General features: G+C 69.9%; 57 protein-coding genes, 1 tRNA gene and 2 riboswitches (2 of these 60 only partly in view). Of the genes, 42 read left to right on the top strand and 16 right to left on the bottom strand.

Annotated elements, in window-relative coordinates; genetic code table 11:
* Window positions 1-1,113: the 3' portion of an FAD-binding oxidoreductase gene (locus ACWCO8_RS29140; RefSeq protein WP_451034756.1), read on the top strand. It extends 267 nt beyond the left edge of the window; 1,113 of the gene's 1,380 nt are visible here — the last part of the coding sequence; its start codon lies beyond the left edge, outside the window; its stop codon occupies window positions 1,111-1,113.
* A gap of 29 nt (window positions 1,114-1,142) precedes the next feature.
* On the opposite strand, the gene ACWCO8_RS29135 is transcribed toward ACWCO8_RS29140, so the two are convergent.
* Window positions 1,143-1,634, bottom strand: a complete 492-nt coding sequence (locus ACWCO8_RS29135; protein ID WP_362011805.1) for an SsgA family sporulation/cell division regulator — start codon at window positions 1,632-1,634, stop codon at window positions 1,143-1,145.
* A gap of 372 nt (window positions 1,635-2,006) precedes the next feature.
* Here ACWCO8_RS29135 and ACWCO8_RS29130 point away from each other — a divergent pair, with 372 nt between their 5' ends.
* Window positions 2,007-3,452, top strand: a complete 1,446-nt coding sequence (locus ACWCO8_RS29130; RefSeq protein WP_451034755.1) for an RDD family protein — start codon at window positions 2,007-2,009, stop codon at window positions 3,450-3,452.
* Window positions 3,453-3,531: 79 nt separating this feature from the next.
* Entirely contained in the window at window positions 3,532-4,290 is a 759-nt protein-coding gene (locus ACWCO8_RS29125) for an RDD family protein (RefSeq protein ID WP_451034754.1), read from the top strand.
* A gap of 10 nt (window positions 4,291-4,300) precedes the next feature.
* On the opposite strand, the gene ACWCO8_RS29120 is transcribed toward ACWCO8_RS29125, so the two are convergent.
* Window positions 4,301-4,585 carry a hypothetical protein gene (locus ACWCO8_RS29120; RefSeq protein ID WP_362011798.1) on the bottom strand — a complete coding sequence of 95 codons (285 nt, stop codon included), beginning with the start codon at window positions 4,583-4,585 and terminating at the stop codon, window positions 4,301-4,303.
* Window positions 4,586-4,936: 351 nt separating this feature from the next.
* Between ACWCO8_RS29120 and ACWCO8_RS29115 the strand changes: the two genes are divergently transcribed.
* Window positions 4,937-7,381: an immune inhibitor A domain-containing protein gene (locus tag ACWCO8_RS29115; protein WP_451034753.1), complete on the top strand. Its 2,445-nt coding sequence runs from the start codon at window positions 4,937-4,939 to the stop codon at window positions 7,379-7,381.
* 124 nt (window positions 7,382-7,505) lie between these two features.
* Window positions 7,506-7,814 carry a hypothetical protein gene (locus ACWCO8_RS29110; RefSeq protein ID WP_362011794.1) on the top strand — a complete coding sequence of 103 codons (309 nt, stop codon included), beginning with the start codon at window positions 7,506-7,508 and terminating at the stop codon, window positions 7,812-7,814.
* A gap of 17 nt (window positions 7,815-7,831) precedes the next feature.
* Here ACWCO8_RS29110 and ACWCO8_RS29105 read toward each other — a convergent pair whose 3' ends face one another.
* Window positions 7,832-8,419 carry an isochorismatase family protein gene (locus ACWCO8_RS29105; protein WP_451034752.1) on the bottom strand — a complete coding sequence of 196 codons (588 nt, stop codon included), beginning with the start codon at window positions 8,417-8,419 and terminating at the stop codon, window positions 7,832-7,834.
* 165 nt (window positions 8,420-8,584) lie between these two features.
* On the bottom strand, window positions 8,585-9,913 hold the full coding sequence (locus ACWCO8_RS29100) for a nicotinate phosphoribosyltransferase (RefSeq protein ID WP_451034751.1): 1,329 nt from the start codon (window positions 9,911-9,913) through the stop codon (window positions 8,585-8,587).
* Between the two features lie 113 nt (window positions 9,914-10,026).
* Here ACWCO8_RS29100 and clpS point away from each other — a divergent pair, with 113 nt between their 5' ends.
* From clpS to ACWCO8_RS29050, 10 genes are all read left to right on the top strand, one after another.
* On the top strand, window positions 10,027-10,332 hold the full coding sequence (gene clpS, locus ACWCO8_RS29095; RefSeq protein ID WP_352187447.1) for an ATP-dependent Clp protease adapter ClpS: 306 nt from the start codon (window positions 10,027-10,029) through the stop codon (window positions 10,330-10,332).
* On the top strand, window positions 10,332-10,916 hold the full coding sequence (locus ACWCO8_RS29090) for a DUF2017 domain-containing protein (RefSeq protein ID WP_451034750.1): 585 nt from the start codon (window positions 10,332-10,334) through the stop codon (window positions 10,914-10,916). Before clpS ends, ACWCO8_RS29090 begins: the two co-directional genes overlap by 1 nt.
* Before the next feature lie 293 nt (window positions 10,917-11,209).
* Window positions 11,210-12,661 (top strand): amino acid permease, encoded by a 1,452-nt coding sequence (locus ACWCO8_RS29085; RefSeq protein WP_362011784.1) that lies wholly within the window; start codon window positions 11,210-11,212, stop codon window positions 12,659-12,661.
* Between the two features lie 76 nt (window positions 12,662-12,737).
* Entirely contained in the window at window positions 12,738-13,166 is a 429-nt protein-coding gene (locus tag ACWCO8_RS29080; RefSeq protein WP_362011782.1) for a M67 family metallopeptidase, read from the top strand.
* 8 nt (window positions 13,167-13,174) lie between these two features.
* Window positions 13,175-13,292: riboswitch (cobalamin riboswitch) on the top strand.
* Window positions 13,293-13,329: 37 nt separating this feature from the next.
* Window positions 13,330-14,304: an ABC transporter substrate-binding protein gene (locus ACWCO8_RS29075; protein WP_451034749.1), complete on the top strand. Its 975-nt coding sequence runs from the start codon at window positions 13,330-13,332 to the stop codon at window positions 14,302-14,304.
* A gap of 5 nt (window positions 14,305-14,309) precedes the next feature.
* Window positions 14,310-15,359 (top strand): FecCD family ABC transporter permease, encoded by a 1,050-nt coding sequence (locus ACWCO8_RS29070; RefSeq protein WP_451034823.1) that lies wholly within the window; start codon window positions 14,310-14,312, stop codon window positions 15,357-15,359.
* Window positions 15,356-16,144, top strand: a complete 789-nt coding sequence (locus ACWCO8_RS29065; protein WP_451034748.1) for an ABC transporter ATP-binding protein — start codon at window positions 15,356-15,358, stop codon at window positions 16,142-16,144. Before ACWCO8_RS29070 ends, ACWCO8_RS29065 begins: the two co-directional genes overlap by 4 nt.
* A gap of 44 nt (window positions 16,145-16,188) precedes the next feature.
* Window positions 16,189-16,287: a putative leader peptide gene (locus ACWCO8_RS29060; protein ID WP_361962636.1), complete on the top strand. Its 99-nt coding sequence runs from the start codon at window positions 16,189-16,191 to the stop codon at window positions 16,285-16,287.
* A 110-nt stretch (window positions 16,288-16,397) separates the two neighbouring features.
* The gene (locus tag ACWCO8_RS29055) at window positions 16,398-16,676 is read left to right on the top strand and encodes a MoaD/ThiS family protein (protein WP_362011776.1); all 279 of its coding nucleotides are present in this window, start codon (window positions 16,398-16,400) and stop codon (window positions 16,674-16,676) included.
* Window positions 16,677-16,682: 6 nt separating this feature from the next.
* Window positions 16,683-17,633, top strand: coding sequence for a PLP-dependent cysteine synthase family protein (locus tag ACWCO8_RS29050; RefSeq protein ID WP_362011773.1), 951 nt, complete (start codon window positions 16,683-16,685; stop codon window positions 17,631-17,633).
* 41 nt (window positions 17,634-17,674) lie between these two features.
* Here ACWCO8_RS29050 and ACWCO8_RS29045 read toward each other — a convergent pair whose 3' ends face one another.
* Complete coding sequence (locus ACWCO8_RS29045; RefSeq protein WP_362011772.1) at window positions 17,675-18,184, bottom strand: type II toxin-antitoxin system PemK/MazF family toxin; 510 nt, start codon at window positions 18,182-18,184, stop codon at window positions 17,675-17,677.
* A gap of 188 nt (window positions 18,185-18,372) precedes the next feature.
* Between ACWCO8_RS29045 and ACWCO8_RS29040 the strand changes: the two genes are divergently transcribed.
* Window positions 18,373-19,125, top strand: a complete 753-nt coding sequence (locus ACWCO8_RS29040; protein ID WP_451034747.1) for an MBL fold metallo-hydrolase — start codon at window positions 18,373-18,375, stop codon at window positions 19,123-19,125.
* 85 nt (window positions 19,126-19,210) lie between these two features.
* Here the strand turns inward: ACWCO8_RS29040 and ACWCO8_RS29035 are convergent, their stop codons facing one another.
* Window positions 19,211-20,476 (bottom strand): PTS transporter subunit EIIC, encoded by a 1,266-nt coding sequence (locus tag ACWCO8_RS29035; protein WP_451034746.1) that lies wholly within the window; start codon window positions 20,474-20,476, stop codon window positions 19,211-19,213.
* A gap of 273 nt (window positions 20,477-20,749) precedes the next feature.
* Window positions 20,750-22,051 carry a PTS transporter subunit EIIC gene (locus ACWCO8_RS29030; protein ID WP_451034745.1) on the bottom strand — a complete coding sequence of 434 codons (1,302 nt, stop codon included), beginning with the start codon at window positions 22,049-22,051 and terminating at the stop codon, window positions 20,750-20,752.
* Window positions 22,052-22,287: 236 nt separating this feature from the next.
* On the opposite strand from ACWCO8_RS29030, the gene ACWCO8_RS29025 reads away from it, so the two are divergent.
* The 4 genes from ACWCO8_RS29025 (at window position 22,288) to rdgB (ending at window position 24,578) form a co-directional block, all read left to right on the top strand.
* Window positions 22,288-22,521, top strand: a complete 234-nt coding sequence (locus tag ACWCO8_RS29025) for a PTS glucose/sucrose transporter subunit IIB (protein ID WP_351898403.1) — start codon at window positions 22,288-22,290, stop codon at window positions 22,519-22,521.
* A gap of 200 nt (window positions 22,522-22,721) precedes the next feature.
* Window positions 22,722-23,453 carry a ribonuclease PH gene (gene rph, locus ACWCO8_RS29020; protein WP_362011763.1) on the top strand — a complete coding sequence of 244 codons (732 nt, stop codon included), beginning with the start codon at window positions 22,722-22,724 and terminating at the stop codon, window positions 23,451-23,453.
* A gap of 130 nt (window positions 23,454-23,583) precedes the next feature.
* Window positions 23,584-23,967 (top strand): hypothetical protein, encoded by a 384-nt coding sequence (locus ACWCO8_RS29015; RefSeq protein ID WP_362011761.1) that lies wholly within the window; start codon window positions 23,584-23,586, stop codon window positions 23,965-23,967.
* Window positions 23,968-23,975: 8 nt separating this feature from the next.
* Window positions 23,976-24,578, top strand: coding sequence for an RdgB/HAM1 family non-canonical purine NTP pyrophosphatase (gene rdgB / locus ACWCO8_RS29010; protein WP_451034744.1), 603 nt, complete (start codon window positions 23,976-23,978; stop codon window positions 24,576-24,578).
* 52 nt (window positions 24,579-24,630) lie between these two features.
* On the opposite strand, the gene ACWCO8_RS29005 is transcribed toward rdgB, so the two are convergent.
* Window positions 24,631-24,717: transfer RNA gene (locus tag ACWCO8_RS29005), tRNA-Leu, on the bottom strand.
* 57 nt (window positions 24,718-24,774) lie between these two features.
* On the bottom strand, window positions 24,775-25,242 hold the full coding sequence (gene bcp, locus ACWCO8_RS29000) for a thioredoxin-dependent thiol peroxidase (protein ID WP_362011752.1): 468 nt from the start codon (window positions 25,240-25,242) through the stop codon (window positions 24,775-24,777).
* A 122-nt stretch (window positions 25,243-25,364) separates the two neighbouring features.
* Between bcp and ACWCO8_RS28995 the strand changes: the two genes are divergently transcribed.
* The 3 genes from ACWCO8_RS28995 to ACWCO8_RS28985 all read left to right on the top strand — a co-directional run bounded on the left by ACWCO8_RS28995 (window position 25,365) and on the right by ACWCO8_RS28985 (window position 26,553).
* Window positions 25,365-25,685, top strand: coding sequence for a DUF3618 domain-containing protein (locus tag ACWCO8_RS28995; RefSeq protein WP_362011749.1), 321 nt, complete (start codon window positions 25,365-25,367; stop codon window positions 25,683-25,685).
* Window positions 25,686-25,731: 46 nt separating this feature from the next.
* Entirely contained in the window at window positions 25,732-26,070 is a 339-nt protein-coding gene (locus tag ACWCO8_RS28990; RefSeq protein ID WP_361962664.1) for a GroES family chaperonin, read from the top strand.
* A gap of 67 nt (window positions 26,071-26,137) precedes the next feature.
* Window positions 26,138-26,198, top strand: a riboswitch (guanidine-III (ykkC-III) riboswitch).
* 34 nt (window positions 26,199-26,232) lie between these two features.
* Window positions 26,233-26,553, top strand: coding sequence for a DMT family transporter (locus ACWCO8_RS28985; RefSeq protein WP_362011746.1), 321 nt, complete (start codon window positions 26,233-26,235; stop codon window positions 26,551-26,553).
* Here ACWCO8_RS28985 and ACWCO8_RS28980 read toward each other — a convergent pair.
* The gene (locus ACWCO8_RS28980; protein WP_451034743.1) at window positions 26,547-28,763 is read right to left on the bottom strand and encodes a transglycosylase domain-containing protein; all 2,217 of its coding nucleotides are present in this window, start codon (window positions 28,761-28,763) and stop codon (window positions 26,547-26,549) included. The genes ACWCO8_RS28985 and ACWCO8_RS28980 overlap by 7 nt on opposite strands.
* 140 nt (window positions 28,764-28,903) lie before the next feature.
* Between ACWCO8_RS28980 and ACWCO8_RS28975 the strand changes: the two genes are divergently transcribed.
* From ACWCO8_RS28975 to ACWCO8_RS28960, 4 genes are read left to right on the top strand one after another with little or no spacing between them, the layout of a single operon-like run.
* Window positions 28,904-29,704, top strand: a complete 801-nt coding sequence (locus tag ACWCO8_RS28975; RefSeq protein WP_451034822.1) for an ABC transporter permease — start codon at window positions 28,904-28,906, stop codon at window positions 29,702-29,704.
* A gap of 52 nt (window positions 29,705-29,756) precedes the next feature.
* Window positions 29,757-30,533 carry an ABC transporter permease gene (locus tag ACWCO8_RS28970; RefSeq protein WP_451034821.1) on the top strand — a complete coding sequence of 259 codons (777 nt, stop codon included), beginning with the start codon at window positions 29,757-29,759 and terminating at the stop codon, window positions 30,531-30,533.
* A 15-nt stretch (window positions 30,534-30,548) separates the two neighbouring features.
* Complete coding sequence (locus tag ACWCO8_RS28965; protein WP_451034742.1) at window positions 30,549-31,526, top strand: ABC transporter ATP-binding protein; 978 nt, start codon at window positions 30,549-30,551, stop codon at window positions 31,524-31,526.
* 17 nt (window positions 31,527-31,543) lie between these two features.
* Complete coding sequence (locus ACWCO8_RS28960; RefSeq protein ID WP_451034741.1) at window positions 31,544-32,890, top strand: DUF445 domain-containing protein; 1,347 nt, start codon at window positions 31,544-31,546, stop codon at window positions 32,888-32,890.
* Between the two features lie 211 nt (window positions 32,891-33,101).
* Here the strand turns inward: ACWCO8_RS28960 and ACWCO8_RS28955 are convergent, their stop codons facing one another.
* Together ACWCO8_RS28955 and ACWCO8_RS28950 are read right to left on the bottom strand one after the other, a co-directional pair.
* Window positions 33,102-33,407, bottom strand: a complete 306-nt coding sequence (locus tag ACWCO8_RS28955; protein WP_451034740.1) for a hypothetical protein — start codon at window positions 33,405-33,407, stop codon at window positions 33,102-33,104.
* A 40-nt stretch (window positions 33,408-33,447) separates the two neighbouring features.
* Window positions 33,448-35,220, bottom strand: coding sequence for a DUF262 domain-containing protein (locus ACWCO8_RS28950; protein WP_451034739.1), 1,773 nt, complete (start codon window positions 35,218-35,220; stop codon window positions 33,448-33,450).
* A gap of 267 nt (window positions 35,221-35,487) precedes the next feature.
* Between ACWCO8_RS28950 and ACWCO8_RS28945 the strand changes: the two genes are divergently transcribed.
* Window positions 35,488-36,240 carry a hypothetical protein gene (locus tag ACWCO8_RS28945; protein ID WP_451034738.1) on the top strand — a complete coding sequence of 251 codons (753 nt, stop codon included), beginning with the start codon at window positions 35,488-35,490 and terminating at the stop codon, window positions 36,238-36,240.
* 61 nt (window positions 36,241-36,301) lie between these two features.
* Here ACWCO8_RS28945 and ACWCO8_RS28940 read toward each other — a convergent pair whose 3' ends face one another.
* Window positions 36,302-39,439 (bottom strand): DUF3427 domain-containing protein, encoded by a 3,138-nt coding sequence (locus ACWCO8_RS28940; protein ID WP_451034737.1) that lies wholly within the window; start codon window positions 39,437-39,439, stop codon window positions 36,302-36,304.
* A gap of 130 nt (window positions 39,440-39,569) precedes the next feature.
* Window positions 39,570-40,574: an SEC-C metal-binding domain-containing protein gene (locus ACWCO8_RS28935; protein WP_451034736.1), complete on the bottom strand. Its 1,005-nt coding sequence runs from the start codon at window positions 40,572-40,574 to the stop codon at window positions 39,570-39,572.
* 63 nt (window positions 40,575-40,637) lie between these two features.
* Between ACWCO8_RS28935 and ACWCO8_RS28930 the strand changes: the two genes are divergently transcribed.
* The 4 genes from ACWCO8_RS28930 (at window position 40,638) to ACWCO8_RS28915 (ending at window position 43,577) form a co-directional block, all read left to right on the top strand.
* Entirely contained in the window at window positions 40,638-41,423 is a 786-nt protein-coding gene (locus ACWCO8_RS28930) for a class E sortase (protein ID WP_451034735.1), read from the top strand.
* 41 nt (window positions 41,424-41,464) lie between these two features.
* Window positions 41,465-41,755 (top strand): DUF6412 domain-containing protein, encoded by a 291-nt coding sequence (locus ACWCO8_RS28925; RefSeq protein WP_451034734.1) that lies wholly within the window; start codon window positions 41,465-41,467, stop codon window positions 41,753-41,755.
* Between the two features lie 105 nt (window positions 41,756-41,860).
* On the top strand, window positions 41,861-42,583 hold the full coding sequence (locus ACWCO8_RS28920; protein ID WP_451034733.1) for a YidC/Oxa1 family membrane protein insertase: 723 nt from the start codon (window positions 41,861-41,863) through the stop codon (window positions 42,581-42,583).
* 136 nt (window positions 42,584-42,719) lie between these two features.
* On the top strand, window positions 42,720-43,577 hold the full coding sequence (locus ACWCO8_RS28915) for a fumarylacetoacetate hydrolase family protein (RefSeq protein WP_451034732.1): 858 nt from the start codon (window positions 42,720-42,722) through the stop codon (window positions 43,575-43,577).
* Window positions 43,578-43,628: 51 nt separating this feature from the next.
* On the opposite strand, the gene ACWCO8_RS28910 is transcribed toward ACWCO8_RS28915, so the two are convergent.
* Together ACWCO8_RS28910 and ACWCO8_RS28905 are read right to left on the bottom strand one after the other, a co-directional pair.
* Window positions 43,629-44,111: a heme-degrading domain-containing protein gene (locus tag ACWCO8_RS28910; protein WP_451034731.1), complete on the bottom strand. Its 483-nt coding sequence runs from the start codon at window positions 44,109-44,111 to the stop codon at window positions 43,629-43,631.
* Complete coding sequence (locus ACWCO8_RS28905; RefSeq protein ID WP_451034730.1) at window positions 44,108-45,184, bottom strand: Gfo/Idh/MocA family oxidoreductase; 1,077 nt, start codon at window positions 45,182-45,184, stop codon at window positions 44,108-44,110. Before ACWCO8_RS28905 ends, ACWCO8_RS28910 begins: the two co-directional genes overlap by 4 nt.
* A gap of 55 nt (window positions 45,185-45,239) precedes the next feature.
* On the opposite strand from ACWCO8_RS28905, the gene ACWCO8_RS28900 reads away from it, so the two are divergent.
* The 10 genes from ACWCO8_RS28900 to ACWCO8_RS28855 form a co-directional block, all read left to right on the top strand.
* Window positions 45,240-46,391: an ROK family transcriptional regulator gene (locus ACWCO8_RS28900; protein WP_451034729.1), complete on the top strand. Its 1,152-nt coding sequence runs from the start codon at window positions 45,240-45,242 to the stop codon at window positions 46,389-46,391.
* Window positions 46,392-46,515: 124 nt separating this feature from the next.
* Window positions 46,516-47,421, top strand: coding sequence for a hypothetical protein (locus ACWCO8_RS28895; protein ID WP_451034728.1), 906 nt, complete (start codon window positions 46,516-46,518; stop codon window positions 47,419-47,421).
* A 69-nt stretch (window positions 47,422-47,490) separates the two neighbouring features.
* Complete coding sequence (locus ACWCO8_RS28890; protein WP_451034727.1) at window positions 47,491-48,255, top strand: GntR family transcriptional regulator; 765 nt, start codon at window positions 47,491-47,493, stop codon at window positions 48,253-48,255.
* A 147-nt stretch (window positions 48,256-48,402) separates the two neighbouring features.
* On the top strand, window positions 48,403-49,539 hold the full coding sequence (locus tag ACWCO8_RS28885) for a TIGR03364 family FAD-dependent oxidoreductase (RefSeq protein WP_451034726.1): 1,137 nt from the start codon (window positions 48,403-48,405) through the stop codon (window positions 49,537-49,539).
* Between the two features lie 4 nt (window positions 49,540-49,543).
* Window positions 49,544-50,236 (top strand): phosphonatase-like hydrolase, encoded by a 693-nt coding sequence (locus ACWCO8_RS28880; RefSeq protein WP_451034725.1) that lies wholly within the window; start codon window positions 49,544-49,546, stop codon window positions 50,234-50,236.
* Between the two features lie 86 nt (window positions 50,237-50,322).
* Window positions 50,323-51,366, top strand: a complete 1,044-nt coding sequence (locus tag ACWCO8_RS28875) for an ABC transporter ATP-binding protein (RefSeq protein WP_451034820.1) — start codon at window positions 50,323-50,325, stop codon at window positions 51,364-51,366.
* Between the two features lie 100 nt (window positions 51,367-51,466).
* Window positions 51,467-52,285 (top strand): 2-aminoethylphosphonate ABC transporter permease subunit, encoded by an 819-nt coding sequence (locus ACWCO8_RS28870; protein ID WP_451034724.1) that lies wholly within the window; start codon window positions 51,467-51,469, stop codon window positions 52,283-52,285.
* The gene (locus tag ACWCO8_RS28865; RefSeq protein ID WP_362011698.1) at window positions 52,272-53,069 is read left to right on the top strand and encodes an ABC transporter permease; all 798 of its coding nucleotides are present in this window, start codon (window positions 52,272-52,274) and stop codon (window positions 53,067-53,069) included. Before ACWCO8_RS28870 ends, ACWCO8_RS28865 begins: the two co-directional genes overlap by 14 nt.
* A 71-nt stretch (window positions 53,070-53,140) precedes the next feature.
* On the top strand, window positions 53,141-54,208 hold the full coding sequence (locus ACWCO8_RS28860) for a 2-aminoethylphosphonate ABC transporter substrate-binding protein (RefSeq protein ID WP_451034723.1): 1,068 nt from the start codon (window positions 53,141-53,143) through the stop codon (window positions 54,206-54,208).
* Window positions 54,209-54,372: 164 nt separating this feature from the next.
* Window positions 54,373-55,140, top strand: partial view of an alkaline phosphatase family protein gene (locus ACWCO8_RS28855; RefSeq protein WP_451034722.1) — the start only. 801 nt of this gene lie beyond the right edge of the window; 768 of the gene's 1,569 nt are visible here — the first part of the coding sequence; its start codon is at window positions 54,373-54,375; the stop codon falls past the right edge of the window.

The following is a 55,140-nucleotide window of genomic DNA, read 5'->3' as shown; positions in this document are numbered from 1 at the left end:
ATCGTGCTGTCCCTGGTCAAGATGGACCGGATCCTGGAGATCAGCCCGGTCGACCGGATCGCCGTCGTCGAACCGGGCGTCGTCAACGCCGTCCTGTCCCGGGCCGTCGACGAACACGGCCTCTATTACCCGCCGGACCCCTCCAGCTGGGAGATGTGCACGATCGGCGGCAACATCGGCACCGCGTCCGGCGGTCTGTGCTGTGTGAAGTACGGGGTGACGGCGGAGTACGTCCTCGGCCTGGACGTGGTCCTCGCCGACGGGCGGCTGCTCTCCACCGGCCGGCGCACCGCCAAGGGCGTCGCCGGCTATGACCTGACCCGGCTCTTCGTCGGCTCCGAGGGCAGTCTCGGCATCGTTGTCGGGGCGACCCTCGCGCTCCGCCCACGACCGCCGCGACAGCTCGCGCTGGCCGCCGAGTTCCCCTCTTCGGCGGCCGCCTGCGAGGCCGTCTGCGCGATCATGGAGCGCGGCCATACGCCGTCCCTGCTCGAGCTGATGGACGGCACCACCATCCGCGCCGTCAACAAGCTGGCGAACATGGGGCTGCCCCACACCACCGAGGCGCTGCTCCTGTGCGCCTTCGACACCCCGGACCCGGCTGCCGATCTGGCCGCCGTCGGGGAGCTGTGCACGGCGGCCGGGGCCACCCAGGTCGTACCGGCGGAGGATGCCGCCGAGTCCGAACTGCTCCTCCAGGCCCGCCGTCTGTCGCTCACCGCGCTGGAGACGGTCAAGTCCGCGACGATGATCGACGACGTGTGCGTACCGCGTACGAAGCTGGCCGCGATGCTCGACGGCACGGCCGCCATCGCCGCCAAGTACGACCTGACGATCGGCGTCTGCGCCCACGCGGGCGACGGCAACACCCACCCCGTCGTCTGCTTCGACCACGCGGACGAGGACGAGTCGCGCCGGGCGCGGGAGTCCTTCGACGAGATCATGGCGCTCGGCCTGGAGCTGGGCGGCACGATCACCGGCGAGCACGGTGTGGGCGTGCTGAAGAAGGAGTGGCTGGCGCGGGAGTTGGGGCCGGTGGGGGTGGAGATGCAGCGGGGCATCAAGAACACCTTCGACCCGCTCGGGATCCTGAACCCCGGAAAGCTCTTCTGACCGTCGTCGAGACCTCGTCGCCCCTCGGTTCACGCCTCACCGTCCTGCGACTCGTCCGACGGCCACGGGTCCCGCAGCCACAGGTCGTCGGCGACCGAGGTGGTGGCCAGCAGTTCGGCCAGGCCGTCGTCGATGCCGAGCTGCTCGGACTCGGTGCCCGGCGGGACGGCGCGCAGGGTCCGCTCCAGCCAGGCGGACACCTGCGCGGAGGGCGCCTCAAGGAGCGCGTCGCCGTCGGGGGAGGAGAGCGCCATCAGGACGACGTTGCGGCCGTCGACCTTCGTGGGCCAGATCCGGACGTCCCCGTGGCCGCAGGGCCGGAAGATGCCCTCGACGAGCAGCTCGCGGGCGAAGGTCCAGTTGACCGGGTACTCCGAACCGACGTGGAAGGTGATGTGGACGGCGTACGGGTCGTCCGTACGGAAGGCGAGGCGGGCCGGGACGGGGATGGAGCGCTCGGGGGAGAGCACCAGCTTCAGCTCCAGCTCGCGCTCGACGACGGTGTTCTCGGTGTTCTGCATGGCGGTACGTCCTCTCCGGTGTGGGGCCCCGGGTGGGCCCGCACAGGGAGAGAGCGGGGTGGCCGCCGGTCATTACGCGACTTCGGGAAAGTTTTTCGGGGAGATTTTTCGGGGGCCTCGGGAGAGGGGTCCGAGAGGGGCCGGAGAGGGCTCGGCGGGGGCGCGGCGGGTGCTCGGCGGGGCTCGGCGAGACTTCTCGGCCGGGGATCGTCGGCCTGAACGTGACGGTGAGTCGCGGGTTCTGTGGGTATGTCGCTCGAAGGCGGGTTTCTCGTGGCCTCTTTCTTCTTGCGGCGCCGTTCTTCGTTACTGTCCTCCTTGGGCCGAGGGCCCTGAATCGTAGAAGCGTCGTCACGGAACGGAGTCGGGGCAGTGGCTACTCCTCCTGGAGCCGGCGGGGAGGTCCCGCAGGCCGGGTACTACCCGGACCCCTCCATTCCCGGATACATCCGGTACTGGAACGGGGGCGCCTGGGTACCCGGGACGAGTCGACCTGCGCCCAAGGACGGCGAACTCCCGCCGGCCGCCCCGGTCGCGGCCGCGCCCGCGGGACCGGCGCTGGTGCCGAACCCGTCGCCCGCGCCCGTGGTGCCCGCCGTGCCCGCGGTGGAGGAGACGGGACCCGTCTTCTTCGACGAGGAGCCCGCCGCGCCCGAGCCCGAGCCGGCCTCCGCCTGGCAGGCGGACGTCTCCCGGCAGACGGGCTTCGGCGGCGACCGTGACCAGAAGGTCTCCTGGGGCGCGCCCGAACCGTCGCCGACGACCGGGCCGGCCGCCGCCGCGTCCGCCGGTCCTGTCCCCGGTGCGCGGGACCCCCGCATGGCGGCCGACCCCGGGCCGCAGGCCCGGCTCGGCGGGATGCCGGTGACCCCGGCGTCGCAGTCGCCCGACCCGACGGGCGGTGCGCTCCCCGGCGTGCGCCGGCCGAACGCGGCCGTCCCCGAGGGCACGATGACGATCCGCGCGCAGGCCGCCCCTCCCGCGCAGGGCCCGCAGGCCGCCGCCCCCGGCCCCCACGCCGCACAGGTCCCGCAGGCTCCGCAGGTCCCGCAGGCCACGACCCCGCCCGCGGCCCCGCTCCCGCACGTCCCCACACCGGCACCGGCACCGGCACCGGCCCCCGCGCCGACCCCGGCCCCCGCACCGGCACCCGCCCCCGTCGCCACCGGCCCCGGTGGTGGGGCCGCCTCGTGGCCGCAGCAGGTGCAGCAGCTCGCTCAGCCCGCGCCCACCCCGTCCCCCGCCCCGGCCGCCTCCGGCGTGGGCGAGCCGCCCGTCGTGCCCTGGAAGCCGCCCGTCGAGGACCCGTTCCTGCAGGCGGCCCGGGCCCAGGCGGCCGCGCGCCCGGCCGGACTCGGCAAGCGCCTGGTCGCCCGCTTCATCGACACGCTCGTGCTCGGCGCCCTCGCGGGCGCGGCGGCGTTCCCCTTCGTCACGACCGCGCTCGACCACATCGACGCCAAGATCGAGGCGGCGAAGCAGTCCGGTGTCACCGTCCAGGTCTGGCTCCTGGACGGCACGACCTCCGTCAACTTCGGGATCGCGCTCGGCGCCCTCCTCGTCCTCGGCGTCCTGTACGAGGCGCTGCCCACCGCCAAGTGGGGCCGTACGCTCGGCAAGAAGCTCTGCGGTCTCCAGGTACGGGACATCGAGGCGCACGAGCCGCCGACCTTCGGCGCGGCCCTGCGCCGCTGGCTCGTCTACAGCGTCCTCGGGCTCCTGGTGCTCGGCGTCCTCAACGTCCTCTGGTGTCTCTTCGACCGCCCGTGGCGCCAGTGCTGGCACGACAAGGCGGCCCGCACCTTCGTGGCCGGCTAGGCGCTCGTACCCGCCCGGCGGTCCCTCGAACGGGCTGCGATTCCTTGCGGGCGCCCGCAGCCCGGGATGCACTGCCCACATGAGCAACGATCAGCCGACGCCCGGTGAGCGGCCCGAGGACGACCCGTTCCTCAAGAGGCCCAAGGAGCCGCAGGAGCCCACGCCGCCGTCGGCGGGGTCTCCTTACGGGAGCGAGCCGCCTCCCCCCGAAGGGCCGCCACCGGGCGGCCCGCCCCCCGGTGGCCCGCCGCCCGGCGGACCCCCGCCCGGGTCGCCGTACGACAACGCTCCGCCGCCGCCCCCGCCGTACGGTCAGCCCTACGGCGGCGGTGGCGGTTACGGCGGTGCGGATCCGCTCGCCGGGATGCCGCCGCTCGCCGACTCCGGCAAGCGCATCCTCGCGAGGATCATGGACTGGCTGCTCATCGCCATCCCGCTCGCCATCATCGGCATCCCGTTCGACGTCTACGACCGGGCCACCGACAGCAGCGACGACTTCGGCGACGCGATCACCGCGACCAGCACGGGCAGCGGCCTGGTCTTCCAGCTGATCACCATCGTCGCCTTCGTCGCCTACGACACCCTGATGACGGCGAAGAAGGGCCAGACGCTCGGCAAGAAGTGGATGAAGCTGCGGGTCGCGATGCTCAACGACGGCTCCACGCCGCCGACGAACGCCTCGCTGATCCGGGCCGTGGTGCTGTGGCTGCCGGCCCTGATCTGCTGCGCCTGCCTGTGGCCGCTGCTCCTGCTCATCCTGATCCTGGTCGACAAGCCCTACAAGCAGGGTCTGCACGACAAGGCGGCGAAGACCGTGGTGGTGTCCGTGCCGCAGTAGAGGACGAGCGCTACGAGCTCGAACCGATCCGGGTATCGGCCCCCGCACCCACGCGGACGGCCGGTACCCGGATCTCGTCCGTCCTGGGGGCCGCGGGCGCCACCGGCTCGGGGGCCCTGCGGCGGTGCGTGGCCGGCAGCATGGTCGCGACGAGCACGCCGAGCAGCAGCCCGGCCGCGCTGATCACGACGATGCCGAGCGCTTCGGTGGTACGGGACAGCAACAGCAGGGCGACGGTCGAGAAGACGACGGTGGCCGAACCGTAGGCGAGCTGTGCGGCGTTCGGACGCGGCATGACGGGTACCGTCCCTCGAAAGCATCGGCTGGTCGCAGTCGCACTCGCGAGCGACTCTACGTCGATGGATGCCCGAGCGAAACGGGTAGTAAGCGTGACCTAACCCACGGTGCGGGTGCACGGGGGGCGCAAGGAGTCATCGATTCCCCGAATGACCCCTTCTGGTGCGCCCGGTGACCGTCCGGATAACGGAAATCGACTTCTGCATAGTGCAGTTGGCCTGTTCAAGTCAAGGACTGTCTTTTCCGGAGTAACTCCGGTCGAATGTCGTCACTTGTGACGCGCGTACCCGCCTGCGGACACCCCACCTCAGGTCCGCGGCCGAGGGGCGCCGGGGAGGATACACATCAAGTGACCAGCAGACGACGGGCGATCAGAGCGTCCGCAGTCGTCGTGGCGCTCGCGGCCACCGCCGCCACCGCCTCGACCTTCACCACCTCGTGGGCCGATGACAAGGGGCCGGGCGCACCCGCCTCCATCGAGCGCCACGACCCGGCGCAGGGCGCCGGCGTGGACAAGACCGCGGTCGACCACGACCTCGAGGGCCCGTACAGCAAGCAGCAGGAGCAGCAGCGCAAGGCCGCCCTGGAGCAGGTGCTGAGCGGCGAGTCCAAGGTCGAGCGCCGCGGGGGCTCCCAGGTCGTCAAGCTCGACAGCAAGAAGTACGTCGAACTGGGCCGCGAGAAGACCGACAAGATCTTCACGATCCTGGTCGAGTTCGGCGACAAGGTCGACAACACGACGCTGGTCGACCGCGCCGACGACGACACCGCCGAGCCGAAGCCGAAGTTCGGCGGCACGCCCGGCCCGCTGCACAACCAGATAGCCGAGCCGGACCGTGCGAAGGACAACTCCACGGCCTGGCAGAAGGACTACAACCAGAAGCACTTCCAGGACCTGTACTTCGGCACCGGCAAGGACAAGAAGACCGGCCAGCCGAAGGAGTCCCTGAAGACGTACTACGAGAAGACCTCCTCGGGCCGGTACTCGGTCGAGGGCGGTGTCTCGGACTGGGTCAAGGTCGAGTACAACGAGGCCCGTTACGGCTCGAACTACTGCGGCAACAGCAACTGCGCCAACGTCTGGGACGCCGTCCGCGACGGTGTCACCGCGTGGACCGCCGACCAGAAGGCCAAGGGCCGCACCGACGCCCAGATCAAGGCCGACATCGCCCAGTACGACCAGTGGGACCGGTACGACTTCGACGGCGACGGCAACTTCAACGAGGCCGACGGCTACATCGACCACTTCCAGATCGTCCACGCGGGCGAGGACGAGTCGGCGGGCGGCGGCGCCCAGGGCGGCGACGCCCTGTGGGCCCACCGCTGGTACGCGTACGGCACGGACGCGGGCAAGACCGGCCCGGCGAACAACAAGTCCGGCGGCACGCAGGTCGGCTCGACCGGCATCTGGGTCGGCGACTACACGATGCAGCCGGAGAACGGCGGCCTCGGCGTCTTCGCGCACGAGTACGGTCACGACCTCGGTCTGCCGGACCTGTACGACACCTCCGGCAAGCCCGGCGCCGAGAACTCGACCGGCTTCTGGTCCCTGATGTCCTCCGGCTCCTGGCTCGGCCGGGGCAAGGAGTCCATCGGCGACCTGCCCGGCGACATGACCGCCTGGGACAAGCTGCAGCTCGGCTGGCTCAACTACACCAAGGTGAGCAACGAGCAGCGCGGTACGAAGTCCACCCACAAGCTGGGCGTGGCCGAGTACAACACCAAGAACCCGCAGGCGCTCGTCGTCGAGCTGCCGAAGAAGCAGGTCACCACCGAGGTCGTCGCGCCCGCCGAGGGCGCCACGCAATGGTGGAGCGGCATGGGTGACGACCTCAAGAACACCCTGACCCGCTCGGTCGACCTGACCGGCAAGTCGAAGGCCACCCTTGAGCTCAAGGGCTGGTACGACATCGAGCTGGACTACGACTACCTCTACACCGAGGTGTCGACGGACGGCGGCGCCAACTGGACCGCCCTGGACGGCACGGTGGACGGCAAGCCGCTGCCGCGCGACGCGAGCGGCGCCCCGGCGCTGACCGACGTCTCCGGCGCGTACAAGCCGCTGGTCTTCCCGCTGGACGCCTACGCGGGCAAGAAGTTCGACCTCCGCTTCCGCTACCAGACGGACGGCGGCGCGGGCGGCAAGGGCTTCGCGGCCGACGCCATCACACTGACCGCCGACGGCGCCCCGGTCTTCTCGGACACCGTCGAGGCCGGCGACAACGGCTGGACGGCGAAGGGCTTCTCGCGCATCGGCAAGGGCTTCACGAAGGAGTACGAGCAGTACTACCTCGCGGAGAACCGCCAGTACGTGTCGTACGACGCGACCCTCAAGGTCGGCCCGTACAACTTCGGGTTCGCGGGTGACAAGGCCAGCTGGGTCGAGCACTACCCGTACCAGAACGGCCTGCTGATCTGGCTGTGGGACACCTCGCAGAAGGACAACAACACGGCCGTCCACCCGGGCCAGGGCCTCGTCCTCCCGGTCGACGCGCACCCGACGCCGCTGAAGTGGTCGAACGGCACCCTGATGCGCAACCGCATCCAGTCGCACGACGCGCCCTTCGGCACCTACCGCACCGACGGCTTCACGCTGCACAGCGCGGACGCCCCGGCGTCGATCAAGCCGCAGGCGGGCAACCCGGTCTTCGACGACCGGAAGGGTACGTACTGGTACCAGGAGACCGAGCGGGCCGGTGTCAAGGTAACTGACACCAACACCAAGATCGCGGTCGTCAAGGAGCCGAAGAACGGCGAGACGATCACCGTCCAGGTGGGTCCGTCCACGAAGTAATCAGTAAAACCGCAGGTCAAAGCATGATCGGCCGTCGCCCTCTAGCGGGCGGCGGCCGATCGTGTTTAGGTGCGTCTGACCAAGTTCTTATTGACAGCAAACGCACAGGGGGAGTGGTTTCGGCATGCCCGGTGGAGGCTTCTGCAAGTTGCCAGGTGGCAGTGTGGTCGTCGCGATAGGGCTTCCGAGCCCGGCCGGCGACGGGGTCACCGTCCGCTTCCTGGTGCACGCCGCGAACCGTGCCCGCGCCCTGACCAGGCTGCGGAATCTGGGCCTGCGCGCGGTCTACCTCCGGGGCAACGCGGAGCCCCCCACCCCAGACGAGATCACCGCCGTGCTCCACCACCCGGACGGCCTGCTGTGGCGCTCCGCGGCGGGCACGACGACCCAGGAGCTCTGGCACTCCATACGGACCCTGCCCACGGCCTCCTAGGGGCACCCGGGGGTATGTCAGACCACGGGCTTGCCCGTGAGCTCCACCCCGGCCCCACGGAGCTCCTCCAGGGCCCGCTCGGTCGTCTCCTTGGCGACGCCCGCCGTGAGGTCGAGCAGGACCTGCGTACGGAACCCCTCCCGGGCCGCGTCGAGCGCCGTCGCCCGGACGCAGTGGTCCGTCGCGATGCCCACGACGTCGACCTCGGCCACGTCGTGCGCCCGCAGCCACTCCGCCAGGGTCGTGCCGTTCTCGTCGCGCCCCTCGAAGCCGCTGTACGCCGCCTCGTACGCCCCCTTGTCGAACACCGCGTCGATCGCGCCGGAGGCGACCGCCGGGGCGAAGTTCGGGTGGAAGCCGACGCCCTCGGTCCCGGCCACACAGTGCACCGGCCAGGACGTCACGTAGTTCGGCGCGTCCGAGAAGTGGTCGCCCGGGTCGACGTGGTGGTCGCGGGTCGCCACGACGTGCCGGTACGCGGCGCCGGCCGCCTCGCCGACCAGGTCGGTGATGGCGGCGGCGACATCCGCACCCCCCGTCACCGCGAGGCTGCCGCCCTCGCAGAAGTCGTTCTGAACGTCCACGACGATCAATGCGCGGTGCATGGCGGGTGTCCTTCGGTGGGCCGGCGACGGGAGGTGGGGGTGACGAACGGGGTCGGGCGAGGTGTCGGGCGGGGGAATGGCTTCGAGCCTAGAGACTTCCCCCTCCCTACGGGAGGGGGCCTCGCAGGGTGTTACACGTACTCCCTACACGTACTCGCGTACGGGCTACAGGTACTCCGTCGGCAGCACCGGCTCGCCCCGGGAGAGCTGGATCGCCGACATCGGCAGCCCGGCGCGCGCCGCGATGTGCCGCGCCCGCGCCGCCTCCAGGGGCTCCCGGGCCACCACGTCGCCGCCCTTGACCAGCTCCACGAGCAGCTGGTGGTCGGCGAGCTCCGGCGGCACCGGGCCCGTACCGAGGACCTCGGCCTCCGCGACGCCCTCCGCGTCCGTCCGGCGCGCCGCCCACTTGCGGCCGCCGACCGAGGCCTTGCCGCCGAGCGACTTCTTCGCCACCGCGGTCAGCGGCGCCTTCGGGTCGGCCGACTGGGCGCGGGCGACCAGCTTGTAGACCATCGAGCAGGTCGGGTGCCCGCTGCCGGTGACCAACTGCGTGCCCACCCCGTACGCGTCGACCGGCGCGGCGGCCAGCGAGGCGATGGCGTACTCGTCCAGGTCGGAGGTGACCACGATCTTGGTGTTCGTCGCGCCCAGCTCGTCCAGCTGCGCCCGCACCCGGTGCGCCACGAGCAGCAGGTCCCCGGAGTCGATGCGCACGGCGCCGAGCTCGGGGCCCGCCACCTCGACGGCGGTACGGACGGCCTCGGCCACGTCGTAGGTGTCGACGAGCAGCGTCGTACCGCGGCCGAGGGTATTCACCTGGGCCTGGAACGCGTCCCGCTCGCTGTCGTGCAGCAGGGTGAAGGCGTGCGCGGAGGTGCCGACGGTCGGGATGCCGTAGCGGAAGCCGGCCGCCAGGTCCGAGGTGGAGTCGAAGCCGCCGACGTAGGCGGCGCGGGCGGAGGCGACGGCGGCCAGCTCGTGGGTGCGCCGGGCGCCCATCTCGATGAGCCGCCGCCCGCCGGCCGCCCCCGACATCCGGGAGGCCGCTGCCGCGATGGCCGAGTCGTGGTTGAGGATCGAGAGGATCACGGTCTCCAGGAGCACGCACTCCGCGAAGGAGCCCTCGACCCGCAGGATCGGGGAGCCGGGGAAGTACACCTCGCCCTCGGGGTAGCCCCAGATGTCACCCGAGAAGCGGTAGCCGGCCAGCCACTTGAGCGTCGGCTCGTCCACGATGGACTGCTCCCGCAGGAAGCCGAGGACGTCGGCGTCGAAGCGGAAGTTCTCGACGGCGTCGAGAACCCGTCCGATGCCCGCCACCACGCCGTAGCGCCGGCCCTCGGGCAGACGGCGGGTGAAGACCTCGAAGACGGAGCGTCGTTCGGCGGTGCCGGCCCGGAGGGCCGCCTGGAGCATGGTCAGCTCGTACTGGTCGGTGAAGAGCGCGGTCGACGGCACGTCCACCGGGAGCCCAAGGTCCGCAGCGTTCATGTCAGCGATGCTACCGCAGAAATCGTCAGTTTGACGATTTCTACCTCCGTTCGAGCGTCGCGCGGGCTGACCCGTTTGTGCGACCCCCCTCCCGAGGTGGCAGCATGGGGTAAGTGAGCGTCGCGCCTATTGAGATCGAACGCACGGAATCGGCCGAAGAGACCTTCGCCGTCGTGGAGCCGGACGTGCCGTGGGTGACTCTCGTCCACAACGATCCGGTCAATCTGATGAGCTATGTGACCTACGTCTTCCAGGCGTACTTCGGTTACTCCAAGGACAAGGCGCACAAGCTGATGCTCGACGTGCACAACAAGGGCCGGGCCGTGGTCTCCAGCGGGACGCGCGAGGAGATGGAGCGGGACGTGCAGGCGATGCACGGCTACGGACTGTGGGCGACCCTCACCCAGGACCGCGGCTGATGGCCGGACACTTCGAGGTCCTGCCCGGCGGCGGCGCCGCCGTCGCACTGGACGAGGTCGAGATCTCCATCCTGCGCTCCCTCGCCGTCCAGCTCATGGAGCTGATCGGCCCGGGCGACGAGCCCGTCGAGGGCGAGGACCCGCTGGCCGCGCTCTTCGCCGAGGGCCCGAGCGAGGCCCCGAGCGACCCCGCGCTCAAGCGGCTCTTCCCCGACGCGTACGCCGACGAGAGCGAGGAGCTGCGCTCGGCGGCGGCCGACTTCCGCCGCTTCACCGAGAACGACCTGCGCTCCCGCAAGCGCCAGGACGCCCTCATGGTGATCCGCAGCCTCGACGGGCTCACCCCCACCGGCGAGGACAGCGCCGTCCTCAAGCTCACCGCCGACGAGTCCCGGGCCTGGCTCGGCGCGCTCAACGATCTGCGGCTGACGATCGGTACGCGCCTGGAGGTCACCGACGAGGACGAGAGCGGCGAGCTGTACCGGCTGCCCGACTCCGACCCGCGCAAGCCGATGGTGATGGCGTACCTCTGGCTGGGCGCGCTCCAGGAGTCGCTCGTCGAGACGCTGATGTCCGGCGCCTGATACGCGACACCCTCCGATACCGATCGGTAGCGTGCCGTTCGCTCAGCGGACACTCAAATCCGGATAACGAATACGTCACCAAAGTGTTCTTACTGGTCCTGTTGAGTGGCTTTTGGCCCCTTTTTCCTGTGGCGTGCGCCACAAACGCCCCCCTCGATCACTGTTTCCCCCGTGATAAATCTTCACGACCACTCGGGGACGCCACCCATGTTCCCGAGGGCGCTTGGCCGGCTGACCGCCGGTAGCACTCCAGCCATATCCGGGGGGATCAGCGTGGAGAAAGGCGCATCAACATGACCTCAGTGCAGGTCGACAAGCAGCACGACGGCAATGAGGCCGCGGACCCCGCCGACGGCGAGGGTTACCACCGGGCACTCGGCGCCCGCCAGATCCAGATGATCGCGATCGGCGGCGCCATCGGCACCGGCCTCTTCCTCGGAGCGGGCAAGGGCATCTCCAAGGCGGGACCGAGCCTGATCCTCGCGTACGCCATCGCGGGCCTCGTCATCTTCTTCATCATGCGGGCGCTCGGCGAGCTCCTCATGTACCGGCCCGTGTCCGGCTCCTTCTCGGAGTACGCACGCGAGTTCATCGGCCCCTTCTGGGGCTTCGTGACCGGCTGGACGTACTGGCTCTTCTGGGTCGTCACCGGCATCACCGAAGTCACCGCGGCCTCCGCGTACATGCAGTACTGGACCAAGAACGCGAACGGCTGGCTCGATCAGCCGCAATGGGTCTTCGCCCTGATCTTCACGGTGGTCCTGTTCCTCGCGAACCTGATCTCCGTCAAGCTCTTCGGCGAGCTCGAGTTCTGGTTCTCGATGGTCAAGGTCACCGCGATCGTCGGCATGATCCTGATCTGCGCCGGTGTTCTCACCGTCGGCTTCTCCGACGCCGGTGACACCGCCTCGATCAGCCTGCTCTGGTCCGAGGGCGGCTTCTTCCCCAAGGGCATCGGCTCGACCCTGATGACCCTGCAGATGGTCATGTTCGCCTTCCTCGCCGTCGAGCTCGTCGGTGTCACGGCGGGCGAGTCCAAGGACCCGAAGACCGTCCTGCCCAAGGCCATCAACACCGTGCCGTGGCGCATCGCCGTCTTCTACGTCGGCGCGCTGATCATGATCCTGTCGGTCGTCCCGTGGACCCACTTCCAGCCGGGCATCTCCCCGTTCGTCGCGGCCTTCGAGAAGATGGGCCTCGGCATCGGCGCCGCGATCGTGAACTTCGTCGTGCTGACCGCCGCGCTGTCCTCCTGCAACTCGGGCATGTACTCCACCGGCCGCATGCTGCGCGACCTCGCGCTCAACGGCCAGGGCCCGAAGTTCTTCACCAAGCTCACCAAGAACGGCCTGCCGCTGGTCGGCACGTCCTTCTCGGCCGGCCTGATGATGGTCGGCGTCTGGATCAACTACCAGTGGCCGGGCGAGGCGTTCAACTACGTCGTCTCCTTCGCGACCATCTCCGGCATGTGGGCCTGGATCATGATCCTGGTCTGCCAGGTCCGCTTCCGCCTCAAGGCCGACCGGGGCGAGCTGCCCCAGTCCTCCTTCAAGGCCCCGGGCGGCATCTGGCTCAGCCTCTTCTCGCTCGCCTTCATCGGCATGGTCATCGTGATGATGGGCATCGACAAGGACGCGCGGATCTCGCTGTACTGCGCCCCGCTGTGGGGCCTGATCCTGGGTGTCTCGTACCTGATCCTGAAGGCGCGCAACCCGCAGGGCGCGGCCTTCGTGAAGCGTTCCTGACCCACCCCGTCTCGGCATTCGGGCCGTCCCGTACCACTCCTCGGTACGGGACGGCCCGTCTGCTTATCCTGTCGCCATGCTGACCATCACCCGGGCCCTGTACGACCAGATCGTGGAACACTCCCGCGCGGACCACCCCGACGAGGCCTGCGGCGTGGTCGCGGGTCCCGCCGGCAGCGGCCGCCCCGAGCGGTTCATCCCGATGCTGAACGCGGCGCGCTCGCCCACGTTCTACGAGTTCGACTCGGCCGACCTGCTGAAGCTCTACCGCGAGATGGACGACCGGGACGAGGAGCCCGTGATCATCTACCACTCGCACACCGCCACCGAGGCCTACCCCTCGCGCACCGACATCACGTACGCGAACGAGCCCGGCGCGCACTACGTCCTGGTCTCCACCGCCGACACCGACGGAGCGGGCCCCTTCCAGTTCCGCTCCTACACGATCGTCGAGGGCGTGGTGACCGAGGAGGAGGTCAAGGTCGTCGAGGCGTACGACGCCTGAGAGACTGACCCGACACCAGGGCGGCAGGACCCAGGAAGCCGGTGCGTAATCCGGCGCGGTCCCGCCACTGTGACCAGCGAGTTCACTCGCTGGGAGCCAGGAACTGACCTGCCGCCTCTCACCACCGACTGGGGACGTGGAAATCCCCGGAGGAGGCATTGCCATGACCTGGCCCCGCCGTACCCTGCTGCCCGCCGCAGCCCTCGTCCCGCTGCTCGCCGCCTGCGCGGCCCCCGCGGAGCAGGCCGCTCCCTCGGGGAAGTCCGCGCCGGGATTCCCGTACACCGTCTCCAACTGCGGTGTGAAGACGACGTTCCAGGCGCCGCCGAAGCGGGCCGTGACCATGAACCAGCACGTCACCGAGGTCATGCTCGCCCTCGGCCTGGAGAAGTCCCTGGCCGGCACCGCCTACCTCGACGACAAGATCCTGCCCGCGTACAAGAAGGCCTACGACGCGGTGCCGGTGCTCGCCAAGGAGTACCCCTCCAAGGAGGCCCTGCTCGCCGCCAACCCCGACTTCGTCTACGGGGGTTACGCCAGCGCCTTCGACGCGAAGGCGGGCCGCGGCCGGGACGACCTGAAGAAGTCGGGCATCGAGAGCCGCCTCAACATGGAGTACTGCCCCTCGGGCGCCTCCTCCCTCGCCGACCTCTACCAGGAGGTCGACGAGGTCGCCCGGACCTTCGGCGTCCCCGAGCACGGTGCCGACTGGACCGCCGAGGCGAAGAAGACCGTCGCGGCGACCGAGAAGCGGCTCAAGGGGGTCGCCCCGGTGTCGGTGTTCGTCTACGACAGCGGCGACAAGACCGCGTTCACCGCCGGCGGCAAGGGCATCGGCAACGAGCTGATCACCCGGGCCGGCGGCCGCAACGTCTTCGCCGACCTGGACAAGACCTTCGGCGACGCGACCTGGGAGCAGGTCGTCGCCCGCAAGCCCGACGTGATCGTCATCTACGACTACGGCTCCACGACCGTCGAACAGAAGAAGAAGCGCCTCCTGGACGACCCCGCCCTCAAGGACGTCCCGGCGGTCAAGAACAAGCGCTTCGCCGTCATGCCCCTCTCGGACGCGGTCCTCGGCGTCCGCGTCCCGGCCGCCGTCGACAAGCTCTCCGCCCAGCTCCACCCGAACCGGTGACGGCGGTGACGGGGCGGACGACGGCTCCTGGCACCTCGAAGGCCGCGCCCGACCCGGCCCGGCGCCCCCTCCCGTACGGGCTCGTCGTCGCCGGCCTCCTCGCGGCCCTCGCGGTCGCCGTCGTCGCCGGGGTCGCCCTCGGCTCCGTACGGATACCCGTGGGCCAGGTCGTCGAGATCCTCACCGGCCGCGCCGCCCCGTCCCCGTACCGCACGATCGTGCTCGACGTCCGGCTGCCGCGCGTGCTCCTCGGCGCGGTCGTCGGCGCCGTCCTGCAGGCCCTCGTCCGCAACCGGCTCGCCGACCCCTTCCTCCTCGGGATCTCCTCCGGGGCGGCCGGCGGGGCCGTCCTCGTCCTGGTCCTCGGCATCGGCGGCGGGGTCACCACCACCGTCGCCATGCCCGCCGGGGCCTTCGCGGGCGCCCTGCTCGCCCTCGTCCTCGTCTACGCCCTGGCCCGGCGCGGCTCCACGATGACGGGGGCCCGGCTCGTCCTCGCGGGCGTCGCCGTCTCCTACATCCTGTCGGCGCTGACCACCCTGCTCCTGGTCCTGTCCCGGCGGCCCGAACACGTCCAGGAGGCGATGTTCTGGTCCCTCGGCGGCCTCGGCTCCGCCCGCTGGGACTCCCTCGCCCTGCCCGCGATCGTCGTCGCCCTCGGCACCGGACTCCTCGTCACCCTCGCCCGCCCGCTCGACCTGCTCCTCGTCGGCGAGGAGGGCGCGACCGTCCTCGGCCTGGACACCGCCCGCTTCCGCGCCGCCGTCTTCGTCCTCGCCTCGCTCGTCACCGCCGTCATGGTCTCCGTCAGCGGGGCCGTCGGCTTCGTCGGCCTGATGGTCCCGCACGCCGCCCGGATGGCCGTCGGCGCCCCGCACCGCCGCCTCCTGCCGGTCGCCGCGCTCGGCGGCGCGCTCGCCCTGATCCTGGCCGACCTCGCCGCCCGGACCGTCGCCACGCCCCAGGACATCCCGGTCGGCGTCCTCACCGCCCTCATCGGCGGCCCCTTCTTCCTCTGGCTCATGCGCCGCCGCGCGGAAGGGAGCCCGGTATGACCATCGAGCTACGCGTCCAGGGCGTCTCGTACGAGACACGGCTGCACGAGGCCGACCTCACCGCCCGCCCCGGCGAGACCGTCGGGCTCGTCGGCCCCAACGGCAGCGGCAAGTCCACCCTCCTGCGCTGCGTCTACGGCACCCTCACCCCCACCGCGGGCCGCGTCCTCCTCGACGGCGACGACCTGTCCACCCTCGGCCCCAAGGCACGCGCCCGCCGGATCGCCACCGTCCCGCAGGACGGCTCCACCGAGTTCGAGCTGACCGTCCAGGAACTGGTCGCCCTCGGTCGCTCCCCGCACAAGCGCTTCTGGGAGGGCGACACGGCCGCCGACCGGACCCGCGCCGAGGCCGCCCTCGCCCGCGTCGGCATCGCCGACCTCGCCGATCGGCCCTACCCCACCCTCTCCGGCGGCGAACGCCAGCGCGCCCTCGTCGCCCGCGCCCTCGTCCAGGACCCGGCGCTCCTCGTCCTCGACGAGCCCACCAACCACCTCGACATCCGCTACCAGCTCGAAGTCCTCCGCCTCGTCCGCGACTTGGGCACCACCAACCTCCTCGCCCTGCACGACCTCAACCTCGCCGCCGCCTACTGCGACCGGCTCTACGTCCTGGAACGCGGCCGGGTCGTCGCCGAGGGCCCGCCCGCCGAGGTACTCACCCCCGCCCTCCTCGCCACCGTCTACGGCGTGGAAGCCGAGGTCATCCCGCATCCGAGGACCGGCACACCGACCGTCGTCTACGTCCCCGGTCCGCCAGTCGAGCGCGAACCGTCCGCCATGTGAGATCACATTCCGGAACCCGGACCGGGAATCGATACGATGACCGCATGGTTTCCCACGACGTGAGCGAAGTGACGACGCCGGGCAGCGCGCTGCTCGTGGCGCGGCTGCACGTCGACCTGTGCCGTCTCGCCAGCGCGATGTGAGCGGGGGCGCTCGTACCGACCAGCGCCCCACGAAGCACCACCCCGCGCGGGGGCCCAGAGCCGCGCGCCTTTCACGCCACTCCCGACTCCCGAAAACAGGAGCCCACGCCATGGCCATCGAGGTCCGCATCCCGACCATCCTCCGCACCTACACCGACGGCGAGAAGGCCGTCGAAGGCAGCGGTGGGACGCTCGCCGAGCTCTTCGCCGACCTGGAGAAGCGCCACGCCGGAATCGAGGCCCGCATCGTGGACAAGGGCCAGCTGCGCCGCTTCGTCAACGTCTACCTCAACGACGAGGACGTCCGCTTCCTCGACGGCATCGACACCAAGCTGACCGACGGCGACAACGTCACGATCCTGCCGGCCGTGGCCGGCGGCATGGTCTGATCCACCATGCGTTACGACTCCCCGCTCGCGGCGGTCGGCAACACGCCCCTGGTCCGCCTGCCCCGGCTCTCCCCGTCGGACGACGTCCGCATCTGGGCCAAGCTGGAGGACCGCAACCCCACCGGCTCGGTCAAGGACCGCCCCGCGCTCCACATGATCGAGCAGGCCGAGAAGGACGGCCGGCTCACCCCCGGCTGCACCATCCTCGAGCCGACCAGCGGCAACACCGGCATCTCGCTGGCGATGGCGGCCAAGCTCAAGGGCTACCGCATCGTCTGCGTCATGCCGGAGAACACCAGCGAGGAGCGGCGCCAGCTGCTCGCCATGTGGGGCGCCGAGATCATCTCGTCCCCGGCGGCGGGCGGATCGAACACGGCGGTACGGGTCGCCAAGGAGATCGCGGCCGAGAACCCCACGTGGGTGATGCTCTACCAGTACGGCAACCCGGACAACGCGGGCGCGCACTACGCCACGACGGGCCCGGAGATCCTGACCGACCTCCCCTCCATCACCCATTTCGTGGCGGGCCTCGGCACCACCGGCACCCTCATGGGCGTCGGCCGCTACCTGCGCGAGCACAAGCCGGACGTCAAGATCGTCGCCGCCGAACCCCGGTACGACGACCTGGTCTACGGCCTGCGCAACCTCGACGAGGGCTTCGTCCCCGAGCTGTACGACGCCTCCGTCCTCACCACCCGCTTCTCGGTCGGCTCCGCCGACGCGGTCACCCGCACCCGGGAACTCCTCCAGCAGGAGGGCATCTTCGCCGGCGTCTCCACGGGCGCGGCGCTGCACGCGGCGATCGGCGTCGGCCAGAAGGCGCTGAAGGCCGGCGAGAGCGCCGACATCGCCTTCGTGGTCGCGGACGGCGGCTGGAAGTACCTGTCGACGGGCCTCTACACGGCGGCGACGACGGAAGAGGCGATCGAGACGGTCCAGGGCCAGCTCTGGGCGTGACGCCCCTGCCTCTCAGGACGCGGGCGTAATGCCTCTGTCTCTCAGGACGCCAGATGGCGGACCTGGTCCCACACGACCGGGTCCGCCGTCCCCACTTTGCGGCGGAACTCCCACACCGGGACCTCCCGCAGCTCATCGGTCTCCAGGAAGCTCGGCCGCCCCTGCGCGTCCCCCACGGACCCCGGCGGCAGCGCGATGACGCCCGGCCGCTCGTCGTGGTACTTGCTGGTGATCTTGGCGACCAGCGCGGAGTCCCCGCGCAGCGCGAGCACCAGACATGGCCGGTCCTTCGACCCGGGCCCGTCCTCGTAGGGCACGTCCGCCCACCAGATCTCGCCCGCCCGGGGGAGCCGCGCCGGCGCCTTCCCGGGAGCTCCGCCGGGGGCCTTACGGGGTGTTTTCGGCCGTACGGGTGGACGCCCGGAGGGCCGCGCCGGCGGGCGCGTCCGGCCACCGGGCCGCCGCGCCGACCGCTTCCGGCCGTCCGCCAGCGCCACGACCAGCGCGATCACCACGACCGCGACGAGCGCCGGCCACCAGGACGTGTCCATACCCCAAGACGTTACCGGCCGCCCGTACCCGTCGCTCTCCCGCCCCAGGTCCATCCGAACCGGTGACAGAGCCCGTGAGTTCGCCCACAACGGGCCGCCGCGGAGGAGCGACGAGCGGAGTCGCGCCTTACGCTCGACGCATCGCACGACCTCCCCCGCCGCTCTCCGCCCTCGGAGGTTCACGCTCCATGAAGCTCACCGTCGTCGGCTGCTCCGGGTCGTTCCCGTCCGCGGACTCGGCCTGTTCGAGCTACCTCGTAGAGGCCGACGGCTTCCGGCTGCTCCTCGACATGGGCAACGGCGCCCTGGGCGAGCTGCAGCGCCACATCGGTCTGTACGACCTCGACGCCATCTTCCTCAGCCACCTGCACGCCGACCACTGCATCGACATGTGCGGCTACTTCGTCGCGCGCTACTACCGCCACGAGGGCGGGCGCTGCGACGCGATCCCGGTCTACGCCCCGGAGGGCGCCGAGCAGCGCCTGACCACGGCGTACGCCGACACCCCCTCGGACAAGTCGATGAGCGAGGTCTTCGACTTCCGCACCCTGAAGTCGGGCTCCTTCGAGATCGGCCCGTTCTCCGTCCGTACGGAGAAGGTGTGCCACCCGGTGGAGGCGTACGGCATCAGGATCGAGCACGGCGGCCGCTCACTGACGTACTCCGGCGACACGGGAGCCTGCGAGGCCCTGCACGAACTCGCCGAGGGCACGGACCTCTTCCTGTGCGAGGCGTCCTTCACGCACGGCAAGGAGGACATCCCGGCCCTCCACCTCAACGGCCGCGAGGCGGGCGCGGAGGCGACCCGCTCCTCGGTGGGCCGCCTGGTCCTCACCCACATCCCGCCGTGGACCGACGGCGAGCAGAACCTGGCGGACGCGCGCGCGGTCTACGACGGCCCGTCGGAGCTGGCGTACGCGGGCGCGGTGTACGAGGTCTGAGCCCCTGAGGCACGGCGCGTACGGGAAGGGCCCCGGAACCTTTCGGTTCCGAGGCCCTTCCGTCGTACGGGGCGAGGCGTCAGGCCTAGGCCTTGGTGAGGTCCTCGATCTCCTCCTCGGGCTCGCGGCCCGGGGTGGGGAGGTTGAACTTGGTGATCGCGAAGCGGAACACCGAGTAGTAGATCGCGGCGAAGACCAGACCGAGCGGGATGATCATCCAGGGCTTGGTGGCGTAGGTCCAGTTCAGGAAGTAGTCCAGCGCACCGGCCGAGAAGGTGAAGCCGTGGTGCACACCGAGGGCCGAGGTGATGACCATCGAGGCGGCAGTGAGCACCGCGTGGATCACGTACAGCAGCGGCGCCAGGAACATGAAGGCGAACTCGATGGGCTCGGTGATACCCGTGACGAACGAGGTCAGGGCGAGCGAGAACATCATGCCGCCGACGATCTTGCGGCGCTCGGGGCGGGCGGTGTGCGTGATCGCCAGGGCGACGGCCGGCAGCGCGAACATCATGATCGGGAAGAAGCCGGACATGAACTGACCGGCGGTCGGGTCACCGTGGAAGAAGCGCGGCAGGTCGCCGTGCCAGACGGCACCGGACGCGTCGGTGAAGGAGCCGATCTCCTGCCACGCGACGGTGTTCACGAACTGGTGCATACCGATGGGGAGCAGGCCGCGGTTGATGGCGCCGAAGATGCCGGAACCGATGGCGCCGAGGCCCGTCATCCAGTTGCCGAAGTCGGTGATGACGCCACCGATGGGCTCCCAGAGCAGGCCGAACAGGACACCCATCACGGTGCCGACGAAGGCCATGATGATCGGGACGAGACGGCGGCCGTTGAAGAAGCCGAGCCAGTCCACGAGCTTGGTGCGGTGGTACCGCTGCCATATGACGGCGGCGAGCAGACCCATGACGATGCCGCCGAAGACCTTGGGGTCGTTGTACGTCGCGGCGACGTCGACACCCTTGTTCTCGGTGGTGTTGATGACGGCCTCGGTGACCGGGAACGCCTTCAGGACGTTCTGGTAGACGAGGAAACCGACGAGGGCGGCGAGAGCGGTGGAGCCGTCGGCCTTCTTGGCGAAGCCGATCGCGATGCCGACGCAGAACAGCAGGGGCATGTTCGCGAAGACCGCGTCGCCGGCGGACGCGAAGACCGTGGCGACCTTGTCCCAGCCGAGGCCGTCGGCACCGAAGACGTCGGGCTGGCCGAGACGGAGCAAGATACCCGCGGCCGGCAGCACGGCGATCGGCAGCTGCAGGCTGCGACCGACCTTCTGCAGGCCCTGGAACAGGCCGGATCCGCGCTTCTTCGCGGGAGCGGCGGCCTGGGCGGTGGCCGTACTCATCAACTTCCTCCAGTAAGGCAAGGCGCCGCCAGAGGACAGTGAAAAGGGGGTGACGGCGGCGTCTCGTGGAACGCGGTGGTCTGGACCGCGTGGTCTACACCAATGAGTGGTGTAGACCAGTTGTAGCACGTGAGACTTAGATAAGGAACCTGCGAATTCTGTGTGGTTGCGGGGTAGCGGGGCGTGAACGACGAAAGGCCCCCGGACCATGAGGTCCGAGGGCCTTTCGGGGTTCTCCGAAGGGGGGCGAAAGCCCCGAATCGCGGCGGGCGGCTACGCCTTGGTCACGTCCTGGTCCATCTGCTCCGCCACCTCTTCCGGCTCGCGGCCCGGCGTCGGCAGGTTGAACTTGGTGATCGCGAACCGGAAGATCACGTAGTACACGACGGCGAAGCCGAGGCCGATCGGAATGATCAGCCAGGGTTTGGTCGCCAGGTTCCAGTTGATGACGTAGTCGATCAGACCCGCCGAGAAGCTGAAGCCGTCCTTCACGCCGAGCGCCCACGTCACGGCCATCGACACACCCGTGAGGACGGCGTGGATCGCGTACAGGACCGGGGCGATGAAGAGGAACGAGTACTCGATCGGCTCGGTGATACCGGTGACGAACGAGGTCAGGGCGACCGACAGCATCAGACCGCCGACCTCCTTGCGGCGGTTCGGCCGCGCGCAGTGGGTGATCGCCAGGGCCGCAGCCGGCAGGGCGAACATCATGATCGGGAAGAAGCCCGTCAGGAACTGACCGGCCTCCGGGTCGCCCGCGAGGAACATCGGGATGTCGCCGTGGACCGTCGTGCCGTCCGGCCTGGTGTACGTGCCGAACTGGAACCAGATGGGCACGTTCAGGAACTGGTGCAGGCCGATCACGAGCAGCGCGCGGTTGGCGACACCGAAGATGCCCGAACCCCAGGCGCCCAGGCCCACCAGCCAGTCGCTGAAGTTCTCCAGACCGTCGCCGATCGGCGGCCAGACCCACAGGCACAGGGACGCGAAGGCGATCGCGACGAAGGTCATGATGATCGGTACGAGACGGCGGCCGTTGAAGAAGCCCAGCCAGTCCACCAGCCGCACCCGGTGGTAGCGCTGCCAGAACCAGGCCGCGAGCAGACCGATGACGATGCCGCCGAAGACGCCCGGGTTCTGGTACGTGTACCCGCTGAAGACCTGCTCGGGCGCCAGGCAACCGCCGTTGATGTCCGCCGTGCCCGGCGGGCAGTCCTCGGGGAACTGGCGCATCACGTTGTAGTAGACGAGGAAGCCGACGGTCGCCGCGAGCGCCGTCGAGCCGTCCGCCTTCTTCGCGAGCCCGATCGCCACGCCGATGCAGAACAGCAGGGGCAGGCCCAGGTTGCCGTCGAGCAGGGCGCCGCCGGCACCCGCCATCACCTTGGCCACGTTGTCCCAGCCGAGGCCGTCGGCGCCGAAGACGTCGGGCTGGCCGAGACGGTTGAGGATGCCGGCCGCCGGCAGTACGGCGATGGGGAGCTGGAGGCTCCGTCCCATCTTCTGCAGCCCCTGGAAGAGGCCGCCCCACATCGACTTCTTCGGCGCGGCGGCCGCGCTGTCCGTACTCATCGGCGTCCTCCCTGGCCCGGAACGATCCGGGCCCGAATCGCGTTGCACACTGGTGTAGACCAGTTGCGATAGGCTCCCGGAGCCCCCTGAGGGCAGGCTGCCGGTGATCGTCATCATTCGGCAGAACGAGGGCACGCGCTCGCGAAGTTGGGCCAACCGTGCGTTACCGTGACAAAGCGGACCGCCGGTGCGCCGAGACTCACGTTCTTCGAACAGGAACGGACAGGGAGAAAGACATGGCCAGCAAGGCTGAGAAGATCGTCGCCGGCCTCGGCGGCATCGACAACATCGAAGAGGTCGAGGGCTGCATCACCCGCCTCCGCACCGAGGTCGTCGACCCGAGCCTCGTCGACGAGGCCGCGCTCAAGGCCGCCGGCGCGCACGGCGTCGTCAAGATGGGCACCGCGATCCAGGTCGTCATCGGCACGGACGCCGACCCGATCGCCGCCGACATCGAAGACATGATGTGAGCGACGCCTGACGCACGCTCGACTCACCGCTGAGTCACCCCGACGGGGGCCCGGTCCGACAGGGGACCGGGCCTTTGTCGTACGGGGGGAGGGCGGGGCGCCGGGGCTGGGTCGTGTGGGGCGCCGATGGCACCACGACGGGGGCCAGGCGGCTACGGCGAGGGGACCAGGCCCCCCTCCCCGGCGGCTAGGCTCGTGACATGTCTCGTATCGACGGCCGTACCCCCGAACAGCTCCGCCCCGTCACCATCGAACGCGGATGGAGCAAGCACGCAGAGGGCTCCGTCCTCATCTCCTTCGGCGACACCAAGGTCTTCTGCACCGCCTCCGTCACCGAAGGCGTCCCGCGCTGGCGCAAGGGCAGCGGCGAGGGCTGGGTCACCGGCGAGTACTCGATGCTCCCGCGCGCCACCAACACCCGCGGCGACCGCGAGTCCGTCCGCGGCAAGATCGGCGGCCGCACGCACGAGATCTCCCGCCTCATCGGCCGCTCCCTGCGCGCGGTCATCGACTACAAGGCCCTCGGCGAGAACACGATCGTCCTCGACTGCGACGTCCTCCAGGCCGACGGCGGCACCCGCACCGCAGCGATCACGGGCGCGTACGTCGCCCTCGCGGACGCGGTCGCCTGGGCCCAGACGAAGAAGCTGGTGAAGGCCGGCCGCAAGCCGCTCACCGGCACGGTCGCCGCCGTCTCCGTCGGCATCGTCGACGGCACCCCGCTCCTCGACCTCTGCTACGAGGAGGACGTCCGCGCCGACACCGACATGAACGTCGTCTGCACCGGCGACGGCCGCTTCGTCGAGGTCCAGGGCACCGCCGAGGCCGAGCCCTTCGACCGCAAGGAGCTCAACGCCCTCCTCGACCTCGCGTCCGGCGGCTGCGCCGACCTCGCCGAGATCCAGCGCAAGGCGCTCGAAGGAACTCTGTAGCCCGCTACGGCGTCCTCATGGACGGGCGCACGGCAAGGACCGTGCGCCCGTTGCCGTACAGGCATCGGTATCAGCACTTGCTTCCACATCCACATCCATATCCACATCCGTATCTGGGGGAGGACCCGTCTTGAAGCGCCGTCTTGCAATCGCCGTGGCCTCGGCAGCCGTACTCGCCAGCACCACCCTCGTCGGCTGCGGAGCACTCGACAAGGCGATGGACTGCGTCGCGACCGCCGACGCGATAGCCACCAGCGTCGACAAGCTCTCGCAGGCCGTCTCCAACGCCTCCAACGACCCGACGCAGCTCAACGAGGCCCTGAACGAGATCTCCACGGAGCTCGGCAACCTCAAGGACACGACGGACAACGCCGACCTGTCCAAGGCCGTCGACGACCTCACCAAGGGCGTCGAAGAGGTGAAGACCGCCGTCAACAACGGCGACACGACCCCGGACATCAAGCCGATCACGGACGCGGCCACGGAGATCGGCAAGGTCTGCACCCCGGGATAATCGGGAGCATGACCCGTCTGATCCTCGCCACCCGCAACGCCGGGAAGATCACCGAACTCCACGCGATCCTCGCCGACGCAGGCCTCCCTCACGAGCTCGTCGGCGCGGACGCGTACCCGGAGGTCCCGGACACCAAGGAGACCGGCGTCACCTTCGCCGAGAACGCCCTCCTCAAAGCCCACGCCCTCGCGCAGGCCACGGGCCTGCCGGCGGTCGCCGACGACTCCGGCCTGTGCGTCGACGTCCTGAACGGCGCCCCCGGCATCTTCTCGGCCCGCTGGTCCGGCACCCACGGCGACGACCGCGCCAACCTGAACCTGCTCCTGGCCCAGATCGCCGACATCGACACCGCCCACCGAGGTGCCCACTTCGCCTGCGCGGCAGCCCTGGCCCTCCCGGACGGCACGGAACGTGTCGTCGAGGGCCAACTGCGCGGCGTACTGCGCTCCACCCCGACCGGCACGAACGGCTTCGGCTACGACCCGATCCTCCAACCGGAGGGCTACGACGTGACGTGCGCCGAACTGACCCCGGAACAGAAGAACGCGATCAGCCACCGAGGAAAGGCGTTCCGGGCGCTGGTACCGGTGGTACGGGAGCTGCTGGGCTGAGGCCGCTCACGACAAAGGCCTGCGAATCAACCCTTCGATTCGCAGGCCTTTTTGGTGCGGCGGAAGGGATTCGAACCCTCAAGCCGTTTCACGGGCCACAGATCCTAAGTCTGCTGCGTCGCCGTTGCGCCACCGCCGCTAGCCGCCTGTCATCGTACCGGGACAGGCGGCTGCGGTGATCGGGTGGGCGGGGGCGTCAGATGCCCAGGTCCTTGATGATCTTGGCGACGTGGCCGGTCGCCTTCACGTTGTACAGCGCGCGTTCGACCTTGCCGTCCTCGTCGACGACGATCGTCGAGCGGATCACGCCCGTCACCGTCTTGCCGTACAGCTTCTTCTCGCCGAACGCGCCGTACGCCTCCAGCGTCTCCTTCGACGGGTCGCCGACCAGCGTGACCTTCAGGTGCTCCTGCTCGCGGAACTTCGCCAGCTTCTCCGGCTTGTCCGGCGACACGCCGATGACGTCGTAGCCGGCGCCCGCCAGCAGTTCCAGGTTGTCCGTGAAGTCGCAGGCCTGCTTCGTGCAGCCGGGGGTGAGCGCCGCCGGGTAGAAGTAGACGATGACCTTGCGGCCCTTGTGGTCCGCGAGCGAGATCTCGTTGCCGTCGGCGTCGGGCAGGGTGAAGGCGGGGGCGGTGTCGCCGGGCTGAAGTCGCTCGCTCATGGCTCTCCTCGGGGGTGTCTGGGCGTACACACCCGAGCCTAATGGGGGCCTGAGACAGACCACGGACCGAGAAACTGAGAGACTGTCCGTCAAGGACCGATTACGACTACGGAGGCAGCGCGGTGTCGGACGCCAGGACCCCTGCGCAGATCGAGGCGGACATCGTCCGCCGGCGCGACCAGCTTGCCGAGACTCTCGACGAGATCGGGATTCGGATGCATCCGAAGACGATCGTCGGTGACGCCAAGGCCCGGGTCGCCTCGACTGTGGACCACACCGCCGGACGCGCGTTCGCCGCCGTCAACCGGACCGTGTCGGACGTGAAGGCCCGCTTCACGCACGAGGACGGCGCGCCGCGCCTGGAGCGCGTGGTTCCGGTGGCGCTCGTCGCCGTCGCCCTCGTCGGGCTGCTCGCGGTCTCGGCCCGCAAGCGCGGGGCGTGACCCCTCCCGGGCCACGGCGACACGCCCGGCCAGGTAGGTTCTGACCGTGAGCGAGAACACCGACGACAAGCTGCCCATCCGGATGCTCCACGACCGTGTCCTTGTCCGGACCGACTCTCCCGAGGGCGAGCGGCGCTCGGGCGGGGGCATCCTGATCCCCGCGACGGCCGCCGTCGGGCGCCGGCTGGCCTGGGCCGAGGTCGTCGCGGTCGGCCAGAACGTGCGTACGGTCGAGACGGGTGACCGGGTGCTGTACGACCCCGAGGACCGCGCCGAGGTCGAGGTGCGGGGCGTGGCGTACGTACTGATGCGGGAGCGGGATCTGCACGCGGTGGCCGCGGACCGGTTCGAGGGGTCCAAGGACACCACCGGGTTGTATCTGTAGGGCATCTGTAGGACCACATGCTTCTCGGCCTGGTGACCGGTGTCACCAGGCCTTTTATCTGTTCTTTGCTACTGTGGACACACCCGACGAGACGCGCCGTACCGGGCTTCACGCAAAGACGACGCACCCCTGTTGATCCGTCTCGCGGAGGTGTTCGTCGTCATGGCCTGGGTTCTTCTGATCGTCGCCGGTCTGCTCGAAGTCGGCTGGTCCATCGGCATGAAGTACACGGACGGGTTCACCCGTCTCTGGCCGAGCGTTTTCACGGGCGCCGGGATCGTCGCCTCGATGGTGCTGCTGTCGCACGCCGCCAAGACTCTCCCGATCGGTACCGCCTACGGCGTCTGGGTCGGCATCGGTGCGGCCGGTGCGGCGGTGCTCGGCATGGTGGTGCTCGGTGAGCCGGCGACCGCCGCCCGGATCTTCTTCGTCTGTCTGCTGCTTGTGGCCGTGGTCGGCCTGAAGGCGACCTCGGGTCACTGACGCGGCGGTACGACTACTTCCGGCGCCCGCCCCGGCCTGCCGCGCGGGCGCTCCGGGCCGGCTTGGGCCGTGTCCTCCTCGACAGCCGCCCTTTCGTCCCTCTCCCCCTCCCCCTCCGTCGGCAGTTCCGGCTGCGAGGGGTCGAGGGGGTCGAAGGGTGCCGTCCACTCCTCCATGCCCGCGCCCACCTGGAGGTCGAATTCCTGGGGCGCCGTGCCCGCGAGCGCGTCCCGGGTGAACTGGGCCCAGATCTCCGCGGGCGCCCCGCCCCCGTTGATGCGGGGCAGGCCGAGCGCGCCGTACAGCGGCTTCTGCTCGCCCGTCGCCGGGTCCTGGCCCATCATCGTGACGACCGTCGCGAGGTCCGGGGTGTAGCCGGCGAACCAGGCGGCCTTGTCGTCCTCGGCCGTGCCCGTCTTGCCCGCCGCCGGCCGCCCGGCGGCGAGCGCGGCCGTTCCCGTACCGCTCTCCACGACGCTCCGCAGTACCGCCGTCGTCCCGTCGGCGGCCTCCCTGCTCACGGCCTGCCGGCCCTCGGACGTCGGCAGGTCGAGTGCTTCGCCGTCCTTGGTGACCTGCTCGACGAGGGTGTACGTGCCGTGGCGGCCGTGGTTGGCGAGGGTGGCGTACGCCTCGGCCATGTCGAGGACGCTCGCGGTGGCCGGGCCGAGGGCGATGGAGGGGGAGGAGTTGAGGTCGGGGGTCCGGGCGGGCAGGCCGAGGGCGACCGCGGTCTCCTTGACCTTCGCGGGGCCGACATCCACGGCCATCTGCGCGTACACCGCGTTGACCGAGTCGTCGGTGGCGGCCCGGACGGTGATGTCGCCGTAGGAGGCGTCGTCCTCGTTGGCGGGGGCGTAGAGGGCCCCGGTCCAGCCTTCGACGGGGCGCTTGTCAGTGCCGTCGTAGTACGTGTTCGGGGTGATCGGCTCGCCGTTCTGGGTGAGCGAGGAGTGCTGGAGGGCGGCGGCGAGGACGAAGGGCTTGAAGGTGGAGCCGACCTGGTAGTCGCGGCGGGTGGCGTTGTTGACGTACTGCTTGGTGTAGTCGATGCCGCCGTAGAGGGCGACGACGCGGCCGCTCGCGGGGTCGATGGCCGCGCCGCCGACCCGGACGTAGCGGTCGGTGGGGTTCTGGGCCGGGTCGAGCCGGGACATGACCTGGGCGTCGACGGCGTCGACGAAGGCGTCCTGCTTCTCCTTCTCCAGGGTGGTGGTGATGCGGTAGCCGCCGCCGGCGAGGGTCTTCTCGTCGATGACGCCGTGGTCGGTGAGGTAGTCCTCGACGGCCTGGACGAGGTAGCCGCGCTGGCCGGAGAGGCCGGTGGCGGGGCGGGCGGGCTGCGGTGTCGGGAAGGTGGCGGCGGCCCGGTCGGTGCGGGAGAGCCAGCGCTCCTTGACCATGCCGTCCAGGACGTAGTGCCAGCGGGCCAGCGCCTTGGTCCGGTTCTCGGGGTGGGTGGCGACGTCGTAGGCGCTGGGGGCCTTGAGGAGCGAGGCGAGGTACGCGCCTTCGGCGGTGTCGAGGTCGGTGGCGTCCTTGCCGTAGTAGGCGCGGGCGGCGGCCTGGATGCCGTAGGCGTTGCGACCGAAGTAACTGGTGTTCAGATAGCCCTCGAAGATCTGGTCCTTGCTCTTCTCGCGGTTGAGTTTGATCGCGATGAAGAACTCCTTCACCTTGCGGGTGACGGTCTGTTCCTGGCCCAGGTAGTAGTTCTTGACGTACTGCTGGGTGAGGGTGGAGCCGGACTGGCGGCCCTTGCCGGTGAGGGTGTTCCAGGCGGCGCGGACCATGGCCTTGGGGTCGACGGCGCGGGCGGAGCGGAAGTCGCGGTCCTCGGCGGCGAGTACGGCGTGCCGGACGGTGAGGGGGACCTGTGCGAGGCGGACGTTCTCGCGGTTGACCTCGCCGTCGCGGGCGATGGGGGTGCCGTCCCGGTAGAGGTACACGTTCGACTGGGCGGTCGCGGCGGCGTTGGCGGGCGGGATCTCGACGAGCAGGTAGCCGGCGACGAAGCCGCCGGCGCCCAGCAGGACGGCGAGGAGGAACGTGCCGGCGACGGCCCGCAGGAGGCGCACGGGTCGTGAGCGGCGCGGACGACGGGGAGGCGGGGGGACGGTGGGGTCCCTGGGCGCCCAGCCGGGTCGGTGGGGACGATCGGGCTGGTCGTCGCTCATGTCTGGAGCTCCCGTACCGGATGAAGGAGGCATGGCCTCCCCATAGTGCACGTATCGGTGCAAATCGTCGGTAATCCTACGTAATACGCAGCGAAAAGTACTCGCGGTGGCGGAGTGCGGCCCGCTAGGGTCGTGCGCTTCCGTGGATCTAGGTGGAGGGCGGCCCGGGCATGCTGCGGCTGTACGCGACGGTGGCCGCGGGTGGGTTCCGGCGCCATGCGACCTACCGGATGGCCACGGCGGCGGGGGTGTTCACCAACACCGTCTTCGGCCTGGTCCTGTCGTACACCTACATCGCCCTCTGGGACGAGCGTCCGCAGCTGGGTGGCTACGACATGGCGGACGCGCTCGCCTATGTGTGGATCGGCCAGGGGTTGATCGCGGTCTGCGGGCTGATGGGCGGCGGGTTCGAGGAGGAGCTGATCGAGCGCATCCGTACGGGTGACATCGCCGTCGACCTCTACCGCCCGGCGGACCTCCAGGCCTGGTGGTTCTCGGCCAACGCGGGCCGGTCCGCGTACCAGTTGCTCGCGCGCGGGGCGGTGCCGATGGTGGTCGGGGCGTTCGTCTTCGACTTCCGGCTGCCGGAGCGGCCGGCGACCTGGCTCGCGTTCGTGCTGGCCGTCGCGCTGGGCTCGGTCGTCAGCTTCGCGATCTGGTACCTGGTCGCGATGTCCGCGTTCTGGCTGATGGACGGTCAGGGGGTGGTGCAGGTGGCGTGGCTGGGCGGGCTCTTCTTCTCGGGGATGCTGCTGCCGCTGAACGTCTTCCCGGGCGTGCTGGGGGAGGTGGCGCGGGTGCTGCCGTGGGCGTCGATGCTGCAGATCCCGGCGGACGTGTACCTGGAGAAGTACGAGGGGTGGGGGCTGGTGGGCGCGTACGGGTTCCAGCTGGCGTGGGCGGCGGTGCTGCTGACGGCGGGCCGCCTCGCACAGTCGCTGGCGACGCGGAAGGTGGTGGTGCAGGGTGGCTGACTCGCGCGGCGGCCCCGCCGCCCCGCCGGCGGAGGCCTGGCGTACGTACCGGATGGTCGCGGGCATGTGGATCCGCTCGACGATGACGTACCGCGCCTCCTTCGCCCTGACCCTGTTCACCTCCTTCACGGTCACGTTCTTCGACTTCGTCGTGATCCTGCTGATGTTCGGTCAGGTGGAGGGGCTCGGCGGCTTCTCGTTCGCGGAGATCGCGTTCCTGTACGGGACGACCAGCACGTCCTTCGGCATCGCGGACCTGACGATGGGCTCGCTGCAGCGGATGGGCAGGCGGGTGCGGGACGGCTCGCTGGACATGTTCCTGCTGCGTCCGGCGCCGGTCCTTGCGCAGGTGGCGGCGGACAAGTTCGCGCTGCGACGCCTTGGCCGGGTGGCGCAGGGCGTCTTCGTACTGGTCTGGGCGCTGTGCATCGTCGACGTGGAGTGGACGGCCACGAAGGTGCTGCTCCTGCCGGTGACGGTGGTGAGCGGCGCGGTGATCTTCTCGGCGGTGATGGTGGTGGGCGCGTCCGCGCTGTTCTGGGCGCAGGACGCGGCGGAGGTGACGAACGCGTTCACGTACGGCGGGAACACGCTGCTCCAGTACCCGCCGTCGATCTTCGCGCAGGAGCTGGTGCGGGGTGTCGTGTACGTCGTACCGCTGGCGTTCGTGAACTGGCTGCCGGCGCTGTACGTGCTGGGGCGGGAGACGCCGGCGGGGGTGCCGGGGTGGCTGGCGTTCGCGTCGCCGCTGGTGGCGGTGGGGTGCTGCGGGCTGGCGGGGCTTGCGTGGCGGTCGGGCCTGCGCGCGTACCGAAGCACAGGAAGCTGAGGAGTGGTCGTTCGGATGACGTTCATCGAACTGGAGCAGGTGGAGAAGGTCTTCTCGGTACGCCGGAAGACGGGGCTGCTGCGCCGGGAGAGGCGTGAGGTGCGGGCGGTCGACGGGATCAGCTTCGGCGTGGCGCGGGGGGAGATGGTCGGCTACATCGGCCCGAACGGCGCGGGGAAGTCGACGACGATCAAGATGCTGACGGGCATCCTCACGCCGAGCGGGGGCCGGCTGCGGGTCGCGGGGATCGACCCCTCGCGGGAGCGGACGCGGCTCGCGCAGCGGATCGGGGTGGTGTTCGGGCAGCGGACGACGCTCTGGTGGGACCTGCCGCTGAGGGACTCGTACCGGCTTGTGCACCGGATGTACCGCATCCCGGACGACCGCTTCGCGGCGAACCTGGCGCGCTGCGTGGACCTCCTGGACCTGGGCGACCTGCTCGACGTACCCGTCCGTCAGCTGTCGCTCGGCCAGCGGATGCGGGGCGACATCGCGGCGGCGCTGCTGCACGACCCGGAGGTGCTGTACCTGGACGAGCCGACGATCGGCCTGGACGTGGTGTCGAAGGCGCGGGTACGGGAGTTCCTGCGCGAGCTGAACGCGGAGCGGGGCACGACAGTCCTGCTGACGACCCACGACCTGACGGACATCGAGCAGCTGTGCCGCCGGGTGATGGTGATCGACCACGGCCGCCTGATGTACGACGGGGAGCTGGCGGGCCTGCACGAGGCGGGCGCGAGCGAGCGGATGCTGATCGTGGACCTGGAGCGGGAACTGCCCCCGATCGACCTGCCGGGGGCGCGTTTCGTCCGGGCGGAGGGCCCGAGGCAGTGGCTGGCGTTCCCGGCGTCCTCGTCGGCGGCGCCGCTGGTGGCGGCGGTGGCGGAGCGGTACCCGCTGGTGGATCTGTCGGTGCGGGAGCCCGACATCGAGGCGGTGATCGCGAAGATGTACGGGGAACGGGAACTTGAGGTGCGTCCGGAAAGTCGTTGATGTAGGGAGGTGGGGTGATGAGCGAGACGAGGAGCGGGTCGCCGGGCGAGCTGCCGGGGGGTGGACCTCCAGGTGAGCCACGCCGCCGGCCGCCGTTGGTGGCGTTCTCGTACACGGCGGCGGACGCGGAGCGTCACCGCGGGGTACGCCGGATGAAGACGCTGGCGACGGGCCTGCTGGTCCTCGTGGCGGTGATCTACGCCCTGGCGACCTGGGCGGAGCACGCGGGCTGGGGGGCGTGGACCGGCTATGTGGCGGCCGCGGCGGAGGCCGGCATGGTGGGCGCGCTGGCGGACTGGTTCGCGGTGACGGCCCTGTTCCGGCGGCCGCTGGGCCTGCCGATCCCGCACACGGCGATCATCCCGACGAAGAAGGACCAGCTGGGAGCGACGCTGGGCTCGTTCGTGGGCGAGAACTTCCTGTCTCCGGATGTCGTACGGGGCCGACTGGCGGCGCTGGGCATCGCGGGCCGGCTGGGCGCGTGGCTGTCGGAACCGGACCACGCGGACAGGGTGACGCGCGAACTGGCCACCGCGCTCCGCGGCGCCCTGACGGTCCTGCGGGACTCGGACATCCAGGCGGTGGTCGGCGAGGCGATCACGCGGCGGGCGGAGGCGGCGGAGATCGCGCCGGGGATCGGCAAGACGCTGGAGAAGGTCGTCGCGGACGGGGCGCACCACAGGGCGGTCGACCTGATCTGCGCGCGGGCGCACGACTGGCTGGTGTTCCACGCGGACTCGGTGATGGACGCGGTCCAGGGCGGGGCACCGGGCTGGACGCCGCGGTTCGTGGACCGGAAGGTCGGGGAGCGGGTCTACAAGGAGCTGCTGCGTTTCGTCACGGAGATGCGGGACATGCCCTCGCACCCGGCGCGCGACGCGATCGACCGCTTCCTGACGGACTTCGCGGCGGACCTCCAGGCGGACACGGAGACGCGGGCGCGGGTGGAACGCCTGAAGGCGGACCTGCTGGCGCGCCCGGAGGTCCAGGACATCATCGCCTCGGCGTGGGCGTCGGTACGCGGCATGATCATCGCGGCGGCGGAGGACGACCGCAGCCAGCTCCGCCTGCGCGCACGGGCGTCCCTGATCTCCCTGGGCGGCCGCCTGGTGACGGACGGCCGCCTGCAGGCGAAGGTCGAAGGCTGGGCGGAGGACGCGGCGGCGTACGTGGTCACGACGTACCGCGACGAGATCACGTCCCTCATCAGCGACACGGTGGCGGGCTGGGACGCGACGCAGACGTCGAAGAAGATCGAGGCCAACATCGGCCGAGACCTCCAGTTCATCCGCATCAACGGCACGGTGGTGGGCGCACTGGCGGGCCTGCTGATCTACACGATCAGCAGGGGGGTGGGGGCGTAGGGGGCGGGGGCTGGAGCGGGCGGGGCGCGGGGCGGGCCGGGCCGTGGGCGGGCTGGGCGCTGGGCGGGCTAGGCGGCGGGCCGGCCACGCGGCGGGCAGGCTGGGCGGGAGTAGAGGTCTAGGACTGGGCGCTGGGCGGGGGGTAGGGGACCCGCCCAGCGCCACCCATGGGGAGGGGCACCGTTCAATACGCACGGGACCCCCGCCCCGTTCAGCCCTTGGCGCCCCGAGTAACGACCCACGACGTTCCGGCCACGACCCCGGCCACCCCGAACACAGCGGGCCAGGCCCCCACCTTCTTGGCCAACGGATGCGACCCGGCGAACGCGGCCACATACGCCACGGTGAGCCCGGCGGCCGCCTTCCCGCCCGCAACCCGCTGCCACTCCCGCGCGGAGACCACCCCGGCCGCCGCAAGCACGACCCCACCAAGCGGCCGCTTCTTGGTCCACCGGGCGACGGCATATCCACCGACGAGCCCGGCGGCGGCTATGGCGGGGGAGGGGATACGGGGCATGGCGGGGCCTTTCTGGAGGAGCGGGGCAGAGGTGAACTGGCTAGGAAGGGAGGCGGTTCGCGTCTCGCGTGCCGATCGGCCACACGTCGATGGCGAGCTTCGCAAGGTCGGCCTGGCGCTCCTGGATGCCCCGGGTGCGCCAGCCGTCGCCATCGGCGTCCCAAAGGCGACCGACTCCGGTTTCCTGAGTGATCAGGAAGGATGACGAGCCGTACGCGTCAGCCTTCTCAGGGTACGCCTTGTTGGAGGCTATGCGGTTCTTCCTCCCGTGAAGCAGGGTCTGGTTTCCGATCCTATTCACCCATGCTGCATGGTCGTTGAGACGATATTCCGCCTCTGGCGACTGCGGATAGATGTGCTCCACGTGAACTGTGTTCGTACCGGCCACCATGACGTCGTCCACCCCGTCGCGCTGTCGGAGGAACTGCTCGATCGCGGTGAGCAGGTAACGTGCCTGCGTGCTCCTCGGGATCTGAGTCTTCTCGAAGTCGGACTGGAACGCTGCGTCGTCCGGCGTCCAGCTGACGATCTGCTCGAACGCGGTCGACAGCGAGATCCCAGAGCTCACCTGCTTGGCCAGGTCAAACAGCTTTTCTTCAAGCAGAGTTGACTCGCGCCGGCCGACAACCGTCCAGCGGACGTAGTAGCTGATGAGCGCCTGAGCGATCTTCGCGACCTCACTGTTCTCGGACTTTGTCGATACGGCAAGGAGGAGGGGATACGCGGCATCGGCCCCCAGGGTCTTGACCTCGTCCAGAAGACTGTCGAGCGCCTCAAGCCCCGTCCCGGACGTGATCAACTCGATGTACTTTCCAGACGCGTTCTGAAGTTCCGCGGCAAAGGTCCGCACCTCGTAGCGTGGAAGCTCTGCATCGAAGCGCTGGGTCAGTTCTTTCCTGATGGTGGTGTACAGGCTGTGTGACCGCACATCACCGTGGCCGGCGACCCAGAAATGACGCAAGAACTTCTCGATGTCCTCTCGACGCTCGAAGCCGTCGAGGAGCGAACGCCAAGCGGTGTTGACACGGTCCTTCTCGTCATCGTTGCGACTCTTCTCCATGAGGAAGTTGCGAACGAGATCGACGGTGGAGAGGTCTTTTCCGCGGGAGTTAATCGTTTCAAAGACCTCGTTGGCGTCGCTGGAGGTAGGTGTCTGCACCTCAACGAAAACGAGCCCCTTCACCAGGCAATCCCTGAGCTCCTCAAGCCAGTCGATTCGCTCGTCATCGGAAGGTATGGAGGTCAGGGATGCGGATATGTGTCCTTCGAATATCGTGTATGCGTCCTGGATCAGCTTGTGAGAGGGGCGCGAGGGTATCTCTGTCTGGGAAATCTTCCCGGTGGTCTCATTCCAGTCCTGGATGTAGTCCTTGAAGAAATCCCGATCGAAGAGTGAGAGGGTCAGGAAGTATTGAGGTTGGGAATGTCGACCATCCTTGCGGGCAATGTAATCTCGCTGGATGTTGTTCGCCATGACTCGAGCCTCTGTTGAAGCCATGGTTCCAAGTGTGTCCCTGATGGCGGCAATTAGGATGGTCGAGGTGGTGAGCCGCTGCTGGCCGTCCAGGAGGGATCGGCTGGTTATCTTGTCGTCAGTGATGGTGACGATCGGGCCGATAAAATACTCTGAGGACGCCTTGGTCCCCGTTCGGCGTGCGCGCATGAACTTCTGGATATCGGCCCAGTAAGTGTCGACCTCACGCTTCCCCCAAGCGTATTGGCGCTGACTATCATCCGGCACTTCGACCGGAGGGTTGTTGGCGCCTATGAGTTGCCCAAGGGTCTGGCGGGCGGCGTGCTTGATGATGGCCATGGCTATCCTCCCCGAGTTTCGCACGAGAATAGCGCCCCATGCGCACCTTCGCGCGATTGTGCCGGATTCTGGATCCGTGAGTCGATCGGTTCAACCGGAATGGTCGTTAATTGTCGATCTGTCCGATATGTGTCGGCGGGTTGGCCTTGGGCTCGCGGAGCGTTCGTCAAGGTCTGCGAGGTCGGTCTGATAACTTATTTGCTCACTGACGCTCAAATCGCAAGGTGGGGGATGGGGAATACGGCTTCCGTTACAAGCCCGCACGGCTTGTACGAGATTCTGTCGCGGGTATGGGGTTCCGGCGCCCAGAATTTTCGCGACGGATGGGTTGCGGTACTCGAAGCTGAGTGGGGTTCCGGCGAGTTTGCCCGACGGCATGCCGAGGTCGGTGCACTGCTCTCGGAGACGATTCGGCAGATCCATGCTCTGCCTGAGGCGCAGCGGGTCAGATATTCGCGCTACTTCCCTCAGTGGTGGACCGCTGTGATGCAGCCGGATCTGAGTTGGTCCGATAGAGGGCGTCCAGCGAGCGTACTGGTGGGGCAAGAGACGCTTGATCACCTGGCGTCGGCGGCAGACCTGCTGGAGACCGCGATGCGCGGCACTAGCGCTGCACCCAGTGGGTCCAACTTGGACGAGCTCGCGGAGAGTTGTCGCTCGTGGCTCGAGATTCTCGCTGACACCTCGGACTCTGAGCTTCCTGCCGCTCTCAAGAACGAGATCGCCGCTCAGATCACACACCTCCTCTGGCTCATCGAGCACGCTGAGCTCTTCGGGGTGGCGAGAGTCTCGCGAGAAACCAACCAGGTGCTGGGTTCCCTTACTCAAGCGTCAACGATGCTGGCGGGCGTTGACGCTCAAGCCGGCGGCCGATGGAAGAGGGCATTCCTGGGGCTCGTGACGGCGTCAGTTGTGTTCACGGCAGGCGCCACACAGGTGCAGACGGCGATCGAAGCCGGCACCGGAGTGGTCAAGGAGATCACTCAAGTCGTCGACGGCATCACCAACTCCGCAGAGTGAGTGGAGGCCCGCCAGCGTCACGGTTTCGGTCGTACCGTGACGCTGACGGGTCGACTCTGTATCAGCCCACAGCTATTGCCGAGTACGTGAGGACGTCGGCGGGGAGCTCGTGCCTGAGCTTCCAAGTGATGCCCATGGGCTTGCTGCCCTTGTGTTCGACGTAGTCGGCGGGCCCCAAGAGCATCCAGGGCTGGGGTCCGCCTATATCCGTCTTCTTGTAGCGGCGGACGAAGAGGAGGACGTGGGAGCCGTTCTCCTTGTGGGTCTGGTAGCGGGTGCCCGTGGGAGACGTTTCCGATGTCTGGTTCTGGGACTCCCAGTGGAAGAGGCTGTCGTTCAGCGCGTAGTCCCGGTAGCGGGTCTGCGGGGAGAAGTCCTTCTCGTCCTTCTCCAGCGTGATCAGCAGCGCGTCCGTCTGGATGCCCTCGCACCACTTCACTCCCTCGCGGAAGTGGCCCGGCATGAAGCCGCCGATGAACGACTGGCCCAGAGCCGGGAGGATTTCCTCGCGGCTGTACGCGGCATGAACCGTCAGCGGGAGGCCGGCGAGGGGGCCGAGGAGCGGGATGGGGACGTGGTCGGTGCGGTCAAGGACATGCGCAAGCACCTGGCGCACTTCGTCGCGGAATGCGTGCTGGGGGCGCAGGGAGTCCAGAGCATCCTGGTAGCTGGTGAATCCCCCCAGAGGCCACAGCGAGAAGTAGAACATGCGGGCGTAGGCGCGCTCGATCTCGTTGAGCTCGCTGTAGGGAGGGGCATCGTCGGCAAGGAGCTTCGTGTAGGCCTCGACCCGTCGAGGGTCGTCGACATGGAGGAACGCCGAGACGCGCTTGAGGAGCGCTTCCTCACCTTCGGGGCCGGTGCTGGGGAGCAAGCCCGAGCGGCGTAGCAAGCCAGTCCATGAGTTGCCGTTGCCGCGGTAGATCTCCTTGAGCTCGCGCCCGCTCTCCTCCAGATAGTCCGACAGCCGGGACTCGCCGTACCGATTCACTTCCCGAGCGAGCTGCGTGACGTTGACGCTGATCTGGCTGCGGATGTTGTCGATGATCAGGTCCTTGGCCTTGGACTCAAGGATGATCTGGCAGCCAGACGGAAGCTGGGGGAAGTCATGCTCGATGTTCGCGAGCAGGCGGTTGCGCGTCAGGTTGGTCAGGGCGCGGAACTGCTCCTCGAAGCGGAACTCCTTACGGTGCTGGCCGATGAAGTCGAGAACGGTGAGCACCGCCTTGCCTTCGCTGCGACGCAGCCCACGGCCCAGCTGCTGCAAGAAGACCGTGGCACTCGATGTCGGACGTAGCAGAAGGAGTGTGTCGACGTCCGGGATGTCCAAGCCCTCATTGAAGAGGTCGACGGAGAAGATCACTTGAATCTCCCCCGAGCTGAGCGCAGCAAGCGCGTCTCTGCGCTCGTCTCGCGGCGACTCCCCAGAGAGGGCCACGGCCTTGAGGCCGGCGCGGCAGAAGAAGTCAGCCATGAAGTGGGCATGAGCGACTGAGACGCAGAAGCCGAGGGCACGCATGGACCCTGGGTCCGTGACCTTGTCCATCACTGCCTGGACGACGAGTCGGGCGCGTGCGTCGTTGCCGGTGAACAAGTTGCTCAGGGCTGAGGCGTCGTACGCCCCGCGCTTCCAGGTGATGGCACTCATGTCGGTGTTGTCGGTGACGCCGAAGTAGTGGAACGGGCTCAGCAGGTCGTTCTCGAGCGCTTCCCACAGACGCATCTCCGCCGCGATGCGTCCGTCGAAGAACTCGTCCTGGACGTTGCGGCCGTCCATCCGCTCCGGGGTGGCCGTGAGGCCGAGGAGCTCGCGGGGCGTGAAATGGTCGATGATCTTCCGGTAGGTGGGGGAGACCCCGTGGTGGAATTCGTCGATGACGATGACGTCAAAGTGGTCAGGGGCGAACCGTTCGAGAACGCCAGCGTTGAGCGACTGAACACTCGCGAAGACGTGCTTCCACTCCTCCGGGACGATGCTGCTGTGCATCTCTTCGCCGAAGTTGGCATCCACCAGGACGTCTTGGTACGTCCGCAGTGACTGGCGGAGGATCTCCTGCCGGTGAGCGACAAAGAGAAGCCTGAGGTCGCTCCCGTGCTTCGCCCTCAGATGCTTGTAGTCGAGCGCGGCCATGACGGTCTTGCCGGTGCCCGTAGCGGCAACGAGCAGATTGCGGTGGCGGCCATGGACTTCGCGCTCCACCTCGAGGCGTTCCAACATGTCCCGCTGGTGGGGATACGGCCGCACCTCAAGTCCCGAGAGCGTGATGTGGCGTCCTGCGGCGTTGTTGGGGCCCCGGCCGGCGATCTGGAGGGCTTCGTCGAGGCGCCTCGAGTAGCGGTCGGGGTCGTACGGCTCGAATGCCGCATCGCTCCAGTAGGAGTCGAACGTGGCTTCAAACTTGCGGAGCACGTCCGGGGTGGCGATGGATGACAGGCGGACGTTCCACTCCAGGCCGTCGAGGAGGGCGGCCTTGGACAGGTTGGAGCTGCCCACGTACGCGGTGTCGTAGCCGCTGTTTCGTCGGAAGAGCCACGCCTTTGCGTGGAGTCGAGTAGAGCGCAGCTCGTAGTTGACCTTCACCTGGGCGTTGAACCTCTGGACGAGACGGTCCAGCGCTCTGCGCTCGGTGGCACCGATGTAGGTCGTGGTGATGACCCGGATCGGAACGCCCCTTGCGTGGGCCGCTTCGAGGGACTGCTCGATGACTCGCAGACCATGCCACTTGACGAACGCACAGAGAAGGTCGACCCGGTCGGCTGTGGCGAGCTCAGCTCGGAGCTCAAAGCCCAGGCTCGGGTCATCGGGGGAGTTGGTGATGAGTGCGGTCTCGGAGAGTGGAGTCGCAGGCCTGATCTTGTAGACGCCCTTGGCCTCTTGCTCGGCGATGGCGAGGAGCTGGCGGGGGCCGTCCGACACGAGGTCGACCCACTCGCGAGCGCCCTCGATGCTGTTCATCGATTCGAGGATGTGGTTGGCCGCGTGAACGCGCTCAGCCTCGGGCAGGCGCTCCAGGATGCGCCGCGTCGTGTCCGCGACGTGCCGCGCGATCACATGGGGCGCCGACTCGGCTCCTATGGCGGCGTCGATCGCATGCCAGCCCTGATCTGTCAGACCCTTCAGCTGTTGCTCGAGACGCAGCGTGATGAGTTGCTCGTAGAGCCCCGAGATCGGCTCGTTGGTATTGATCGGACCAGCCACTGTTGTCCCCTCCCCGTTCAGACCTCAGTGATACCAGGCGTCACAGAGAAGCCGTTCGCAACGCTGGCATGGCAGGTCAAGATCAGGCCATGGCCTTACGGACTGCTTCGTTGAGGAGGTCGACCGGCGGTCACTCCGCCGCGTGGCACTCCCCATACGTCCGCCCAGACCCGCACCAGCAAGACGCCCCCCGCGCCGGAGGCCACGCCGTGGCGCGGCCTCTGGCCGCCAGGGTTGTGGCGTATTGGGGGAGGAGGTCTGCGTTTGCTGGGGAGGAGGATTCGGAGGCGGCGAAGGCTTCGTAGGAGGGGACCGTGGCCGGGACGATGCCCAGGTTGGGGGTGCCGGCCGCGGACAGTTCGCGGAGGGAGGCCTCGAGGTCCGTGAGGTGGGCGCGGTACGTGGGGTACTCGGATTCCAGTTCCGGGTACGACGTGAGGAGCTCGTCCAGTTCCGCTTTCGGCCAGTGGAGGACCGCCACCGGGAACGGGCGCGAGAGGGCCGTCCTGTAGGAGCCCAGTTCGCTGCGGAGGCGGGCGATCTCCGCCTGGAGTTCCGCCGGGTCCGACGAGCCCAGCGACCACAGGCGCTTCGGGTCGTGGAGCTCGTCCAGTGGGACCGCCGCCGTGTGCAGGGTGTCCGCCAGGGTGTCCCAGTCGTCGTGCGGGAGCGCCAGCATCCGGCGGATCCTGTGGCGAGTCACCAGGAGGGATTGGGTGGCGTGGGGGAGGTCCCGTACTGAAGCCTCGCCGGTCAGGAGCGTTGCGGCCTGCGTCGCCGTCTCTTCCGCCAGTTCCAGTTCGTCGTGGGCTTCCAGCGTCTCCGCCATGATCTCCCACGGCCCCGCCTCCGCGGGCATCGCCGTACGGAGGCCCTCGATGATCGCCCTCGCCTCCGCCTCGTGGCCGTACTCCCACAGGTTCGCCGCCTTCAGCGACCTGATCAGGTGCGGGTTCGACGGCGACGACGACAGGAGCTCGTCGTACAGCGTCGTCGCCCTTGTGCGGTCGCCCGCCAGTTCCAGATGGGCCGCCGCCTGGAGAAGCAGGGCTTCCTGGTCCTCGGGGTACCGCGCGGCGGTGCGCAGCAGGCGCTCGGCTTCGGTGGCGTGGTCGGCAGGCATGTCGGGGCGCATGCCGACCACCGTACTGCTGTACGGCCCTGGAGAGTTGGCGCCCCAGCACCTATCGTGCCCCGCGTGCGGGCCAGGGTGCGGGACAGAGTGCCGGTCGTCGTCCAGACGCGCGGGGTGCGGAGCACACCCGCCCGCCTGCTGTGGGCCGGCGCCGAAGCCGTCGTCACCTGCGGCGTCGTCCTCCTTCTGCTCGTCGTCCACCAGCTCTGGTGGACCAACCAGCAGGCCCGCGCCGAAGCCGGCGAGCAGGTGCGCGTCCTTGAGCAGGAGTTCGAGCGGGAGCCCGAGCCATCGATCGAGCCGGAGTCCGCGCCCGAGTCCGCGCCGGAGATCCAGCCGGAGACCGCGCAGGGGTCACCCTCCGCCTCCTCGCCCGCCGCGTCCCCGACCTCCCTCGACCCCGCGCCTCCCTCCACCCCCGCCTACGCCATCATCCGCATCCCCCGCATCGGCCTCACCGCCCCCATCGCCCGTGGCATCGGCAAGCGGTCCGTCCTCGATCGTGGGTACGTCGGGCACTACCCGAACACCGCCGGCCCCGGCCAGACCGGCAACTTCGCCCTCGCCGGGCACCGCAACACCCACGGCGAGCCCTTCCGCTACATCAACCGGCTCAGGAAGGGGGACCGGATCGAGGTGCAGACCCGGGGGGCCTCGTACGCGTACGTCGTCGATCGGGTCCTCGCGCAGACCTCGCCCCGCGACACCGGCGTCATCCAGCCCGTCCCCCGCTCCCTCGTCAAGCCCTCCTACGGCTACTCCGAGCCCGGCGCCTACCTGACCCTCACCACCTGCACCCCCGAATTCAGCTCCGCCTATCGGCTTGTCGTCTGGGCCAAGCGTGTATAACGGTCAGTACGACTGGCTTACCGGCTGAGGAAGGAGTGGAGATGGGGACAGCACTGCTGCGCATCGCCGCTCCCGTATTCTTCCTCCTTGCCCTCGGTGAGCTCTTCCTCTCCGACGGCTCCAGCCTCTCCGCCGCCGTCGCCCTCGCCGCGACCAGCGTCGTCTGCGCGCTCATCGGCGCCCAGGCTCCCGTGCCCGTGCCCCCCACCCGGGTACGCACCGCGCTGCGCGATCGTGAGCAACGCACCGCCTTCCTGCCCCAGCGCGACCCCGACGCCTCCGGGCGCCGTCGGCCCCGGGCACCCGGACGTCTCCTTCCGGCGGCCGTGTAGGCATTCGGTCGTACTGCGTCAGCGGTACCTCCTCTTCGTCCTGCGCGGACTCGTCATGCCGATTCCTTTCCTCGTTCCGGCACGACTGGCCCCCGGAGGGTCCCCATGTCCGTTTTCGCCACCCTGGTCGAGCGTCTCGCCGACCTGCTCCAGCCGCTCTTCGCCACCACCGCGACCGCCGCCGCCATCGTTCTGTTCACCATGGTCGTCCGGCTCGCCATCCACCCGCTCTCCCGCGCCGCCGCCCGCGGCCAGAAGGCCCGCGTCCGGCTCGCCCCGCAACTCGCCGAGCTGCGCGCCAAGCACTCCAAGAACCCCGAGCGGCTCAAGAAGGCCGTCATGGAGCTGCACGCCAAGGAGAAGGTCTCGCCCTTCGCCGGCTGCCTGCCGAGCCTCCTCCAGGCGCCCGCGTTCCTGCTCATGTACCACCTGTTCTCCGGCGACCGCATGGCCGGGCACAGCCTCTTCGCCGCCCCGCTCGGCGACCACTACGCCGACGCCCTCGCCGCGGGTGGGGTGTTCGGTCCTGCTGGGCTCGTCTATCTCGTGCTCTTCGCGATCGTGGCCGCCGTCGCCACGTTCAATTTCCGGCGTACGAAGCGGCAGCTCGCCGCACAGCCGCTGAACACCGGCCTCCCGGACACGCCCGGCGCCGAGACCATCAACAAGCTCATGCCGCTGCTCTCCTTCGCCACCCTCATCACGGTCGCCGTCGTCCCGCTCGCCGCCGCCCTCTATGTCGTCACCAGCACCACCTGGACCGTCTTCGAGCGGGCCCTCCTCTACCGCGACCAGCCCGCCGTGGGGGTCCTTGCTACTCGCGCGTAAGGGTCCAGTCCGTGAACGGGGTCTTGCAGAGTGGTCCGAACTCTTGGAGGATCGACCAACCTCCGATGGCCGCAACCCATCGGCCGGGTGTCACGAGGGCCGCACTTCTGGCCCGACCCGACCAAGGGAGAAGACCATGAAGCTGCTGCGAGTCGGCCCGGTGGGTGCCGAGCGGCCCGCCCTGCTCGACGAGGACGGCACGCTGCGCGACCTGTCCGCCCTGGTCGGCGACGTCGACGGCGCTCTGCTGGCCGACGGGGCCGCCCTCGACCGGATCCGGGCCGCCCTCGCCGCCGGCGTGCTGCCCGCGCTCGACGCGACCGGTCTGCGGATCGGCGCGCCGGTCGGCCGGATCGGCAAGGTCGTGTGCATCGGGCTGAACTACCACGGCCACGCCGCCGAGACCGGAGCCGCGACCCCGACCGAGCCCGTCGTCTTCCTCAAGGCCCCCGACACCGTCGTCGGCCCGGACGACACCGTGCTCGTACCGCGCCGCAGCACCAAGACGGACTGGGAGGTCGAGCTCGCCATCGTCATCGGCCGCACGGCCCGCTACCTGGAGAGCGACGAGCAGGCCCTCGCCCACGTCGCCGGTTACGCCGTCGCGCACGACGTCTCCGAGCGCGAGTTCCAGATCGAGCGCGGCGGCACCTGGGACAAGGGCAAGAACTGCGAGACCTTCAACCCGCTCGGCCCCTGGCTCGTCACCGCCGACGAGGTCCCGGACCCGCAGGCGCTCGGCCTCCGGCTCTGGGTCAACGGCGAGCTGAAGCAGGACGGCCACACCTCCGACCAGATCTTCCCGGTCGCGGAGGTCGTCCGGTACGTGAGCCAGTTCATGACCCTGTACCCCGGCGACATCATCAACACCGGCACCCCGGCCGGCGTCGCCATGGGGCAGCCCGAGCCCAAGCCGTACCTGCGGGCCGGTGACGTCGTGGAGCTGGAGATCGACGGGCTCGGGCGTCAGCGGCAGGAGCTCAAGGACGCCTGAAGCCTGATATGGCAACGAGCATGGCCCCGTGAGGGGGCATGCTCGTTGTCCTCAGGCGTCCACCGCGTACGACGTCAGCAGGCGTTCCAGCGCCTCCACCACCATCGCGTGGTCCTCCGCCTGCGGCAGCCCCGACACCGTGGCCGAGCCGATCACCCCCGCGCCCACGACCGCGACCGGGAACGAACCGCCGTGCGCTGCGTACCGGTCGGGGTCCAGGCGCGAGGACGCCTCGAACGTCGTCCCCTTGGCCCGGAAGCGGGCGCCGACCAGGAACGAGCTCTCGCCGTACCGCTCCACCACCCGGCGCTTGCGGTCGATCCAGGCGTCGTTGTCCGCGCTCGAACCCGGCAGCGCGCAGTGGAACAGCTGCTGCGCCCCGCGCCGGATGTCGATCGCCACCGGCGCCTCGCGCTCGCGCGCCAGCTCCACGAGGAGGGAGCCGAGCGCCCACGCGTCCTCGTACGTGAAGCGGGGGAGGACCAGGTTCCGCTCCTGCGCCTCCAGTTCGGGGATCTCGCTCGCAGAGCTCACAGCGTCACCGTGATTCCCTCGTGGGCCGAGCGGCGGGCCGCCTCCAGCACGTCCAGGGCGGCCGCGGCCTCGTGGGCCGTGACCGGGTTCGTACCCTTCCCCCGGACCGCGGCGGCGACGGCCGCGTAGTACGCCGGGTAGTCACCCGCCACCGACTCCACCGGCAGACCGCCGCCGGTCAGCGGGGACTCGCCGGCGCCGAGGCGGCCCCACAGCGACTCCGGCTCCACGCCCCACGCCACGCCGGGGCCGGGGAGTAGCCCCTCGCGCAGGTCGCCCTCCTGGGGGTCGAGGCCGTACTTCACGTACCCGGCGCTGGACCCCAGGACGCGGAAGCGGGGGCCGAGCTGGGCCGTCGTGGCGCTCACGTACAGGTGGGAGCGGACGCCGTTCGCGTGCGTGATCGCGAGGAACGTGTCGTCGTCCGCCTCCGCGCCGGGGCGCCGCACATCGGACTCGGCGTACACCCGGACGGCGGGGCCGAACAGCACCAGCGCCTGGTCGACGACGTGGCTGCCGAGGTCGTACAGCAGACCGCCGATCTCCTCCGGGGCCCCGGACTCGCGCCAGCCGCCCTTGAGCTGCGGGCGCCAGCGCTCGAACCGGGACTCGAAGCGCTGGACCTCGCCCAGCGCGCCCTCCGCGAGCAGGCCGCGCAGAGTCAGGAAGTCGCTGTCCCAGCGGCGGTTCTGGAAGACGGAGAGGAGCAGGCCCCGCTCCTCGGCGAGGGCGGCGAGCTCGCGCGCCTCCGCGGCCGTACCGGCGACCGGCTTGTCCACGACCACCGGGAGGCCGGCGGTGAGCGCGGCGGTGGCGATCGGCACGTGCGTCTTGTTGGGGGAGGCGACGACGATCAGATCGAGCTCGTCCGCCCGCGCCCACAGCTCCTCGGGGGCGTCCGCGATCCGTACGCCGGGGTACGCGGCCCGCGCCTGCGCCTGGCGCTCGGGGTTGCTCGTCGTGACCGTGTCGAGGACGAGGCCCTCGGTGGCGGCGATCAGCGGGGCGTGGAAGACGGAGCCCGCCAGGCCGTAGCCGACGAGTCCGACGCGGAGGGGGGCGGTGTCGGTCATGCTTCCACTTAAGCAACGCTGTTGCCAAAGTGCAAGTGACAGGGACAATGGGGTGGTGAACAGGGAAGTCAGGCGTGCGCTGTCGGACGCCGGAGTCAATCTGCCCGGCCTGCGCAGCCACAACGCGGCCCTCCTCCTCGACCTGCTGCGGACCGCGGGCGAGGCCGGGATCAGCCGCCTGGAGCTGGCCGAGCGGACCGGGCTCACCCCGCAGGCCGTCAGCAAGATCACGGCGCGGCTGCGTGCGGAAGGGCTGGTACGGGAGGCGGGTCAGCGCGCCTCCACCGGCGGCAAGCCCCGTACGGTCCTGCGCCTCGTCCCCTCCGCCGCGTACGCCGTCGGCGTCCACCTCGACCGCGACGAACTGACGACCGTCCTGGTGGACCTGGCGGGGGTACGGGTCGCGGTGCGGCGCACCCCGCTGGACCTGGGCGCGGGCGCGGAGGCCGTGTTCGAGGTGGTGGCGCGGGAGGTGGGGGCGGTGGCGGGTGCCGCGTCGGGTGAGGTCGGGGCGGTGGCGGGTGCCCATGAGCGCGGCTCCGACTCGGACCATCCCGGCGCCGAACCCGCCGTTCTCGGGCTCGGCGTCGCCATGCCCGGGCCGCTCGATCACCTCTCCGGTACGCCCGGGCGCGTCACCGGGTTTCCCGAGTGGGAGGGCGTTCCGCTCCGGGAGGAGCTCGCGCGGCGGCTCGGGCTGCCCGTCGCCCTCGACAAGGACACCAACGCCGCCGCCCTCGGCCTCGCCCTGCGCTCCACCGCCCCCACCGCCGACTCGTTCGCGTACCTCCACCTCGGTACGGGGCTCGGCTCCGGGCTCGTCCTCGGCGGCGCGCTCCACCGGGGGGTCAGGACCGGGGCGGGGGAGTTCGGGCACCAGACCGTCCTGCTCGACGGGCCGCCCTGCGGCTGCGGCGGCCGCGGCTGCCTGGAGGTCCTCTGCCTGGCCGCCGTCGCGCGCGGTGACGTGCCGGAGGCGGCGCGGGTCCTCGGTACGGGTGCCGTGAATCTCGTACGGCTCCTCGACATCGACCGGGTCGTGCTCGGGGGCCGGATCGTGGCCGGCGACCCCGAGGCGTTCGTGGGCGGTGTCCGCGCGGTCCTCGCCGGGGCGGGCCTGGGCACACCGGTCTCCGGTGCCACGTCTCCGTACGCCGTCGCGGAGGGCGCGGCGCAGCTGATCCTCGCTCCGATCTTCGGAAAATAGGCTGATCGGGCGGAATGTGCGGCCCGTCCGGGCGGGCGCCCCGCGTCGCTGCCCGGACCCGCCCCGCCCGTGTGGCAGCGTCGCGGCCGTCCCGTACGCCCGCGAGCAGCAAAGGCACCCGCCCATGCGACTGCGCAACGCCCTCGCCCTCGGTGTCACGGCGGCGACGACCGGAACCTCCGTCCTCGCGCTCGCCGTCGGCCCGTCCTCGGCGGAGCCCGCGACGCCGAACCGGGCGGCGGCCCCGGCCCCCACCTGCGGCAAGGCGACGGACCGCGACTTCCCGATCGACACCCGAATCCACGGCGGGCCCGGTAGGTACGTCCCCGGTGCCGGTTTCCGTACCTTCGAGGTCGACCTCACCAACACCACCACCGAGCCCTGCCGCGGGGTCCACCCGGTCCTGGCCCTCACCGACCGTGACCGCGTCCTCCAACCCGCCCAGATCCGCCTCGACTTCTACGACTCCGAGGCCCGACGCTGGCGTCCGGTGACGTTCGAGGGGACCGCGGAGGACGAGAATGTCGGCGTCTTCGCGGATGCGTCGAGCGCCGCGGCCGCAAGCCCTTCGGCCACGGGCCTCCCCGACTCGCCGGCCCCGTCGGCCGCCGCCCTCCCGCCCTTCGCCGGCTTCTCCGTCCCCGCCGGCCGCACCCTCACCATCGGCGTACGGCTCGCCTTCCGTGACGGCACCGCGCCCAACGAGGTCGTGGCCAACGCGGCGATCGTGCAGCGCCGGGGGGACGACGGCGACTGGATCGGCGAGTCCGGCGGCTACCGCCTGACCATCGCCGCCGAGGGGACGGAGGAGGACACGGAGTCCGCCCCCGCCGAGTCCACCCCGCCGCGCGACACCACCGGCCTCCCGCGCCCGCCCGCCGCCGTCCCCGACCCCGCCCGGCCCGAACTCGCCCAGACCGCCGACGAGTCGACCGGCCTCCTGCTCCCCGTCTCCGGCGCGCTGCTGGTCACGGGCGTGGCCCTGCTCGTCGCGGCCCGACGTGAACGGCGTGGACGGCGACGGACCTGAGTCCGTACCGCCCCGCCGCGCCACCCTCCGTACACCCTCCCGTTCATTCCCATCTGCGAGCATCCCCCAGTGGACTACCCGAACGACCAGGCACCTGGCGCACCCATCCGCTCCGGCATCCCCGAGCACGGCCGCATCCCCAAGTACTACGCGGTGAAGGCGAAAGTCGCCTCGCTGATAGACGAGTTGGGCGAGGGCGGGCTCCTGCCCACCGAGCGGGACCTCGCCGTCCGCTACGAGGTCTCCCGGGAGACCGTCCGGCAGGCGCTGCGCGAGCTGCTCCTCGAAGGGCGGCTGCGCCGCCAGGGGCGCGGGACCGTGGTCGCCGGGCCGAAGCTGGAGCAGCCGCTCTCGCTCGCCAGCTACACCGAAGGCGTACGACGGCAGGGGCGCACCCCCGGCCGTACCCTCATCACGCTCGACCGCTTCCCCTGCCCCGAGGCCCTCGCGCCCGAGATCGGGGTCCAACGGGGCGAGCCCGTCTGGCACATGGAGCGCGTGCTGCTCGCCGACGACGAGCGGGTCGGCCTGGAGAGCACGTACGTGTCGGTGGCCCGAGCGCCGCGTCTGGACAGCGAGTTCGACCCGGACTCCTCCTTCTACCGCTACCTGCGCGAGCAGCTCGGCATCACCTTCGGCGACGCCGACGAGCGGATCGAGACCGTGCTCGCCACGCCCCGCGAGGCCCTGCTCATCGGCACCCCGCCCGCGCTGCCGATGCTGCTCATCCACCGGATCTCCCGGGACACCTCCGGCAGCCCGCTGGAGCGCGTCCGCACCCTCTACCGGGGTGATCGCTTCAGCTTCACCGCGCACCTCGGCCACCAGGGCTGACCGACCGAACGTGCTGAGCTTGGGCTCGACGAGAGTCTCGTCAGATCACAGAAAGGTAACGGGTCTAGGCCAACCTTGTCGCCCCGTTCACCGTCCCGTTGCCATCCGGATCGTTCCGGGTCACCAACCCCCAGGACCGTGAACGGCATGAAGGTGATCGTCGTAGGAGCCGGCGTGGTGGGAACCATGCACGCCTGGCACGCAGTGGAACGCGGCCACGAGGTCGTACACATCGAGCGCGAGGCCGAGGCGCGCGGGGCCTCGCTCCGCAACTTCGGCCAGATATGGGTGAGCGGCCGCGCGGGCGGAGAGGAGCTGGACACCGCGCTGCGCGCCCGCGAACTCTGGGAGGGCATCGGCGCCCGCGTCCCCGAGCTCGGCTTCCGGGCCATCGGCTCGCTCACCCCGGTGCGCAACGACCTCGAACTGGCCGTCGCCGAGGCCGCCCTGGCCCGCCCCGACGCGGCGGCGCGCGGCTACAAGCTGCTCACCGCCGAGGAAGCACGCCAGGTCAACCCGGCCCTGCGCGGCGACTTCAAGGCCGCGCTGTTCTGTGAGCGCGACGCGGCAGTCGAACCGCGCACCGCCCAACTCGCCCTCCGCAAGGCCCTGCTGGCCTCCGGGAAGTACGCCTTCCTGCCGAACCGCGAGGTCCGGGACGTCTCCGGCGCCGAGGGCATGCGCAACGCCGCCGTCCGCGACGACCGCGGCGAGATCCACACCGGCGACGCCGTCATCCTGGCCACCGGCGCCGCGCTCAGCGGCCTGGTCCGCGAGATCGCCGGCGACATCCCGGTCCGCAAGGTCCGCCTGCAGATGATGCAGACCGACCCGCTCGGCGAGCCGCTGACCACCTCGGTCGCCGACGCCGACTCCTTCCGCTACTACCCGGCGTACAAGTCCGACGCGCTGGACGCCCTCAACGCGGGCCAGGCCCAGGACCCGACCGCCGCCGCGCACAAGATGCAGCTCCTGATGGTGCAGCGGCTCGACGGCGGACTGACCATCGGCGACACGCACGAGTACGAGCACCCCTTCGCCTTCGACACCCTCGAAGACCCCTACGAGCACCTCGTCCGCGTCGTCGAGTCCTTCCTCGGCCGCCCGCTGCCGAAGATCCGGCGCCGCTGGGCGGGCGTGTACGCGCAGTGCACCGACACCACCCGGGTCGTGCACCGCCAGAAGGTCCGCGAGGGCGTGTGGCTGGTGACCGGACCCGGCGGCCGCGGCATGACCTGCTCGCCCGCCATCGCCGAAACGACCGCGAACGAACTGGGCTGGTGACACCATGACCGACATCCACAAGCACAACCTCGTCGTCCTCGACATGGCCGGCACCACCGTCGCCGACGGCGGTCTCGTCGAGCGGGCGTTCAGCGCCGCCGCCGAACGCCTCGGCGAGGACCCGGCCACGATGATCGACTACGTCCGCGCCACGATGGGCGAGTCCAAGATCTCCGTCTTCCGCCACCTCTTCGGCGGCGACGAGACCCGCGCCCAGCAGGCCAACGTCGCCTTCGAGGAGGCGTACGGAGAGCTGGTCGCCGGCGGCCTGATCGCGCCGATCCCGGGGGCCGCCGAGGCGATCGACGAGCTGAAGGGCCAGGGCCGTACCGTCGTCCTGACCACCGGCTTCGCCCGGGTCACCCAGGACGCCATCCTGGACGCCCTCGGCTGGCGCGACCTGGTCGAGCTGACCCTCTGCCCGGCCGACGCGGGCGGCCGGGGCCGGCCCTACCCGGACATGGTCCTCGGCGCCTTCCTCCGTACCGCGGCCGTCGACGACGTCCGGCACATCGCGGTCGCGGGCGACACCTCGTACGACATGCTCAGCGGTGTCCGCTCGGGCGCCGGGATCGTCGCGGGCGTGCTCACGGGCGCGCACGACGAGGCCGCGCTGAAGGAGCACGGCGCCACGCACGTCCTCGGGTCGGTCGCCGACCTGCCGGCGGCGATAGCCGCTGCGGAGGCGGACCGGTGACGGCGCCCGGCCCGGCCACCACGGCGCCCGCCCCTGCCCCCACGGCGCCCGCCCCTGCCACCACGGCGACCGCCCCGCGCAGCGGCATCCGGTTCGACTCCGTCTCCGTCGCGTACGGGAACCACACCGTCCTCGACTCCCTCGACCTGACCGTCGAGCCCGGCGAGGTCATGGCCCTCCTCGGACCCTCCGGCTCCGGCAAGACCACCGCCCTGCGCGCCGTCGCCGGGTTCGTGCAGCCGGTCTCCGGGCGGGTGTTCATCGGCGACCGTGACGTCACCGCCCTCCCGCCGCACAAGCGGGGGATCGGGATGGTCGTCCAGCAGTACGCCCTCTTCCCGCACATGCGGGTCGAGGACAACGTGGCCTTCGGCCTGAAGGCGCAGAAGGCGCCGAAGGGCGAGATCCCCGGCCGGGTCGCCGAGGCCCTGGAGATGACCGGGATGGCCGCCTACGCCAAGCGCTACCCGCGTGAGCTGTCCGGCGGCCAGCAGCAGCGCGTCGCCATCGCCCGCGCGCTCGCCATCCGGCCGAACGTCCTGCTCCTCGACGAGCCGCTCTCCGCGCTCGACGCGCAGCTGCGCTCCGGGATGCTCGCCGAACTGGCGCGGCTGCACCGCGAGTTGCCGGACGTCTCCATCCTGTACGTCACCCACGACCAGGTCGAGGCGCTGACCCTCGCGGACCGGATCGCGGTCATGGACAAGGCCCGGCTGCAGGACTGCGGTACGCCGCAGGATCTGTACCGCCGTCCTCGTACGGAGTTCACCGCGTCCTTCGTCGGCAACGCGAACCTGCTGCCGGTGACGGTGGGGGCGGGCGGGGTCGCCTTCGGCGGCGTCGAACTGAAGGTCCCCACGGACGGGGTGGCCCCCGGGGCGGCCGCGACCTTGTGCGTACGGCCGCACCTCATCGGCCTCGGCGAGGGCCCGAACGCGCTGCGGGGGCGGATCGCGGAGGTGCAGTGGCGGGGGTCCACGCACCGGCTGTACGTCGAGGTCGGCGACGGCCACCGCGTCAAGGCGGACGTGCGGGAGCTGCGGGAGACGCCGGCGCTCGGTGACGAGGTCACGCTGCACTTCGCGCCCGAGGACGGGGTGCTGCTGGGGGCCGGGGTGTCCGATGGGTGACCCGTCCGCACCGGTCATGACGGCTGAGCGGGGTCGTGGCGTTGTGCCCACCCTCCCCCAGACTCCGTCCGGGGGGACCCCCACCGCCCCGGCGGAACGCATGCCCACAACGGCTTCCCGGAAGGTGCCCACCTGGCTCTGGGCCCTGCCGCCCGTCGCCGTTCTGGCTCTCGTCTTTCTCTACCCGCTCGCCCTCGTCGTCGAGGAGTCGCTCGCGCCCGGTGCGTACGCCGACGTGTTCGCGTCCGAGGCGTTCCGGGACGCGCTCGGTACCACCGTGTGGCTCGCTGTCGGGTCGACCGTCGGGTGTCTGGTCCTCGGGTTCGTGCTCGCGCTGATCATCGCGTTCGTACCGTTCCCCGGCGGGAAGGCGGTGTCGAAGTTCATCGACGTCTTCCTCTCCTTCCCGTCCTTCCTGATCACCCTCGCCCTGCTCTTCCTCTACGGCACGGTCGGCATCGGCAACGGCCTGTGGACGGACCTCACGGGCGCCGAGACCGGGCCCTTCCAGTTCCTGACCACGCCGTGGGGCGTCCTCCTCGCCGAGATCACGTACTTCACGCCCTTCGTGATGCGCCCCCTGCTCGCCGCGTTCTCGCAGATGGAGACCGCGCAGCTGGAGGTCGCCTCCTCGCTCGGGGCGAAGCCGCTGCGGATCATCCGGCAGGTCATCCTGCCCGAGGCGCTGCCCGCGCTCGCCGCCGGCGGCAGCCTCGTCCTGGTCATGTGCCTCAACGAGTTCGGGATCGTGCTCTTCACCGGCGCCAAGGGCGTCACGACGCTCCCGATGCTCGTCTACGGCAAGGCCATCCTCGAATCCGACTACGCCGCCGCCTGTGTCGTCGCCGTCGTCAACGTCGCGATCTCCGTGGGCCTCTACGGCCTCTACCGGGTGGTGAGCCGCCGTGTTGGTGCATAGCCGTACGGGCAAGTGGACGACCTGGGCCCTCTTCGCGGTCCTCTTCGTCCCGCTCTTCGCCCTCCCGCTCCTGGTGATCCTCGCCGCGTCGTTCTCCACCAACTGGTCCGGGGCCTTCCCCTCCGGGCCGACCGCGGAGCACTACACGGCCGCCGTGCGCGGCGAGTCGCTGCAGGCGCTGACGACCAGCCTGGTCACCGCCGTCACCGCGAGCCTGCTCGCGCTGACCATCGGCACCTGGGCGGCCCTGGTGGCCAACTCCCTGCGGAAGAACGGCCGTCGGTTCCTCGACGCGCTGTTCATGCTGCCGGTCGCCGTGCCCTCGGTCGTCGTCGGTCTCGCCGTCCTGGTCGCCTTCTCGCAGCCGCCGGTGCTGCTGAACGGAACGCGCTGGATCGTGATCCTCGCGCACACCATTCTTGTCACGGCGTTTGCCTATCAGTCGGTTTCGGCGGCCATCCTCCGTCTCGACCCGATGTACGAGCAGGCGGCGGCGAGCCTCGGTGCCCGTCCCGCGTACGTCCTGCTCCGGGTGAAGCTGCCGCTCCTGCTGCCGTCCCTGAACGCGGCGGCCGGGCTCTGCTTCGCCCTGTCCATGGGCGAGTTGAGCGCCACGATGATGCTCTACCCGCCGGACTGGCTGCCGCTCCCGGTGCTGATCTTCACCGCCACCGACCGTGGCTCCCTCTTCACCGGCTCGGCGCTCGCCGTGGTCCTCATGGCCACGACCCTGATCGTCCTGCTCGCCGTCTCCCGTATCCGCACCAAGGCGTCCTACCGCTAGCCGGACGCCTGCTCCCAAGCACCCACCGCTGAGCGTCACCACCGTCAAGTCATTCAGGAGAGAACGACGTTATGCGTACCTCGTCCCAGCTCGTCAAGCCGATCGCCGCCGTCACCGGCAGCCTCGCCCTCGCCGCCACCCTCACCGCCTGCGGCGGCTCCTCCGCCGCCTCCGACGAGAAGGTCGTCACCGTCTACAGCGCGGACGGTCTCAAGGGGGAGAAGGGCGACGGCTGGTACGACAAGGTCTTCGCCGACTTCGAGAAGGCGACCGGCATCAAGGTCAAGTACGTCGAGGGCGGTTCCGGCGAGATGGTGCAGCGCGCCGTCCGCGAGAAGAACAACACGCAGGCCGATGTCATCGTGACCCTGCCGCCCTTCATCCAGCAGGCCGACTCCAAGGGGCTGCTCCAGGCGTACACCCCGAAGGGCTCCGAGCAGGTCGACGGCGCGAACAAGGCGGCCGACGGCAAGTGGACCTCGGTCGTCAACAACTACTTCGGCTTCATCTACAACAAGCAGCAGCTCAAGGAGGCCCCCAAGACCTGGGAGGAGCTCCTCGACGGCAAGTTCAAGAACAAGCTGCAGTACTCCACCCCCGGTGTCGCGGGTGACGGCACGGCCGTCGTCATCAAGGCCATGCACGACTTCGGCGGCCAGGAGCCGGCGATGGAGTACCTGAAGAAGCTCCAGGCCAACAACGTCGGCCCGTCCTCCTCCACCTCCAAGCTCGCGCCCAAGGTCGACAAGGGCGAGATCCTCGTCGCCAACGGCGACGTCCAGATGAACTTCGCGCAGTCCAAGTCCATGCCGAACCTGGGCATCTGGTTCCCGGCCAAGGAGGGCGGCAAGCCCACCACGTTCGCCCTGCCGTACGCCGCCGGCCTGGTGAACAAGGCCCCGCACAGCGAGAACGGCAAGAAGTTGCTCGACTTCATGCTCGCCGAGCAGGCCCAGCGCGAGGTCAGCGCGGTCGGCGGCGGCTTCCCGGCCCGCAAGGACGTCAAGGCGACCGACGCCAACGCCATCGAGCTGGCCAAGCTGATCGAGGGCGTCGAGGTCTTCGAGCCGGACTGGGCCGACATCGACAAGAACCTGACCACGTACGTCGACGCGTGGAAGACGGCCACCGGTAGCTGACGCGGGAAGCCGACACCGGCAGCTCATCGCGGGCTTCCAAGAGTTCACTTCACCACCCCTGGAACACCTCCGTTCATCGCGGAAAGATAACGGGTACGGACCAACGCCCCTGAGGGATCAGGGGCGTTGGCGCGTCCTCGCCCCTTTCCTACGGAGGATCCGAGATGCCGATCAACGGCATGTCCACCGGCCTGACCACCGGCCCGTCCCGCCGCACCGTCCTCGCCGCGGCCGGCGCCACCGCCGCCCTCGCCGCCGCGGGCACCGCCCTCGCACCCGCCGCCCACGCGGCCACCACCGCCGCGCCCACGCTCCCGAACGGCACCAGCAAGGACAAGGTGCTCGTCGTCGGTATGGACGGACTGCGGTACGACCGGATCGACGCCGCCAACGCGCCGACCCTGAAGTCCCTGATCGCGAACGGCACGTACGGCCTGTCGCTGCTCTACGCCAACCCGATGGCCGCCACCTCCTCCGGCCCCGGCTGGTCGACGATCTCCACCGGTGTCTGGCCCGACAAGCACGGCGTGAAGGACAACACCTTCACCGGCAAGAACTACGGCAAGTACCCCGGATTCCTGGCCCGCCTGAACCAGGTCCGCCCCGACCTCTCGCTCTTCGCGGCCGTCGACTGGCCCGAGCTCGACACCCACGGCACGGTCACCCCCGGCGCCGACGCCAAGCTCGTCTACAACAACAACTACGCGGTCAACGACAAGGTCATCACCGACGCCACCGAGGACATCCTCCGGAACCAGAACCCGGACGTCCTCTTCGTCTACTTCGGCGAGACCGACGAGATGGGCCACTCCTACGGCGCCGCCAGCCAGAAGTACCTCGACGCCATCGCCGTCCAGGACGGCTACCTCGGCCGCCTCCTCGCCGCGATCAAGGCCCGCCCCTCCTACGCCACCGAGCGCTGGACGATCATG

It is taken from the genome of Streptomyces sp. NPDC001927, from assembly GCF_053594455.1.
This window is presented reverse-complemented; position numbering and strand designations above follow the sequence as displayed.

Coding starts and splice junctions, on each gene's coding strand:
- ACWCO8_RS28955 (WP_451034740.1), bottom strand. CDS start 33,407: ATGCCCCGTATCCCCTCCCCCGCCATAGCCGCCGCCGGGCTCGTCGGT.
- ACWCO8_RS29125 (WP_451034754.1), top strand. CDS start 3,532: ATGAGCAACGATCAGCCGACGCCCGGTGAGCGGCCCGAGGACGACCCG.
- ACWCO8_RS29100 (WP_451034751.1), bottom strand. CDS start 9,913: ATGAACGCTGCGGACCTTGGGCTCCCGGTGGACGTGCCGTCGACCGCG.
- ACWCO8_RS28980 (WP_451034743.1), bottom strand. CDS start 28,763: ATGCCTCCTTCATCCGGTACGGGAGCTCCAGACATGAGCGACGACCAG.
- ACWCO8_RS29110 (WP_362011794.1), top strand. CDS start 7,506: ATGCCCGGTGGAGGCTTCTGCAAGTTGCCAGGTGGCAGTGTGGTCGTC.
- ACWCO8_RS28880 (WP_451034725.1), top strand. CDS start 49,544: ATGACCGACATCCACAAGCACAACCTCGTCGTCCTCGACATGGCCGGC.
- ACWCO8_RS28965 (WP_451034742.1), top strand. CDS start 30,549: ATGACGTTCATCGAACTGGAGCAGGTGGAGAAGGTCTTCTCGGTACGC.
- ACWCO8_RS28895 (WP_451034728.1), top strand. CDS start 46,516: ATGCGACTGCGCAACGCCCTCGCCCTCGGTGTCACGGCGGCGACGACC.
- ACWCO8_RS28915 (WP_451034732.1), top strand. CDS start 42,720: ATGAAGCTGCTGCGAGTCGGCCCGGTGGGTGCCGAGCGGCCCGCCCTG.
- ACWCO8_RS29060 (WP_361962636.1), top strand. CDS start 16,189: ATGGTTTCCCACGACGTGAGCGAAGTGACGACGCCGGGCAGCGCGCTG.
- ACWCO8_RS29050 (WP_362011773.1), top strand. CDS start 16,683: ATGCGTTACGACTCCCCGCTCGCGGCGGTCGGCAACACGCCCCTGGTC.
- ACWCO8_RS29035 (WP_451034746.1), bottom strand. CDS start 20,476: ATGAGTACGGCCACCGCCCAGGCCGCCGCTCCCGCGAAGAAGCGCGGA.
- ACWCO8_RS28950 (WP_451034739.1), bottom strand. CDS start 35,220: ATGGCCATCATCAAGCACGCCGCCCGCCAGACCCTTGGGCAACTCATA.
- ACWCO8_RS28925 (WP_451034734.1), top strand. CDS start 41,465: ATGGGGACAGCACTGCTGCGCATCGCCGCTCCCGTATTCTTCCTCCTT.
- ACWCO8_RS29065 (WP_451034748.1), top strand. CDS start 15,356: ATGACCATCGAGCTACGCGTCCAGGGCGTCTCGTACGAGACACGGCTG.
- ACWCO8_RS29085 (WP_362011784.1), top strand. CDS start 11,210: ATGACCTCAGTGCAGGTCGACAAGCAGCACGACGGCAATGAGGCCGCG.
- ACWCO8_RS28860 (WP_451034723.1), top strand. CDS start 53,141: ATGCGTACCTCGTCCCAGCTCGTCAAGCCGATCGCCGCCGTCACCGGC.
- ACWCO8_RS28985 (WP_362011746.1), top strand. CDS start 26,233: ATGGCCTGGGTTCTTCTGATCGTCGCCGGTCTGCTCGAAGTCGGCTGG.
- ACWCO8_RS29105 (WP_451034752.1), bottom strand. CDS start 8,419: ATGCACCGCGCATTGATCGTCGTGGACGTTCAGAACGACTTCTGCGAG.
- ACWCO8_RS28960 (WP_451034741.1), top strand. CDS start 31,544: ATGAGCGAGACGAGGAGCGGGTCGCCGGGCGAGCTGCCGGGGGGTGGA.
- ACWCO8_RS29135 (WP_362011805.1), bottom strand. CDS start 1,634: ATGCAGAACACCGAGAACACCGTCGTCGAGCGCGAGCTGGAGCTGAAG.
- ACWCO8_RS29055 (WP_362011776.1), top strand. CDS start 16,398: ATGGCCATCGAGGTCCGCATCCCGACCATCCTCCGCACCTACACCGAC.
- rdgB (WP_451034744.1), top strand. CDS start 23,976: ATGACCCGTCTGATCCTCGCCACCCGCAACGCCGGGAAGATCACCGAA.
- ACWCO8_RS28905 (WP_451034730.1), bottom strand. CDS start 45,184: ATGACCGACACCGCCCCCCTCCGCGTCGGACTCGTCGGCTACGGCCTG.
- ACWCO8_RS28970 (WP_451034821.1), top strand. CDS start 29,757: ATGGTCGCGGGCATGTGGATCCGCTCGACGATGACGTACCGCGCCTCC.
- ACWCO8_RS29090 (WP_451034750.1), top strand. CDS start 10,332: ATGGCCGGACACTTCGAGGTCCTGCCCGGCGGCGGCGCCGCCGTCGCA.
- ACWCO8_RS28935 (WP_451034736.1), bottom strand. CDS start 40,574: ATGCGCCCCGACATGCCTGCCGACCACGCCACCGAAGCCGAGCGCCTG.
- bcp (WP_362011752.1), bottom strand. CDS start 25,242: ATGAGCGAGCGACTTCAGCCCGGCGACACCGCCCCCGCCTTCACCCTG.
- ACWCO8_RS28885 (WP_451034726.1), top strand. CDS start 48,403: ATGAAGGTGATCGTCGTAGGAGCCGGCGTGGTGGGAACCATGCACGCC.
- rph (WP_362011763.1), top strand. CDS start 22,722: ATGTCTCGTATCGACGGCCGTACCCCCGAACAGCTCCGCCCCGTCACC.
- ACWCO8_RS29045 (WP_362011772.1), bottom strand. CDS start 18,184: ATGGACACGTCCTGGTGGCCGGCGCTCGTCGCGGTCGTGGTGATCGCG.
- ACWCO8_RS29030 (WP_451034745.1), bottom strand. CDS start 22,051: ATGAGTACGGACAGCGCGGCCGCCGCGCCGAAGAAGTCGATGTGGGGC.
- ACWCO8_RS28870 (WP_451034724.1), top strand. CDS start 51,467: ATGCCCACAACGGCTTCCCGGAAGGTGCCCACCTGGCTCTGGGCCCTG.
- ACWCO8_RS29025 (WP_351898403.1), top strand. CDS start 22,288: ATGGCCAGCAAGGCTGAGAAGATCGTCGCCGGCCTCGGCGGCATCGAC.
- ACWCO8_RS29075 (WP_451034749.1), top strand. CDS start 13,330: ATGACCTGGCCCCGCCGTACCCTGCTGCCCGCCGCAGCCCTCGTCCCG.
- ACWCO8_RS29120 (WP_362011798.1), bottom strand. CDS start 4,585: ATGCCGCGTCCGAACGCCGCACAGCTCGCCTACGGTTCGGCCACCGTC.
- ACWCO8_RS29080 (WP_362011782.1), top strand. CDS start 12,738: ATGCTGACCATCACCCGGGCCCTGTACGACCAGATCGTGGAACACTCC.
- ACWCO8_RS29040 (WP_451034747.1), top strand. CDS start 18,373: ATGAAGCTCACCGTCGTCGGCTGCTCCGGGTCGTTCCCGTCCGCGGAC.
- ACWCO8_RS28920 (WP_451034733.1), top strand. CDS start 41,861: ATGTCCGTTTTCGCCACCCTGGTCGAGCGTCTCGCCGACCTGCTCCAG.